The sequence below is a fragment of the Arthrobacter sp. FW306-07-I genome, from assembly GCF_021800405.1.
Taxonomy (GTDB): Bacteria; Actinomycetota; Actinomycetes; order Actinomycetales; family Micrococcaceae; genus Arthrobacter.
The window spans coordinates 2,165,008-2,220,792 of record NZ_CP084550.1 but is presented as its reverse complement, the minus strand read 5'-3'; the positions used below and the strand labels follow the sequence as shown (position 1 = coordinate 2,220,792).

Sequence of the window (55,785 nt, the reverse complement as noted above, 5' to 3'; positions counted from 1 at the left end):
CAAGTGCAGAACCTCGAACACCACGAATGCTGGGCCATGCTGCGGACGGTGTCCGTGGGCAGGCTGGCAGTGCTGGCGGACGGCCGTCCGGATATCTTCCCGGTGAACTACACCGTGGACGGCGGCACGCTGGTTTTCCGGACCGCCCAGGGAACCAAACTGTCCGCAGCCACCGGAGGCGAGGCCGCCGTTGCCGTCGAGGCGGACGGGGTGGACCCGGACACGGGATTGGCCTGGAGCGTAGTGGTCAAGGGCACCGCCGCCCTGGTTAAAAGCACCGAAGAAGTGCTGGAGACGTCCCGCCTGTACCTTTTCCCGTGGCAAGCGGGGCGGAAAGACGCCTTTGTCCGCATCACGCCGGATTCGGTGACGGGGCGCCGCTTCAAGGTCACGGATCCGATGACCTGGTGGACGCAGATCAACGGCTCTGCCAAGGCGTCGCAGGAATAGGCCCAAAGCCGGTCAACAACAAATTACGACGGCGGGTTCCCCGGCCAGGAAGGCCGGGGAACCCGCCGTGTCAGGCCAGTTGGGTGATTTCCACGCTTACTTTGAGGGCGGACCCGCCGCCCCCGGACAGAATGCCCTTCAGCGGGGGCACGTCCCGGTAATCGCGGCCCCTGGCCACGGTGACGTGGAAGTCGCCGGCGGGCTTGTGGTTGGTGGGGTCCCAGCTGCGCCAGTCCCCGTCCCACCATTCAAGCCAGGCGTGCGACTGCCCGGCAACGGTCTCCCCGATGCCGGCGCTGGAGCGCGGGTGCAGGTAGCCGGAGACGTAGCGCGCGGGAATGCCGCAGCTGCGCAGGGCGCCGATGGCCAGGTGAGCCAGGTCCTGGCACACGCCCTTGCGCTGCCCCCAGGCCTCTTCGGCGTTGGTGGTGACGGCGGTGGAACCGGACATGTAGGTCATCTCCCCGCGCATCCAGGCGAAGACGGCCATGGCCGCCTCATGCGGGTTCTTCCCGGCCACGACATCCGGGATGATGCCCAGCACTTCGTCGCCCGGGCCGCTCAAGCGTGACTGCGGCAGCCAGTCACTGAAGGCATCAAGGGTTTCCGGGGACTTCAGGTCCTCCCAGCCCACGATGTCGGCTTCCGCCGGGATCTTCTCCGCCCGGTGCACCTCGACGGTGATGTTGGAAACCACCTCGAGGCTCTCGTGGGGCATCTGCATGTCGAAGGCCGTGACCCTGGTCCCCCAGTAGTCCCGGTACGTGCTCACCGCCGCCTGCGACGGAGCCACCTTCACCACGGATTCCAGGACCACCTGCTGCGAATCGGTCAGCGGGGTCATCCGGGCCTCGTTGTAGGACAGGGTCACCCGCTTGTTGTACTTGTAGGCCGTCCTGTGGACGATGCTCAACCGGGTCATGACACTTCTCCCACCCAGGCAAGTTCATCCGCCTGATTGAAGTACTTACGGGAAATGGCGTCCGAGGCCTGGGACACTGCCTTCTGCACCCGTTCCATGTGTTCGGGCAGCTCGGACATGAGATCGTCCGTGCGGTGGAATTCCAGGAAGGTCCGGGCCTGCCCCACGATGCGGCGGGCGTCGTTGATGAAGCCCACGCGCTGCGCGGACGGGTCCAGCTTGGCCAGGCACTCGTCGGCGTCCCGCAGCGCATAGACGATGGACCGCGGAAAGAGCCGGTCCAGGAGAAGGAATTCGGCGGCATGCTGGTCGCCGAAGGCCGCGCGGCGCGTACGGAGGAAGGATTCGTAGGCGCCGGCGCAGCGGAGCATGTTGACCCAGGACATGCCCGCGGAGAGCACGTCGCGGGTGGAGAGCATGCGTGCCGTCATGTCCGCGCGTTCCAGGGAACGGCCCAGGACCAGGAAGAGCCAGCTTTCGTCATGGCTCACCGTGGTGTCGGCAAGGCCGCTGACCATGGCGGTACGCTCCAGGGTCCAGTTGCAGAACCGGTAGGTGCCCACCACGTCCTTGCGGTGCTGGCTCAGCCCGTAGTAGGTGGTGTTCAGGCTCTCCCACAGTGCAGAGGACACGGTCTCCCGGGCCCGGCGCGCGTTTTCGCGGGCAGCACCCAGGGACCCCGCGATGGAGGTGGCACTGGTCTTGTCATAGGCCAGGGCGTGGAGCAGTTCCGGCAGGCCGAAGTCCTCGCTCTGCGGCCTGGCGCCCATGACGGCCAGGAGTTCCTGCGCCACGCTCTTGCGTTCCTCCATGGGGAGGTGGTTCAGGCGTTCCAGGTGGACGTCGAGGATGCGGGCGGTTCCGTCCGCCCGCTCCACGTAACGGCCGATCCAAAACAGGGACTCGGCAATACGGCTAAGCATTCGCGGCTACCTCCTGCGCGCCCGGAACTAAGTTGGAAAAGAAATGCCCGACGGCGGCCAGGTGTCCAGGTGCCCGGCTCACTGCTGCTGCTCCGACTGGCGGTCGCGCCAGTTGCTCTCGACCGGCCAGACGGAGACCCGTTCGCGGACCGTGACGGACTGCCGGGGAACGGTTTCCACTGGCATCTGGGGTGAGTCGGCCAGGACCCACGTGTCCTTTGACCCGCCGCCCTGGCTGGAATTGACGATCAGGGAGCCCTCCTTCAAAGCCACGCGGGTCAGGCCGCCGGGGAGCACCCAGACGTTGTCGCCGTCGTTCACCGCGAAGGGGCGAAGGTCCACGTGCCGGGGGCCGAACTTGTCGCCGCCCAGGGTGGGAACCGTGGAAAGCTGCAACACCGGCTGGGCAATCCAGCCGCGGGGGTCGGCAATGATCCGCTGGCGGAGTGCGTCCAGTTCGTCCCGGGACGCGTCGGGGCCGATGACCAGGCCCTTTCCGCCGGAACCGTCCACGGGCTTGACCACCAGTTCCGCGAGGTTGTCCAGGGTGTACTCCCGGGCTTCCTTCTCCTCGAGGCGGTAGGTGTCCACGTTGGCGATGATGGGCTCCTCGCTGAGGTAGTAGCGGATCAGGTCAGGCACGTAACTGTAAACCAGTTTGTCGTCGGCAACGCCATTGCCCACCGCGTTGGCGATGGTGACGCCGCCGGCGCGGGCGGCGTTGACCAGGCCGGGGCAGCCGAGCATGGAGTCGGAGCGGAACTGCAACGGGTCCAGGAAGTCGTCGTCGATCCGCTTGTAGATCACGTCCACCCGCTGCTCGCCGGCCGTAGTCCGCATGTACACGCGGTTTCCGCGGCAGATCAGGTCGCGGCCCTCCACAAGTTCCACGCCCATGAGGCCGGCCAGGAGGGTGTGCTCAAAGTAGGCGCTGTTGAAGACGCCGGGGGTGAGGACGACGACGGTGGGATCGTCAACGCCGGCCGGCGCGGTTTTGCGCAGGGCCGAGAGCAGCCGGCGGGGGTATTCCTCCACCGGGCGGATCAGCTGCTGCCCGAAGGCTTCGGGCAGGCCCTTGGCCATGGCGCGCCGGTTCTCCAGCACGTAGCTGACGCCGGAGGGCACCCGGACGTTGTCTTCAAGGACCCGGAAGGTACCCGCGGCGTCGCGGACGACGTCGATGCCGGAGATATGCACCCGGACGCCGCCCGCGGGCTCGAAACCGTGGACCTGCCGGTGGAAGTGTGCGCTGGTGGTCACCAGCTGACGCGGGATCACGCCATCGGACACCACGGTCATCTTGTCGTAGACGTCGTTCAGGAAGGCTTCCAGGGCGCGTACCCGCTGGGCGACGCCCCGTTCCAGGACATCCCACTCGGCAGCCGGGATGACCCGCGGGACGATATCGAGGGGAAAGGGCCGTTCCTCACCCGCGTAGTCGAACGTGACACCGCGGTCCAGGAAGGTGCGGGCCATGGAGTCGGCGCGTGCGCTGACGTCCGCCAGGGAGAGCTTCCGGAGAGCCTCCGCCACCTGCCCGTACGAGTCCCTGGCCTGCTGTCCCGGGGCGAACATCTCGTCGTAGGCTCCGGTGCGGCCTGCGGCCTCGGAGTAATCCTGGAATAGGTCTGACATGTCCAATAGCCAACCATCTTTTTGTTTCGAATTCATTTACAGCCACCCATTGTGGCGTGTTGGCGCCGGTAGCCCGGTTCGTACTTTACTGGCCTCTTCGGGCACAGTAGGTGAGTGCCAGTCAGCAGAAGCCTTCCCGAGCCGGGCCGTGGCCGTTTCCGGCCCCTCCTCGCACGGCTTGTCCCGGGCCTGCTGACCGCGGCAGCCGCCGTCGCTGCCGCCTTCCTGGTGCACGGCCTGCTGCCTGCGCTCCCCGCGATGACCCTGGCCGTGGTGCTGGGGGTGCTCGCCGCCAACCTTCCCGGCGCCGCCGGATGGACCGAAGGGCGCGCACGGCCCGGGCTGGACTTCGCGGGCAAGCACCTGATGCGCGCCGGAATCGTCCTCCTGGGCTTGAAGGTCAGCGTCATGGACGTCCTGGGCCTGGGGTGGCTGGCGCTGCTTCTGATCGTGGCGGTGGTGGCCGCCAGCTTCGGCGGGACGTACGCCATCTCGCGCCTCTTCCGCCTGCCGCCGGTTACCTCGCTCCTGGTGGCCACCGGCTTCTCCATCTGTGGGGCCTCTGCGATTGGGGCCATGGCGGCCGTCCGCCGGATCCGGCACGCCGATACCGTCCTGCCCGTGGCCCTGGTGACCCTCTGCGGAACGCTCGCCATCGGTGTCCTTCCCCTCGTCGCCCATCCCATGGGCCTGACGGCGGCCGTGTTCGGCGCCTGGACCGGTGCTTCCGTGCATGATGTGGGCCAGGTGGTGGCCACCGCCCAAACCGCTGGGACCGCTGCCCTGGCGATCGCCGTCGTCGTCAAACTCACCCGGGTGCTGCTGCTGGCGCCTGTTGCCGCCATGGCGGGCGCGCACCATCGAAGGGGCGCGCGGTCAATCGGCGCCGCAGACGGCAGCACGGCGAAGATGCCGCCGGTGGTGCCGCTGTTCGTAGTGGGTTTCGTCGCCATGGTGGCGCTCCGCTCCACGGGCTGGCTTCCCGCAGCGTGGCTTGAGGCCGGAGCCACCCTGCAGGACCTCCTGCTGGGCGGGGCGCTGTTCGGGCTGGGCTCGGCGGTGCGGATCCGCAGCCTCCTCCACACGGGTGGCCAGGCGCTCCTGGCAGCACTGGCCTCCTGGTTCCTGATTGCCGCGCTGGGCCTTGGGGCCGCGTTCCTTATCGCAGGCTGAGCGAGCCCTTGGCCCGGCCACCTGAGCCAACCCAACAGGGCCGTGGTTAGATAGCCGGGTGTCGAATGAGAATCTGCAGCGCCGCGAAGCCGCCGAACGTTCAGCCCTGATCAGCACCACCAGCTACGACATCTCCCTGGATGTGCGGCAGGCAGCTGATCCGGCAGTCGCCGGTTACACCAGCCGCAGCGTCATCACCTTCACGGCCGAGCCCGGCTCCAGCACATTCCTGGACTTCATCGGCAGCAGCGTTCACAGTGTGCTCCTCAACGGCAAGGGACTGCCGGTGGAGGACGTGGTGGACGGCGCACGGATCCGGCTGGACAACCTGCGGGCCGAAAACCAGGTCTCGGTCACCGGAACCGCGCTGTACAGCCGCTCCGGCGAGGGCATGCACCGGTTCGTGGACCCCGCCGACGGCCAGTGCTACCTGTACACCCAGTATGAGCCGGCCGACGCGCGGCGGGTGTTCGCCAACTTTGAACAGCCGGACCTGAAGGCTGCCTACACGTTCCATGTCATGGCCCCAGCAGACTGGCACGTAGCCTCCAACGGTGCGGAGGTGAAGCGCACCCTGCTCACCAGCGACCCGGCCACCGCCTGCTGGGACTTCGCCACCACCTTGCCGATGTCCACCTACATCACCACCGTCCTGGCCGGCCCCTACTTCAAGGCAGAGGAAAGCTGGCAGGCAACGCTCGACGACGGCACCCGCCTCGATGTCCCGCTGGCCCTTTACTGCCGCGCCTCCATGGCCGAATCCTTCGACACGGACCACCTCTTCGAGCTCACCAGGAAGGGGCTGGACTTCTTCAACCGGCTCTTCGACTACCCGTACCCCTGGGGCAAATACGACCAGGCCTTCGTTCCCGAGTACAACCTCGGTGCCATGGAGAACCCTGGCCTGGTCACCTTCACCGAGAGCTACGTCTTCACGTCCCGGGCCACCGACGCCCAGTACCAGGGGCGGGCCAACACCCTGCTGCACGAGATGGCCCACATGTGGTTCGGGGACCTGGTGACCATGCAGTGGTGGGACGATCTGTGGCTCAAGGAATCGTTCGCCGACTACATGGGAACGCTCGGCGTCGACCGGGCCACGGACTGGGACACCGCGTGGGTCAACTTCGCCAACAAGCGCAAGGCCTGGGCCTACGTCCAGGACCAGCTGCCCACCACCCACCCCATCGTGGCGGACATCCCGGACCTCGAGGCGGCCAAGCAGAACTTCGACGGCATCACCTACGCCAAGGGCGCCTCCGTCCTCAAGCAGCTGGTGGCCTATGTAGGTTTTGACGCCTTCATCGCCGGCTCGCGCGAGTACTTCCGGAAGCACGCCTACGGGAACACCTCGCTGGCCGACCTGCTGGCGGCCCTGGATGCTGCCTCAGGCCGTGAGCTGTCCGGCTGGGCCCGGCAGTGGCTGCAGACCTCAGGCATTTCCACGCTGTCTTTGGACTTCGCCGCGGAGGGTGCGCCGGAAGGCGCAGCAGCGGACGACGACGGCGTGCCGGGCAGGGTGGCAATCGTCCAGGAAGCGACGGACCCGGTCACGGGACACGAGGAGCTGCGGCCGCACCGCCTCCGGGTGGGTTCCTACGACTTCGACGCCGAGGGCGCCCTGGTGCGGACCGGCAGCATCGAAACCGACGTGGCCGGCGCCCGCACGGAACTCCCCCAGCTCGCGGGCCAACCGCGGCCTGCGCTCCTCCTGGTCAATGACGACGACCTGACCTACGCCAAGGTGCGGCTGGATCCTGCCTCCGAGGCAGCGGTTCGTTCCTCGCTGGACCGGATTGCCGATCCCATGGCCCGCGCCCTTTGCTGGACGTCGCTGTGGAACTCCGCCCGGGACGGCGAAAGCCCCGCATCGCTGTACGTGGATGCCGTAGCTGCCTTCGCCCCTGCCGAAACGGGCATCGGCGTCCTGCTGAACGTCCTCGACAACGCGACAACCGCCGTCGAACGCTACACCCCCGCTGACGGCCGGGCCAGCGTGCGCTCCGCCTTCCTGGCCGCGGCCGCTGCCGAACTGGACCGTGCCACGCCCGGCTCGGACCAGCAGCTCGCCTGGGCCCGCACCCTGGCCACCCTGAGCCGGCATGACGGGAGCCTGCTCCCCCGCCTCCGGGGCCTGCTGGACGGCAGTGCGCCCGTGGAGGGCCTGGCTGTGGATGCCGAGCTCCGCTGGCACCTGTGGCATGCGCTCGCTGCCAACGGACAGGCCGGCGCAGCAGAACTGGATGCCGAACTGGCCCGGGACACCACCGCTTCGGGCCGGGCAGGGCACGCGACCGCGATGGCATCCCGGCCGGACCCTGCCGTGAAGGCCGCGGCCTGGCACGCATCCGTCGAAGGGACCGAGCTCTCCAACCAGCTCCTGACGGCAACCATCAGTGGCTTCACCACGGCTCCGCCGGCGCTGCTGGAACCCTATGTGGAGCCGTACTTCGATTGCCTTCGGACCGTATGGGATGAACGCAGCATTGAGATTGCCAGCCGGATTGTTCGCGGTCTCTACCCCGCGGCGCAGGATCTGGCGGCGGGCACCCAACCCGAGGAGCATCCGGTGGTACGGCGGACCGATGAGTGGCTGGCTGCCACCCCGGAGGCGCCGCATGCCCTGCGCCGGATCATCATCGAGCAGCGCAGCCACCTGCTGCGCGCACTCACCGCACAGGCCGCCGTCGTTCCCCACCACTCATCGATTGCTCCCTAAGCGTCGTTATGCAGGCGCCAAAACGACAACGGGCCCACGCCGGCGAGGGCCCCGGCCTGAGCTTGCGAAGGATGGGAGCCGGTGGGGAGCAACCGGTGAGGCTACGGGACGCGGTGGAGCCACTCCTCGGTCCCGAACTTGGTGGCCACCCGTTCCTCGGCGGCGGCCAGTTCGTGTCCCGCCAGCTGTGACGGCGTTGCCCCGTAGCGCTCGCTGAACACCTCGATCATCGCCTCGATGATCGCCATCCGGGCCAGGCCGGTCTGGCGGCGCAGCGGGTCCACGCGCTTCTTGGCGCTGCGGGTGCCTTTGTCGGAGAGTTTCTCCTTGCCGATCCGGAGGACCTCCACCATCTTGTCGGCGTCGATGTCGTAGCTCATGGTGACGTGGTGCAGCATGCCGCCGTTTGCCAGCCGTTTCTGTGCGGCGCCGCCGATCTTGCCCTGGTCCGTGGCGATGTCATTCAACGGGATGTAGAACGCGTTGATGCCAAGCTTCTTCAGTGCGGCCATGACCCAGGCGTCCAGGAAGGGGTAGGAGTCCGCGAAGCTCAGCCCGTCCACGAGGGTCTGGGGCAGGTAGAGCGAGTAGGTGATGCAGTTGCCGGCCTCCATGAACATGGCGCCGCCACCGCTGATCCGCCGGACCACGTTGATGCCGTGTTTGGCAACGCCCTCGGGGTCCACCTCGTTCTGCACGGACTGGAAGCTGCCGATGACCACCGACGGCTCCTGCCAGTCCCAGAACCGCAGGGTGGGGGTACGCTCCCCCGCGCCAACGGCTTCCGTGAGCACCTCGTCCAGGGCGACGTTGATTTCGGTGGGAAGCACGGTGGGCGCGATGATGTTCCAGTCGTGGTCTCCCCACGAGGTGGCCTTGGCCAGCGCCCGGCGGACGGTGACGGCCACCGCATCGGCAGAGAAGCCGAACAGGACCGCTCCAGTTGGCAGCGCTGCGCTGACGGCCGCGGCGAGGTCTTTAGCGGGAGTGGTCTCGGGGAGCCCGGTCAGCGCGCGGTTGATGTCTGCCAGTGCCTCGTCCGGTTCCAGGAAGAAGTCGCCGCTGACGGAGACGTCCGCAAGGGCGCCGTCCACCACGGTCAGGTCCACCACCACCAGCTTGCCGCCGGGCACCTTATATTCACCGTGCAGGCGCTGGTTGCTGGCGGCTTCAGGGGCGGGGAAAGGTGACTGGGTCATGCTTCCAATCCTGCCCCAGAAGACAGGTGTGCGGTTAACGCAGAAGCCCGCACCGTTTCCGGTGCGGGCTTCCTGATACAAGCCAGGGCGAAGGAATTACTTCTTGCCGCCGAAGCCCTTGAAGCGAGCGTTGAAGCGCTCGACGCGGCCTGCAGAGTCCATGATGCGCTGCTTGCCCGTGTAGAACGGGTGGGACTCGGAAGAGATTTCGACGTCGATGACCGGGTAGGTGTTCCCGTCTTCCCACTCAATGGTCTTGGAGGAAGACACAGTGGAGCGGGTCAGGAACTTGGTGCCGGAGGCCAGGTCGTTGAAGACAACAGCTTCGTACTTCGGGTGGGTATCAGACTTCACAATGGGACCTTTGTTCGCGCAGCTGGATTTTGCCAGCTGCCAGGTATGAATGGGATGGCTGGGTTCTGTTGCATCAGCCGTAGCTGAAAAAGCAGGACAACCAGCTATCCATCATAGCCGATGCCCGTGGGGCTGACGAACCAATGCGCCATACGTTAGGCCCGCGCGCGAAGCTCCCAAAAGGCCACGGCGGAAGCGGCGGCTACGTTGAGGGAATCCACGCCGTTGCGCATGGGGATCTTTACGGCGAGGTCGACGGCGGCGAGGGTCTCCGGGCTCATGCCGGCACCCTCGGTGCCGAGCACCAGGGCGAGCTTGTCCAGGTTCCGGGAGGCGACGGCGTCGACGTCCTCCGCGTCGGGCGTCAGTTCCAGTGCCGCGACGGTGAAGCCGTGGTTCTTCAGCACCTGGAGGTCGCCGGGCCAGTTGTGCAGGCGCGCCCAGGGAACCTGGAACACGGTGCCCATGCTCACCCTGACACTGCGGCGGTACAGCGGATCACCGCACCGCGGGGAAACCAGGACGGCGTCGATATCGAGCGCCGCTGCGGAGCGGAAGATGGCCCCCACATTGGTGTGGTCCACGATGTCCTCCAGCACGGCCACGCGGCGGGCCCCGGCCAGGAGCCCCGGCAGCGGCACCGGGGCAGGGCGCTGCATCGCCGCCATGGCCCCGCGGTGCAGGTGGAAGCCGGTGATTTCCTCCAGCAGGGCTGCCGAGCCGATAAAAACCGGTACGTCCGGGTACGCCTTGAAGACGTCGTCGAGGTCCGCCACCCACTTCTCGGCGAGGAAGAACGACCGTGGCTGGTGCCCGGCGGCCAGCGCCCGGCGCAGCACCCGCGACGACTCGGCGATGTACATGCCCTCGGCCGGTTCGCGGAGCTTGCGCAGGTGCACGTCGGTGAGCGTGGTGTAGTCGCTGACCCGGGGGTCGTCGGCGGATTCGAGGTAGTGGAAAGTCACCGGGTGATTATTGCAGCAGGTTGGCGATCATGACGGCGAGGGCCACGAGGCCCAGGCTGAAGATCACGGCACGCAGGACGCGGGGCGACAGCTTGCGGCCCACCTTCGCGCCCATGAGGCCGCCGATGGTGGAACTCACAGCGATCAGCAGCACCACCAGCCAGTTGACACGGTCGAAGGCGAACAGCAGGTAGGAGATGGCGGCGACCATATTCACGCCGAGGACCAGGAAGTTCTTCATGGCATTTGCGTTCTGGATGGTGCCGGTGAGGAACACGCCAAGGATGCCCACCAGCAGGATCCCCTGCGCTGCCACGAAGTAGCCGCCGTAGACTCCGGCCAGGTAGACCAGGACCAGCAGGAGGATCCCGTGGCGTTTGTCTTTGGCGGCCTGCGCCGGATCGGCCTCGCGCTTGCGCACCCAGTCCTGCAGCCGCGGCTGGAACACGACCATCAACATGGCCAGGACCAGCAGGACCGGGGCCACATAGTGGAAGACCTTTTCGGGCAGGTGAAGCAGGAGATAGGCGCCGGTGATGCCGCCAAGCACCGACGCCGGCAGCAGGCGCATGACCTGCCGCGCACGGCCCGCCAGCTCACGGCGGTACCCGAAGGCCCCGGCGCCCGTGCCGAAGACCAGGCCCATCGCGTTGCTCATGGAGGCGGTTACCGGGGCAACGCCCAAGGCGATGAGCACTGGGAAGGTGACCAGGGTCCCGGAGCCCACCACGGCGTTGATGGTGCCGGCCCACAGCCCGGCGATGAACACAATGATGCTGCTGAAGAATTCCAAGGTAGTTGCGCAGGCCTCTTCTAGCGGCGTGCTGTGGCGGTGTAACGTCCCGCGTTCTCGGTCACCGCAAGCGGCAGCCCGAAGGTGGTGCTGAGGTGTTCTTCGGTCAGGACCTCGGTAATGGGACCGGCAGCTACAACTCCGCCGTCACGCAGCAGCATGGCGTGGGTGAACCCCGGCGGGACTTCCTCCAGGTGGTGCGTGACCAGGACCATGGCAGGAGCCGCTTCATCGCGGGCAAGCTCGGCGAGCTTGTGCACCAGCTCTTCGCGGCCGCCCAGGTCCAGTCCGGCGCCCGGCTCATCCAGCAGGAGCAGTTCGGGGTCCGTCATCAGGGCCCGGGCAATCTGGACGCGCTTGCGCTCGCCCTCTGACAGGGTGGCGAACGTCCTGTTGAGCAGCGGCCCCATGCCCCAGTCGTTCAGCAGCCGGAAGGCGCGCCGTTCGTCGTCGCGCTCGTAGCCTTCGCGCCAGCGGCCGGTGACGCCATAGGCAGCGGTAACCACAACGTTCAAGACGTTCTCGTGTTCGGGGATCTGGGTGGCAAGGGCTGCGGAGGAGAGACCGATGCGGGGCCGGAGCTCGAACACGTCAACGCGGCCCAGGATTTCGTCGAGGATGCCGGCCGTTCCGCTGCTGGGGTGGAGCCGGGCCGCCGCGATCTGGAGAAGGGTGGTCTTGCCGGCGCCGTTGGGGCCGAGAATGACCCACCGCTCGCCCTCGTTAACCTGCCAGTCAACCTTGTCCAGCAGGGTCTTTTTGCCTCGGACAACGCTGACGGAGTCCAGTTCCAGAACATCACTCATAGGAGTAGACACTAGGACAAAAAAGAAGATGACTGATAACCGGTGTGAAGGCTGCCTAACGGCCCTGCATCGGCTGCCCGCAATGAATTCAAGGCACCCGTTGACCGCTGGCTAAGATTGCTGGCATGACTTCGAACGTGACTGCGGTCAGCTATGGCCTGAATGTGACCCCTGCCGGGCTGGAGCAGCTGCGTTCCGTCCTTGATTCGCACGGCGCCGAGGTGCTGGCCGAAACGGAGTCAGGAGACAACCGTTATCGGGTCCACATCCTTGAACTGGCCCTTCCCGACGCCACCGCTGCGGGGCTCGCCGCACTGCGCCGCGGCGTGGCGGAATCCGCAACGGACGGCTTTGACACTGCCATCGTGCCCGCCGCCCTTCGCACTGCGGCCCGCAAGCTGCTGATCATGGATGTGGACTCCACCCTGATCCAACAGGAGGTCATCGAACTCCTGGCCGCCTACGCGGGGAAGCGGGAGGAGGTCGCAGCCGTAACGGAGGCTGCGATGCGTGGTGAGCTGGACTTCGCCCAAAGCCTGCACGCCAGAGTGGCCGTACTCGCGGGGCTGCCGGCCGACGTCGTCCATTCCGTCCGCCAGGAAGTGAAGCTCAGCGAAGGCGCCGAGCAGTTGGTGGCCGCGTTCAAGGCCGCAGGCCACACCGTGGCGGTGGTGTCCGGCGGATTCAACCAGATCCTGGAGCCGATCGCCGCCGACCTGGGCCTGGACTACTGGCAGGCCAACGAACTGGAGATTGTCGACGGCGCGCTGACCGGCAGGGTGCTGGGCGCCGTGGTGGATAGGGCTGCGAAGGAAAAGTACCTGCGGGAGTGGGCTGCCGCCGAGGGTATCGCGCTTGAACACACCATCGCCGTGGGTGATGGCGCCAACGACCTGGACATGCTGGGCGCCGCCGGGATCGGGGTGGCTTTCAACGCCAAGCCTGCCGTCCGCGCCGTGGCCGACGCAGCACTGAACATGCCGTACCTGGACGCGGTCCGCCACGTCGCCGGCGTCTGACTCCCCCGCTTTAACCGCGAAATGGCAGTTCGCGGCAGTGCTCGACATGAGCATTGCCGCGAACTGCCATCTCGCGAAGGGGCCAGAGTTTAGCTGGAAGCCTCGGCGCTCTTGCCGAAGTAATCCGCTCCGCCGGCGTATTCGGTGTGGCCGGACTCGACGTCGGCCGTTGCCATCCCTGCCACAACCTGCGCAAACTCTTCGACGGAGTACAGCTTGCCGGCCTCCGCGCGGCGGGCCTCGATGGCGCCTGGCGTGGAACGGTCCAGGAGCGTGGCGGTGACGGTGCCTTCGATCATGTCGCCGGACACCACCACCAGGGAGATGCCCTTCTCCGCGAGGTTGGGGATGAGTTCACGCAGGGCGTCCTCGCCGGCGCGCTTGCTGCGGGCCACCGGCTCGTAGGCCGGCATCGTGGGGACCGTGTTGATGAAGTGGGCCTGGTGGCTGGTCACGAAGACCACCCTGGAGCCTTCCTTCATCAGGGGCACTGCGGCGTTGAGCATGTTGATCTGCGCGTCGCGGTTCAGCTTGAGCGCGTAGTCCTCGCCCATGCCGGTTTCCATGCCGCCGGAGGCGTTCAGGACCAGGATGTCCAGCGATCCAAAGTTTTCCATGGCGGCGCTGGCGAGGGCCTGCACGCCTTCCTGGGTAGTGAGGTCGGCACCCACGGCGACGGCACGGCCGCCGGCGGCCTCGATCCCTTGCACTACCTTGTTGGCGCGGGGCGCCTTCTGGCGGTAGTTGACCACGACGGCGGCACCCTCCGAGGCGAGGATCTTGGCTACGTCAGCGCCAATGCCGCGCGATGATCCTGTGACGATCGCCGTTTTGTTGTTCAGCAGTCCCATACGAGCTTCCTTTGTTCGAAACATCTAAATCGTTGTGGCCTGCAGTCCATCATGCCAGCGGCCGAAGCCGATATCCCTTGTCCGACTTCGACAAAGAAGGACCCGGCGGCTAGTTTCCCGCAGCGTCAGGGGGCGGCAGGGTCAGCGGCTGAGACCGGCAGGGTCAGTGGCCCATGCCCAGGCCGCCGTCCACCGGGATCACGGCGCCGGAGATGTAGGCGGCTTCGTCGCTTGCGATCCAGCGGACCACGTTGGCCACCTCCGCGGCCTCGGCAAAGCGTCCGGCGGGGATGCTGGACAGGTAGTCCTTCTGGGTGGCTTCGGGGAGTTCTGCCGTCATGTCGGTGTTGATGAAGCCGGGCGCCACCACGTTGGCGGTGATGCCGCGGGAACCGAGCTCGCGGGTGAGGGACCGGGCGATGCCCACCAGGCCGGCCTTGGACGCGGAGTAGTTGATCTGGCCGGGTGCGCCGTAGAGGCCGGACACCGAGGAGATGAGGACAACGCGGCCCTTCCGCAGACGGATCATGCCCTTGGACGCGCGCTTGATGACCCGGAAGGCCCCGGTCAGGTTGGTGTCGATGACCGAGGTGAAGTCGTCCTCGCTCATGCGCAGGAGCAGGGTGTCCTTGGTGATGCCGGCGTTGGCCACCAGGACTTCCACGGGGCCATGCGCCGCTTCCACTTCCTTGAAGGCAGCATCCACCGAGGCTTCATCAGTAACGTCCGCCTTGACGCCGAGGATTCCCTCCGGAAGCTGCGTTTCGCTGCGGTACGTCACGGCCACCTTGTCACCGTTGGCGAGGAACGCCTGCGCGATGGCAAGGCCGATGCCGCGGTTGCCGCCGGTCACCAGGACACTGCGGGGGGCGGACGCTGTTTCAGTCATGGGGATGCTCCGAAATTCTGCGGCAGGCTGTGCCGCGCTAGCGGGGTGTGGTTTGGGCTGCCTCCGATCTTAGCGGCAGGCCTGCGGCGGGTTTGGGCAGCACTGCCGATGGTGCGAGAATTAAGGGAAGCCTTTGGAGCGTGATCATCCACCGTGACCCTTGAAAACCATGCGGGACGTTCCGCGCCCGAAGAACCGGGCCGGTTCTCCGGCGACGCCGAGGTCCACAGCATTACGGACGCCGCGGCCGCACATTCGGAAGATATGCGCCAGCGGATGATCAAGTACGCCCTGGCCATGGGGATCCGCATGGTCTGCCTGATCCTGATTTTCGTGGTGGACGGGTGGTTCAAGATCATTGCGGTGGCGGGAGCAGTTTTCCTGCCGTGGATTGCGGTGGTCATCGCCAACGGCAGCGACAAGGCGGAGACGCCCAGCGACTTGCTGCTGGACTCGGCCCCGTTGGCCGAGCTTGAAAGCCCGCCTCCCCCGGCCACCGACGAAAAACCGGAAAGCGCCGTGCTCCAGGGCGAGCTGGTGAAGGACGATGACCAGGAGCGCGGAGAGCAGGGGCAGGCCAAATGAGCATTTTCGATTTTGCAGCAGGATCCGACGTCGTTTCTGAGACCGCCCTGTGCTCGCGGAAGGCGTGCAGGGCGCAGGCGTCCTGGCAGCTTCTCTGGAACAACCCCAAAATCCACACACCCGAGCGGCGAAAGACCTGGCTGGCCTGCGCCGACCACCGGGCATGGCTGGAGGACTACCTGCAGACGCGCGGGCTCTGGAAGGAAACCCTCCCCCTCGCCGGCGACGGCGGATCGCTGGAGCAGGACATCTGAATGTACCGTTTCCTTTTTTCCAGCAAGTGGCTGGGCTATCTCCTGCTGGCCGCCATCTTTGCCACCGCATGTGTTTTCCTGGGCCGCTGGCAGATGGACCGCCGTGCGGAGACCCTGGCCGAAATCAACCGGGTGGTCAGCAATTACTCGGCAACTCCCATCCCTTTCGAGCAGGCACGGGACCAGTTCAACCACCTGGACCCGGCCAAGGAGTGGACCCAGGTCGAGCTCAAGGGAACCTATGACGCCGCCGGGGAACGGATCGTGCGCAACCGGCCTCTCAACGGTCAGCCCGGCTACGAGGTAGTGGTCCCCTTCCGCCTCACCACCGGTGAGACAGTCGTCATCGACCGGGGCTGGTTGCCCATCGGCAACAAGAATCCGGGCAGCCCCGATTCGGTGCCTGCCCCTCCCCAGGGTGAGGTGACCGCCGTCGTGCGCTTGAAGCATGGTGAGCCGGAGCTTCAGCGCGGGGCCCCCGAAGGGCAACTGGCGTCCATCGATCTCCCCACGTACGCCGCGCAGCTGGGCTACCCGCTGATGACGGGCGCGTACGGCCAGCTCGCCTCGGAAACACCGCCGGCAGCCGCGATGCCCGTTGCCTTCCCCAAGCCGTCGACGGATGAGGGGACGCACCTGTCCTACTCCCTGCAGTGGTTCGCTTTCGGCGTTCTCATGTTCGTCGGGTTCGGCTACGCGGCGCGGCAGCAGGCACGGAACGCGGCGATCGACGCCGAGGACGAGGAGCTGATTGACGATGGGGCCATGCATGCTGCGGTGGCCCCCCGCCGTCGGCCGGCTGCACCCCGAAAGCGCAAGAAGGCGACCGCCGAGGAAGAAGAAGACGCTCTCCTGGACGCGCAGGGCTACTGAGGCATGGAGTACGACGGCGGCCCGGTCTCCTTGGTGCGCTCCGCTCTGGTGGCGGCGGGGCTCGCCGACACCGTGCGCACCTTTCCGTCGGGAGTACCCACGGCAGCCGCAGCAGCTGAGGCCCTCGAATGTGACCTTGCAGCCATCACCAACAGCCTTGTCTTCGAACTCGGCGGGGAGCCGCTGCTGATCCTGGCCAGCGGCGCCGCGCGCGTGGACACAGCGCTGGTATCAACGCAGCTGGGCGCAGGGAAGATCCGCCGCGCCTCCCCCGCCTTCGTGCTGGAACATACGGGCCAGGAGGTAGGTGGCGTAGCCCCGGTGGGCCACCCCAAAGGGATCCGCACCCTGCTGGACGAGTCCCTGCGGCGCCACGAGCTGCTGTGGGCCGGAGCGGGAGACCACAACTCCATGTTCAGCATCACCTACCAACAGCTCCGGAGCCTTACCGCGGCGCTGGAGCTGCAGGTGCGCTAAGCCAGAGTGATGAGGTCCAGGTAGTCCTCGTTCCAGAGGTCCTCGACGCCGTCCGGAAGCATGACTACGCGTTCCGGGTTCAGGGCTTCGACCGCACCTTCGTCGTGGCTGACCAGGACAACGGCGCCGGTGTAATTGCGCAGGGCGCCCAGGATTTCGGCGCGGCTGGCGGGGTCGAGGTTGTTGGTGGGCTCGTCGAGGAGCAGCACGTTGGCGCTGGAGGCAACGATGGTGGCGAGAGCCAGGCGGGTCTTCTCGCCGCCGGAGAGCACACCCGCAGGCTTGTCCACGTCGTCACCGGAGAACAGGAACGAGCCAAGGATGCCGCGCACCTCGGCGTCCTTCATATCGGGCGCGGCGGAGCGCATGTTCTCCAGCACAGTCCGGTTGTGGTCCAGGGTTTCGTGTTCCTGGGCGTAGTAGCCAACCTTCAAGCCGTGGCCGGGGATGACTTCGCCGGTGTCGGGAATGTCCACGCCGGCGAGCATCCGCAGCAGAGTGGTCTTTCCGGCACCATTGAGGCCCAGGATGACCACTTTGGAACCGCGGTCGATGGCCAGGTCGACGTCGGTGAAGATCTCCAGCGAGCCGTAGGACTTGCTGAGCCCGTCCGCGGTGAGCGGGGTCTTGCCACAGGGTGCGGGGTCCGGGAACCGCAGCGCTGCCACCCGGTCCTGCTCGCGGACCGCTTCCAGCCCGCTGAGCAGGCGCTCGGCGCGCTTGGCCATGTTCTGCGCGGCAACGGCCTTGGTGGCCTTGGCCCGCATCTTGTTGGCCTGGTCCATGAGGACCTGCGCCTTCTTCTCAGCGTTGGCGCGTTCCCGCTTCCGGGCGCGCTCGTCGGTCTCCCGCTGAAGGAGGTAGCGCTTCCAGTCCATGTTGTAAAAGTCGATCTGGGCACGGTTGGCGTCCAGCAGGAACACCTTGTTGACGGTGGCTTCCAGCAGGTCCGTGTCGTGGCTGATGACGATCAGGCCGCCCTGGTGGTTCTTGAGGAAGTCACGCAGCCAGGCGATGGAATCGGCGTCAAGGTGGTTGGTGGGTTCGTCCAGGAGCATCGTCTCGGCGTCCGAGTAGAGGATGCGGGCCAGTTCGACACGGCGCCGCTGGCCGCCCGAGAGCGTCTTGAGCGGCTGGTTCAGCAGCCGGTCCGGGAGCGCAAGGTTGGAACAGATCGACGCAGCTTCGGCTTCCGCTGCGTAACCGCCGGCTGCGAGGAACTCGGATTCCAGCCGGTCATACCGGCCCATGGCCTTCCGCTGCACTTCGGCGTCCTCGCTGGCCATTTCGTCGTGGGCCTTCCGAAGCTTACCGACGACGACGTCCAGGCCACGGGCGGACAGGATGCGGTCCCGTGCCAACTGCTCCATGTCCGGGGTACGGGGATCCTGGGGCAGGTAGCCGATCTCCCCGCTGCGGGTGACCTTACCGGCGGCGGGAAGGCCTTCGCCTGCGAGGACGCGGGTCAGCGTAGTCTTGCCGGCACCGTTCCGGCCGACAAGGCCGATCTTGTCTCCCTTGTCGATGCGGAAGCTCACCTGGTCCATCAGGAGCCGGGCACCGGCGCGCAGTTCAAGATCCTGGACAGTAATCACAGCAGGTAAGGCCTTTCACAACAGGGAACGCCACGGTCCGCGCACGGAGTGCCAGGGGACGCTGGGGCAGAGTGGCCGGAGAACGGCACATCCCAGTCTACCGTCCGGCAGGCGGCGGTCCATCCATACTGCATACAGGGGAAGGATGCCGTCGGCTTAACTGCCGTTTCGGGCCCGGTCCGTCAAGGACAATGAGGACATGGAATTCGACCGGCTGCTGCAAATCCGCCGCATTTACGCGCAGCCTGCAGCCTTGGAGCTGCCGCGCGGGCGGGAGATCGTGGCACGGTGGCCGGGAGCCGACGTCGTTCCCGTGGAGAGCCATTGGAACATTCCCGACCTCCACGGCGACGAAACCAACGTGCCGCGGTGGTCCCGGATCAAAACCGAGGCGCTGGTCCTCGGGGTCAAGAAGTCCCTGACCGTGAAGCCGAACGGCAGGTCAGCGGACTTCATTGCCCCCTCCACGGCCAACGGATGTGCCATGGCGTGCGCCTACTGCTACGTTCCGCGGCACAAGGGCTACAGCAACCCGGTCACCGTTTTCGCCAATATCGACCAGATCGCCGGGACGCTGGAACGGCACGCCACGCGCCAGGGACTCAAGCTGGAGCCTAACCAGTGCGACCCCGAGCTCTGGGTCTATGACATTGGCGAAAACAGCGACTGCTCGGTGGACGCGCTGATCAGCGACAACGTGGAGGACCTTGTCACGCTGTTCCGGGAACTGCCCAATGCCAAGCTGTCCTTCGCCACAAAGTTCGTCAACCGGCACATGCTCGGCTGGAACCACGGGGGCCACACCAGGGTCCGCTTCTCGCTGATGCCGGCGGACCTGGCGAAGTCAGTCGATGTGCGGACGTCCCCGGTGGCCGAGCGGCTGGCCGCCATTAACGATTTCGTCGACGCCGGGTACGAGGTACATGTGAACTTCTCCCCCGTGATCATTACCGACACGTGGCTGGCCGACTGGGAGGAGCTGCTGCGCCAGTTGGACGCCGCCCTGACCCCTGCAGCCAAGGCGCAGCTGGCCGCCGAGGTCATTTTCCTGACCCACAATGAGCAACTGCACGAGGTCAACCTGGGCTGGCACCCGCAGGCCGAAAACGTCCTGTGGCGCCCTGACCTCCAGGAGGCCAAAGTCTCCTCGAATGGTTTCAGCAATGTCCGGTACCGGGCGCGCGCCAAGGCAGGCTACGTCCAGCAACTGACTGCGCTGATTGGCAGGATCGCACCGTACTGCCGGATCCGGTACGCGTTCTAAGCACCGCGCTTCCCGGCCCGCTGGCCCGGCCCGCGATGGAACGGAAGACTAATGGCCCGCGGGACCACCGCCGTCGGGCGTTTCTCCTGCCGCGCCGTGCCCGTGATCCTTCGCCTTGCCGAAGGGCAGCACTTTCAGCAGCGGGCCAATGACAGCCATGACCACCAGGCCCCAGGCGAGCCCGATCACCGCTGAGCACAGGGTGTCCACGAGCCAGGCCAGGAAGCCGCCAACAACGGCAACGCCCGCCACCGGGTGCTCGAGTGCGTGGATCAAGTCATAGGGCGCGTGCCAGCCAAGGTCGTGTGCCCCCTGCACCATAATGTGGCCGCCTACCCAGAGCATCGCGATCGTTCCCACGAAGGTAATCGCAGCCAGTACGGCCGGCATGCCCCTTACCAGGAGGTGGCCAAAGCGCTTGGCGCGCGCAGAATCCTTGGCGGCAAGATGGACTCCAATATCGTCCATCTTCACGATCAGCCCGACGGCGCCGTACACAAGCACTGTGATGGCAATCGCCACCAGGACCAGAATGAAAGCCCGGACCCAAATGGATTCCGTCGCCACCTCGTTCATGGAGATGACCATGATTTCGCAGGACAGGATGAAGTCGGTGGTGATAGCGCCCTTGACGACAGTGGCCTCCGCGTCATGCCCGCGTTCCACAGCCGGCGCTTCCTCGGCCTCATGGTGGCCGCCGCGCAGCTTGTGCCAGACCTTCTCCGCGCCCTCATAGCAGAGGTACGTGCCGCCCAGCATCAGGATGAACGGGATGATCCAAGGGATGAAGGCGCTGATCAGCAGGAGCGCCGGGAGAATGATCAGGAGTTTGTTCCGGATGGAGCCCCAGAAGATCTTCTTGATCATGGGCAGCTCGCGCGACGGGTCCGCCCCGGACACGTACTGCGGGGTGACGGCGGCGTCGTCAATTACGACGCCGGCGGCCTTGGTACCAGCCTTGGCGGCACCGGCTGCCACATCGTCTACCGAGGCTGCCGCGATGCGGGCCAGGGCGGCGACGTCGTCCAGCAGGGCGACGAGCCCGCCGCTCACAGGTGGCCTCCGCCTGGCTGGGGACCGGACGGTTTTGCGTGGGTGGGTGCGTGCGTGATGGGCATCTTCGGAGTATATGGCAGCAGGGCGTAGGCCCTCTCACCCGCACGGGGGCGAGGTGCTCAGTTTCCGGTGGACTTCTTGAGTTCCTGGGCGAACATCACAATGATGCCGCTGGGACCACGGACGTAAGTCAGCTTGTAAATGTCTCCGTAGGTTGCGACGCCCCGCAGCGGGTGGCATCCATGCTTCGCGGCGATCTCCAGCGCGGCGTCAATGTCGTCGACCGAGAAGGCAACGCGGTGCATTCCGATTTCGTTCGGCAGTGTGGGGTGTGTGTCGATGGCGGCAGGATGGATGTACTCGAAGAGCTCAAGCTGGCCTCTGCCGTCCGGGGTCTGGAGCACTGCGATTTTTGCGTGGTTGCCGTCAAGGCCCACGGCGGTGTCGGCCCACTCCCCGCTGACGGTGTCACGGACCAGGACCGTAAGCCCGAGGTCAGTGAAGAACGCGATGGCCTCTTCCAGGTCACGAACCGCGATTCCGACGTTCTCAAGTTTGATGGGCATGTGCCACAGGCTACCAACTCACGAAGTCCTGGTCAGTGGACCGAGTACCTGACAAACCGGCCGAAATAATGCGTCTCCGTAAGAACCATTAGCTGATTCAGATCATTCTTCGTCCTGATGATCGCCTGCGTTACGGTGCAGGAAAAGATCACCTACGGCTTCGAGAACGCCTTGAACTACAGCAGCGTGACTTCCACGAGCACGGACATGCGAACAGAATACGACGTCGCGCACGGAAGCTGCGCGGAGTCCAGTCCGTACCCGACCGGCATATGAGCAGGCCGTGGGCTCGTGAATTGGACGCTCGCAGGGCCGCGGCTTGCTTGCCGACTATTCTTTGTTCAACGAGAAAAACTTCCTTGGGGGATGTACGCAAAGCCCACTGTTCCCTCGGTCTTCAGTCTGACGGTTACTTTACCGAGGCTCGCGAGGTCTCCACCGAAAACAGCCTCAAGGCATAAGCCCATTCTTTGCCGGACAACCACTTGCTGCCTGCAGCCGGAGGGCAATGAGTTCTGCCCGCCCTCGCGGTCGGTCCAAGACCTGGAACGGGAAGAACTGCAGCAGCACTAAAGGTCCTCGACTCAGTACTTGTAGAAGCCCTCCCCCGAGGCGACCCCCAGCTTGCCCTGGTCGATGTAGTGCTCCTTCAGGTACTGGGCGAACGCCTGGGAACCGGCATCCGGCGAGGCCGAGGCGATGTTGTACGCCGTGGTCAGGCCGACGACGTCGTAGATCTGGAACGGTCCGCTCGGGGCCCCCGTGGCGATGCGCCAGGTCTTGTCAATGGTGCACGGGTCGGCGACGCCCTGAAGCAGCAGTCCGGCGGCCGCGTTCAGCAGCGGAACCAGCAGCGAGTTCAGGACGTAGCCGGCCTTCTCCTTCTTGATCTCGATCGGTTCCAGTCCGCTGTTCCGGGCAAAGTCGACGACAGCCGCGTACACCGCCGGGTCCGTCTCCGCGGTGCCCATGACCTCGGCGATGTTCTGCGCCCAGATGTTGTTGGCGTAATGGAGCGCGAGGAAGCGGTCCGGGCGTCCGGTGAAGTCTTTCAGGTCACTGGGCAGCAGGGTGGATGAGTTGGTCGCGAAGATGGCCTTGGCCGGCGCCAGTTCCGCGAGCTTGCGGTAGACGTCGCGTTTGAGTTCCAGCAGTTCGGGAACGGCTTCGATCACAAGGTCCGCGTCGACGACGGCGTCCCCCAGGTCTGCGGTGAGGCGGAGGTTTGCCAGGGCTGCTTCGGTCTTGCCCTCGGAGGCGCCGGCAATCTGTGCCCGGTAGATGCCGGCGAGGCGGGCGAAACGGTCCCGCGCCTTGGCAAGTGCGTCCTCATCGACGTCGTAGGCGGTGACTGCGAAACCGTGGAATGCGGCCTGGAAGGCGATCTGGGAGCCGAGCACCCCTGTGCCGAGCACGGTGAGCGTCTTGATGGAGGGCATTATGGTTTCCTTTCGGCGCCGGCCTTAGCGGCCGCCGGGGTTGTCGGACCCGTAGATACTGCGGATCCAGATGGTTGACAGGATGTCCAGGGCGGCGGTCTCCGCGATGGCAGGACTCTCCCGGTTGAGGGCAGCAGTAATGACCCGTTCGTTCATCAGGTTCAGGCTCACCGCGAGGTCGTGCGCGTCGGTGCCCGCCGGCGCGGCCCCGCGGGCCTGCTCGGCACGGATAACGTCGCTTGAGAAGTCGACCCAGGACTGCATCGACCTGGACCACAGCCCGCGCACCTCGTCGTTTCGGGTGCGCGCCCCGATGGCGGCGGTCGACACACCGCGGTGAGAGACAAACACCTCAACGAACATTCCGATGGAACGGGTCCACGCACCCGCGGGGTCGCTCTCGAAATCGCGCGGCAGGTGCCCCACCCGGTGCTCGACCTCGTTGATAACCCGGTCCAGCAGGGCCAGCAGCACGGCATCTTTCGAGGGGAAGTAGAAGTAAAAAGTGGGGCGCGAAATGCCGGCACCCCGGGCCAGATCCTCGATGGAGACCTCGTCAAAGGCACGGTTTGCCAGGAGGGCCTCGGCGGTGACCAGGATTGCGTCCTGGCGCTCATCGCCCGAAACCCTCGCGCTGCGTCTTCCTCTTTGAGCCATGCGCCCATCCTAGCCCCGGTTCTCAACACGGTGTTGACTATCTCAACATTAAGTCGATAGCTTGGCGGCATGAGCGAGCACGTAGATGTGTTGATTGTCGGCGCCGGGCTGAGCGGTGTGGGTTTCGCCAGCCGGCTGAAGCGCGAGGTACCCGGAAAAACCTTCACCGTAGTGGAGTCGAGGAACGCCGTCGGGGGTACCTGGGACCTGTTCCGGTACCCCGGGATCCGGTCCGACAGCGACATGTACACGCTCGGCTACTCCTTCCGGCCCTGGGCCGGCGCCAAGGCGATCGCGGACGGCGAGTCCATCCGCGAGTACATCGAGGCAACGGTCGCCGACGAGGGCCTGGCGCCGCGGATCCGGCTGAACACCAGGGTCATTTCCGCCTCATGGTCAAGCGAAACCGCACTGTGGACCGTGACGGCGGTCCACACGTCCGGGGGCGAGTTCCGGTCCGGCGACACCGCCTCCTCCCCCGAGCCACTCACCTTCACCTGCTCGTTCCTGTCCGTCTGTTCCGGCTACTACCGCTATGACGAGGGCTTCACCCCGGCCATCGACGGGGCCGACACCTTTGCCGGAACGATCGTCCACCCGCAGCACTGGCCGGCCGACCTCGACTATGAGGGAAAGCAGGTGGTGGTCATCGGCAGCGGCGCCACGGCCGTGACGCTGGTGCCGTCCATGGCAAAGTCGGCCGCCAAGGTAACGATGCTGCAGCGCTCCCCCACCTACATCGCCCCCGTGCCCGCGCGGGACCACCTGGCCGACCGCCTCCGAGGCAAGCTGCCCGCGCAACTGGCGTACGACGTCGTACGTTCCAAGAACATTCTTTTCTCCATGTTCACCTACCAGCTCAGCCGACGGCGGCCCGAGACGATGAAGGCGATCCTGCGCAAGTCGGCAGTAGCCAAACTGCCGGCGGGCTTCCCGGTGGACACGCACCTGGCCCCGTCGTACCAGCCGTGGGACCAGCGGGTCTGCGCGATCCCCAACGGGGACCTGTACCGGGCCATCAGTGCCGGCACTGCCGAGATCGTGACCGACACGATTTCCCGGATCACCCCGGACGGGATTGACCTGGCCTCCGGCACATCGCTGCCCGCCGACGTCATTGTCACGGCCACGGGACTGAACCTGCTGGTGATCGGCGGCATGAAGCTCTCCGTCGACGGCGAGCCTGTGGACGTTGGCAGGACTCTAACCTACAAGGGCATGATGCTGGAGGGGGTCCCGAATTTCGCCCTCACCATCGGCTACACCAACGCGTCCTGGACCCTGAAGGCGGACCTGGTCGCCGGGTACATCTGCAGGCTGATCAAGCATCTGGACCGCCGGAACCTTCAGTGGGTGGTACCCGCGGCACCCGCCGACGTCGCCAACGGCTCGCTGTCCTCGCTGATCGACCTGAAGGCCGGCTACATTTTCCGCGGCGCCGACCAGTTGCCCCGGCAGGGCGCAGGCTCGCCGTGGCGGCTGCACCAGAACTACTTCCGCGATTTCGCCCTGCTCCGGGCCGGCCGGCTGACCGACCACGTCCGGTTCGGCCGGCGGGGGCAGCCGGCGCGGGAAACTGTCCGGCAACCCGCCGCCCCGGCCCGGGATCCCCTCGCATTGCCGGGGACGCGCCATGTCACCGTCGCGGGGACACGCCTGCGCTACCGGAACACCGGCAGCGGGGATCCGGTGCTGCTGCTGCACGGCATCGGCCAGAGCCTCGAGGACTGGAACGAACAGCACGATCGGCTCTCGGACCGCCACACGGTCTACAGCGTCGACCTTCCCGGCTTCGCGTACTCCGAACGGCTCCCCGGCACTACGACGCTCGCGAAGCTGGCCGGGATCCTGCCGGCCTTCCTGGACGCCGTCGGGGTTTCCGGGCCGCTGCCCGTGATGGGCAACTCGCTCGGCGGTGCCGTCGCCATGAAGCTGGCCGCCGACCATCCGGACCGCGTCTCCGCGCTCGTGCTGGCCAACAGCGCCGGATTCGGCCAGGAAGTGGCACTGGTCCTTCGCCTCCTTGCGGTCCGCCCGCTCGCGGCCCTGCTCCTGCGGCCCGACGAGAAAGCATCACGCCGGACGGTACAGTCGCTCTTCTACGACAAGACGCTGGTCACGGACGACCGCATCGGCCACGCGCTCGCCCTGTCGCAGCGGGAGGCGCACCGCCGGACGCTGGTCGACGTCGCCCGCGACCTGGGAACGATTTCCGGTGTCCGGGCTGAGTGGCGCACCGCTCTGATCGGCGCGCTCGCCAGGTCAGACGTTCCGGCGCTGGTGGTGTGGGGCGACCACGACCACATCCTGCCGTTCAGCCACCTTGAAGCGGCCGCCGCGGCGCTGCCCCGCGCCGAGTCGCACGTCTTCGCCAAGACCGGGCACATGCCGCAGATCGAACGGCCTGACGAGTTCGCGGCCGTAGTCGAGGACTTCCTCACGAGGGTCTCCGCCGGCCGTCAGGCGGCTAGCATCTAAGGGCGCTTCTCGTCGTCGGCCTCTCGGCATGCGGGCGCTGCGGTAGCCGGTCTCACCGTCGGCCTCTATGCATGCCGGCTGCAGCGGGGGCACCTGCCGTCGCCCGCCGGGCCGGGTCGTGGCGGTCAAACTCTTGGCCGCCTTCTATTGGCCTGTCTCAGCGCTATACATACATAGCTGTAGCCCGGGCAGCAGCAGGTCCGGCGGCACCTGGGTCAAGCCGTAGAGCAGCAGGCCCATTGAGACAACCACGACGCACACGCCGCGAACGTCCATGGACGGCGGGCACGAGTGCCTATTGCATCCCCCATGTCATGGAAGGCACTCCAGCGGTGTCGATGGTCTGCGCCGGGAACCGAGAGATTGCAACACTTGGACAGCAAGTGTCAGGCGCCGCAAGCCGATCGGCTTACGGAGACGGGTTATAGCTGGAGCACGCCGGCCGGGCTGCTAAACGCTCATCGAGGAAACTGCGTACATGGGGCCATTCCTCGCGTAGAACAGAGTAAACGGCCGTGTCTCGCCAACTGCCATCCGCACGCCGTTGGACATGTCTGAGCACGCCTTCTTTTTGGGCGCCGATCCGCTCTATCGCCGCCCGCGACCGAACGTTTAGTACGTCGGCCTGCAATCTGATCCGCTCAAATCCATGGGTGAAGGCCGTGCCCAGCAGGAGCCGCTTGGCGTCAGCGTTCACCCCGCTTCCCCAGACGTCCGGGGAATACGCCGTCCAGCCGATATGCGCAGACTCATTTTTCAAGTCGAAATCGCCGAGCGTGGTGGTGCCAATCACCCGGTCATCCAATGAAAGCAGACACACGGCGTACACGTTGCCTTGTTGCCAGGGCAGCCATTGCCTCAAAAACTCCGACCACTGCCCGAAGTTCTCGCGATATGCCCCCATACCTCCTCCCCAGCCACCAGCGAATATCTCGGGTTTTCCGATGGCTGTGAATAGGGCCGGGAGGTCATTCTCGATCAGCTCGCGAAGAACGACGACGGCGCCTTCAAGGCGAGCCTGGGGATCGGGACGGGAAGCAGCCATGCTTCTCATCATTCCAGGTAAGGATCCCTAATAGGACGACTTCAAGTCAGGCGAGCTGTCTCCCTGCGGCTCACAAGAAGTGAAAGACTCCACTCATGGCTAATGCTCGGGGTCGTGCGATGTCCAGGGAACATGCAGCCCGGAAATACATCTTGGTTTTGCAGTGGCCAGCAACATCTGATGTCGACTTTGATGCGCTTATCTCAATGGAGGACTTGCTTCAGTCTGGTCTCCTTGATGCATACGGCGTCGTAGACGGGCACGACTTTGGCGCTGGCGAAATGAATATCTTCATTGAAACGGATCGACCGCTAGAAGCCTTTCAGCACGCGAGGACGACACTGGGGACTGACTGGCGATGGGCCAGCGTACGCGCGGCATATAGGCCGGTAGGTGAAGAACGTTATGTGGTCCTTTGGCCGAAGGCGCTTGAGGTGTTCTCAGTCTCATGAGGCCGGCGGCCGAAGTTGCCTATTGCAACGGTGCCGCATTCAGTGACCGATCCTTCACCGCTACCAGCCAGGATTGGAAAGCAGATTTGTCATTAGAGAGGTTCGTCGACTGTGTTTTCGCGGCGACGTATCTCCTTGTTGACTAAAACCGCTTGCAGAAGAAAGCCGAGACTAACGGTGACCAACAAGGTCGTCCTCAACGGGTTTACCCATATCATCGCTAGAACGAGCCACGCGATCCCCAGTACAAGGCCGCTGGTCCTCATGGATCGCAGATAAGACAGGGACCGCTTCGGGAAGCGCATGGCGGTTCGAAAGTAGCGCCGTAGGGCCTGAAGCATTGCAGTATCCTCCCTGCGCTGGGTCCTCACATCCTACTTGTCCGCGCAAACCAATGGCCCTGCGCTGATCACTTTTTCGGCCTAGTGGCTATGGCGATCTCTCGGTGCCACGTCATCATCGCCCCCGATTTCTGGAAGGTCAGAGCAGTCATTTCCGGATCCTTCACCGCACGCCGCCTATCGTGCTTAGTGGTTCCAGGTTCCCGGTAGCTTCCCGTCGTTGCGAGCTGAAGCGCGCTCTATGTTGTTGAGCCCGACCTGGATAGCAAAGGACGGCTTGACGTGTCTGTAGAGCTCGATAGCTGTTCCGCGGACCTTCCAAAGGGCCGACGCGTTGCCCGATGGTTGAACCGCGTCGTCCAACGGTTCTCCATATTTTCGGCGAATCAGGGAGTGTATAGAGCCGAACAAATCAGAAGTTCGCGCGTCTGATCTGTCCTGCTCATCCTGAAAAAAGAGGCTGATCCCAACCAGTTCGCCTTCATGTGTCATCCAGGAGCCTATTGGAGTTGTCGATGCGGAATCAGCGACGACCCCTCCGACGACTGCCGGTGGTGCTCCCTCCTGCGGAGCTCCGGGAAGTTGTCGTAGTCCAAGCTTCTGAAAGTAGCTATCTTGCTCAAGTGCAGCAGTGGGCCAGCCGGACGACTCCACCAAGGTGATCAGAGCCAGTACTTGCTCTGGAGTCCCACCGCCGGCAGCGTCCTCCTCTTCCATGCCCACACCATACGTTGATTTGAGCGCGAGGCGCGGAAAACGAGAATGCAATTTGGTGGAGGACTCCATGCCTGCCCCAGATCGGGCGCCCATCCATCACTGGGTACCAGCAGAGCGGTCTTCACTGTGTTGGGGGTAGGAGTCGCTTACCCTTCTAAAAACCCTTCACGGAGGCATTTCCGGGTGCGATGCTGAAGGCTCGAGCATCACTTAGTGCGGTTGCAAATATTGGGGGACAAGAACATGCAACGGAACAAATCGAGGAATGCACGGCGGTCAGATGCCAACGGGATCTCTTTCCCGGTGTCCGGTTTGGTTGGAGCTGCTGTTGTCACGCTGCTCTGTGGCTGCTCAGCGTCTGATCCGCAGAAGGCATCAAATGCGGCTACGCCGGCCCAGACGGTAGCCAGTCAAGCTGCTGCACCACCTGGCCCCATTGCCAGCGTGAATAATGGCGGCCGGGACAAGACTGCCGACTTCAAGACAGCAAAAAAGAACGCACCATGGTTGGGAAAAATCAAATCTGTAACCGAAACCGAACCGGGCAAAATTCGCATCGAAACCAGCCTTGTGGACCCGCGCGGCGCCGATGGTAGCGAGGAGGCCAAGAGCGCGATCACCATCTGCGAATCAGTAGTCTCTCTTTTCGGCCCGAGCTACATCTCGGTTCTCGAGAATGACGGCACCACTTTCGTCCTGTTCGGACACCCCACAGTACCTAGCGGGGCTTGCGCTGAAGTCTGACAAGCATGAGGCCGACCAGGCAACTGCCTGGTTCTGAACTAGGTTAGTTGGCACAAAACGCCACCCGTTGGACGATCCTCATCCGGGGCTAAGAGGGCAGGTTGTCCAAAACGGACCGCCTGAGATTAGGGACTGAACGTAGCTTTTCGTTCGGGGAGTGGTGATTTGTTGGCTGCTGCTCGGACTGCGTTCAGAAGGTCCGTCAGTTTTCGGTCCATCACATGCTCTCCCCACACGAGCTTCTTGTTGAAGAACCAGCCCAAGCGATCGTAAGCGGTGGCAGACACCCGGGTGTAGTCCCTGGCGGAGATCAACCGAACGTCAACGCCGACTGGTAAATGGCTGGATCCCAAAGGTGTCCCTAGGAGACGAAATAGAAAATCCGATCCGGCCCGGGCCTGTATTCCAGCCTCGGTTCGACTGGTGTGCAGCTTCGCTTGAGCTAGTGATGTCAGAATCTGCGCAGACACCGCGTGCGCGTCGCCTTCCACGTTGAATTCATCGTCCATCGAGTAATTTTTCACGGCGTCCCCAATTCATTTGCCTCGAACCTTGGCTTCAGTATGGGTGCCAGGACTTTTGACCGCATCCCCCTTTTGTCTCGCGCCTCGGCCCGCAAAAATCGCGGCGTATGCCGATCCCCATGCGGGCGCAGCAGCGTCCCCTGCTCCACATATGTGCGGGCGGGACGCAGATCTAGAGATGGCTGGCGAAACGAGACGACGTTGACGTCGAGTCCAGCCTTGTTTTCCTAACCGCCACCTGTTGGCACTGTTTCCTTACCTGTGAGGTAAGGCCATGTGATGATGAGCTCAACCGTAAGGGACCCAACTAGTGTTCCTAGCGCCGGCACGGGTCCGAATGTTAACCAGAGGATCAGCGCGGGAACAAGGAGTGCCAGTGCCATTATCCAAAGCCCGCGTCGGCGTTTGGGTTTTTCGTCGCGAATCCACTGAGAGACGAGCATCGTTAGTAAGAAGAACGATAGAGAGAAAACACCCGGCCAAAAGTCCTTATCGCCCGAGCCGCCAAATAGGGCCATAATGCCAGCGCCCGCCAGTGATCCTGTGATCCAGCCAGAAATCATTGCCGGAATTCTCTTCATTTTGAAACGCACGTCGTCACCGCTGCCCTTCAAACAGCCCATTGGCCAAGCCAAACTGCCACCAAATCAATGTAGGCATTCGACGGCTCGTCCTGCCAGCGTAGCAAGGGATTACTCGACTACAGCAGGGCAGAATGGAAGGATGTAACCTGCCCTTGGGGCGAGACACCTGCACCGAACCCGTGAGCGCGTCTCGGACGGAGACCGCCGCATACGCCGTTCGTTCGCGACTGACAGGGACGATCGGGCCCCAAGGGATTCGCGTGAGTTGCCGGTACGCCGACGGCCTACCGGACAGGTGCGGGGTGAAGGATCCATAACCGTGCTCTGAAGTGCACGGCCGACCACCGGCTTACGGGCGCTCGATTCACCTTGTGAGTGCGGGTGGGTTTCTCAGAATCACAGTGGCATCGAACCTATCCGTCGTTAAGAGGAATCCCGAGATACTCTGCGGAACGTATGTGTCCTCTGACGTCTAGGTTCCAGGTGGGCCGTATAAATCTGTCCGACCTGAGGCGCAGGTACTGAACCTCTGTTACTTCCCCAGGTTTCCATGATTCCCTGAAAATTCCGTTGGGCTCATAACCCAAAGATTTTGAAACACCTAGAGAAGAAGCGTTCCAGACTGCTGCCTCGGAAACAGCGGTGTCCGCCTTCAACCAATCGAAGGCATAGATGATTACGGCTGTTCGCATTTCCTTGCCAAGGCCATTGCCATGAACATCCTGGCGGAGCCAGGAGCCCGTTGACACTGTCTTGAGAGTGCCAAACCCTTCGGCACTCAAGTCCTGACAGCCGACAAAATCGCTGCCTCTCCAGACTCCGAAGTGGAGTGACCACTTCTCGGGTGTCGATTCAGCACGTGCACGCCAAATTCGCCGTGCAGTGTTTGCGGGAAGATCTTCAGGGCGTGCCTCGGTCCATGGATGCGAAAAAGGCATCTGCCCTTGGGGATGTATGCCAGCCTCCGCGGCTTCCACGGCCGCCGGCAAGTCCCCATCTTGAAGCGGTCGGAGAACCAACCGTGGAGTGGAGAGGACTAATCCGAAGGGTGGCCACAAGGTGGCTAGGGTGGTCACCCCTAATCCTAACTAGACCTGGTCCCGTTGTAGCGAGGCTCGAAACCCGTAATCCTCCTGAAGTGCGAGGCCCGGTAAGGGATGCCTCAAATGGTCGTCGCGACACACATGGTGGAACCCCGGGGCTCTTCGGGGTTGGCAAGGTTGAAGTCTCTAATGCCCATCTGGTCTGTGGGCTTCTGCACGTTTGCGACTTCTCAAACGCATGAATTCATATGTCACCCAAACGGTGTATGCAACGGGAACGTCGGCTCCCTCGACGATAAAAGCCATACGGCGTACAGGATCCAAAGCGCGAAGGCTAACGCTGTGTTGATAGCAAGCGACTTTCGGCTGACGGGGAGGGAAGGAAGATCTATCCCTTCATCCCGAAGTTGTCGGTCTTCCGCTACGGCTGCACGAATCAGGGGCACGAAGACTGCAGCTAGAACTCCGGCGACCAGCAACGAACGCCACGGTTCGGAGAGCCCGATTGCGCTAAGTAGGCCCCCGACAACTGCGCCCAGAATGAGGAACCACAGAAGACCCCAAGCAACAAGCCGCCTACGTTTTGGCGGCATTCCTTCAAGCGAGTCCGGCGGCCAGGACTGCCACTCGTATTTCTTGGCTTCTCCCGCTGCACCGCCCGTCATGAGCACACAGTACGCTCAGAGAATCCGTTCTCAAATAGGGTCAGAAGGGTGCGTTGATCGACCGGCATACGGGCAGTCACCGTTGCTTTCTTGGACGCCTCGCTGGACGCGGGGATAAAATTTGTGAAGCGAATGTCCAGGGAAGGGCGTCCCGGATGCGACGGCGGTCAGAATCAACGCGCACCATGTTTGGGTTCATGGTCTTTACAGCGGTGTCCGTACTCCTTTTGCTCCTGGCAATGGGCCACACAGGGATTGAGCTATTCGTGATGCTCGCTCTGATCCTCGCGCTTGTTGGCATTCAAGGTGTAATCGATAAGTTTCTCGTCGATAAGTACCGGGAGTAGCGCCGTAGCCCGAGGAAGATCCAGGACCGCGCGTGAAGCCTTACCGACGCCGTAGACGGACTGCATTTTCCTCCAGGGAGGTATACACAACGGAGGCAGCCCTATCACTTGGGCTTGCCACTCTGCCGCCACACCCTCACCACCTGAAAGGCAAGCAGCAGAGACGCTAGTCCTCCTATGAGTAACAGTGTCTTGGGGAGAACAGCGCCATGCGACGTCGCGGCAACCACGAATAGAACGAGTGCCGCTACCGCAAATATCGCGGCGAGGGCGGGAATAAGCCACCTCGGCGTCCCAGGCGGGATAAGAGGTCTGTTGCCCTGGCCCGGCGCTTCTCTCACCACTGTCATTCCCCTTTATGTACGGGGATTCACTCCGAATGCCAGTCACCAAAAGCCGGCCTAAGGAATGGTGTTCCGACGCTAAACGTCTCTGCGAGGACACGCAACGACCTTGCGCAAACCTTTACGATGCTGCCAGTGCGCTCTTGTGTCGATGGAGGATCCATTACCGTGCAGCCCATCGGCTTCTAGGAACAGATATTGAGAAAACCTGTGGCACCCGGACGAGCAAGGAAAGTGATGACGTGGCCATTGTCATCTCGAAATACAGCTTTTGAGCCGGACACGGTCACAGTGCCAGCCTGATAAGGGTTTCCCCAACCCGGAGGGGGATTGCCTTGGCCGTCGTCCAGTGGTGTTTCGGCGAGGAAGAATGTGTCGTCGACGCGCAATTCCTTAATTCCGCAATGGGTGTAAAGCATGGTTGGGATGCCGGAAGCGGCGGTGGGGGCCGGCGGCTCCGAGGAGGCTTCGGTAATGGGAGTGGCAGGAACTGCGCACGCAACCAGGACGGCCAATAGCGTAACGGCCAATAGCGAGAGTCTGATTTTTCCGGCCATTCGACCGCACCCCAATTCACGATCAGGCTCAAAGAGTATGCCGTGAGAGAGAGCGCCACAATACTAGGGCTAGTCACGTTTTCCTCACGGCGCGTCCGGTGTTGGATGGATCTATGGATTTAGCTGAACATATCATTAGGGAAATTGACCGCTCCTGGGCGGATGAGGTGAACATTCTCGGCTACTGGGAGGACGGGCCGGCTACAGTCTGCGTTGTGTACTGCCGGACTATCGACCCCGCGGTGGTGCTGGGACGTCGGCTCGTATTTAATTCAACGGCGGCGGATGGCACCATTGAGGGCTTCGCCCGTGATGTGGCCATAAATATGGCGGAGCCAATTGGTCGTGCCACCAGCCGTCCTGATCAACACGGGGTTGTTTGGGTGGGCGTTTCCAAGGACCGCCGGATCCCTGAGCCTCCGAGCGAGGTCCTGCAAATCCTGAGGAACAATGAGCCCGGCTAACATCCGATTTCCAATCTCTCCGATTTCGAGAGGCTAATATCTGGATCGGAGCGGTGTCCTCGTTCACTCCACCCAGCCCGTAAAGCCGGTCGCTGCACGGAGCGGGCTTTCCATTAAGCCGATCCTTTATCGTGCGGTTTAGTCACATGGGCGGTCCTAAGGCATCTATGAACGCCGTACGCTGGGCGGGTGGAAATTCGAGCGGTCCTCTTTGACCTGGACAACACTCTGTTCGACCATCCTGCATCAGTCAGAACTGGGGTGCGCCTTTTCCTAGAACACGTTGGGGTGGGGTGTTCGCAAGAGCTAACAAGTGCGTGGTTTCGGATCGAGCAGGCTAACTACGACCGTTACCTTGCGAAGGAGCTGTCCTTCGAGGAACAGCGCCGTGAGCGACTCCGAGAATTTCTCCCCTTGGCTGGTTCTGATGTCCCCCCAACGAACTGGGAACTGGACGAACTCTTCGCCAAGTACGTCCAGAGTTATGAGGAAGCCTGGACGGCATTTCCAGACGCAGTTTCCACCCTTAGGAGCATCCGCGCCATAGGTTTGCCTGTTGGTGTCGTAACCAACGGGAATCACAAGCAACAGACCGCGAAGATCAGCCGGACAGGACTCGAAGGACTTCTGGACGGGATCTTTAGCTCTGAACTGATGAACCATGCCAAACCGGAACCAGAGGCCTTCACCTTGCCCTGTCAAAGCTTGAATGTACTGCCTTCCGGGACACTGTACGTCGGGGACAACTACCGCGTAGACGTTGAGGGGGCCAGGAACGCTGGGCTCCAAGCCCTCCATCTTGATCGCGACGGCTTCAAGCGCAAGGGAACAATTCAAAGCCTCGCGGAACTACCGTCGCTACTCGCAGGAACCATGCGGTCTGATCAATCCGCGTTGCTTGCGCTGCCCGGCCGCCCGCCCGTGACCGATCGTCTATCGGCATGCTTGAAAGAGCACTAATTCCGATCGCCCATCATCGGCTCTCACACCGCGAATCGCTGTGAACTGACCAACGGACTGGAAACCCAGTGCCTGGTGCATTCGAATGGACGCCACGTTGTGTTCGTTCGCGAAGTAGTAAACGGTCGAGGACCGGGTCCATGTCCACTCCATGCGTGCGCGGGTGAGTGCAGACCCGATCCCTCGCCGGCGGGAATTCGGAGGGACGACGACACCCCCTAAGTAATGGCCGGCAGGGGCTTTGCCATCCGGTTCGCCATGGAAGTGAGTCTTGGCGACGCCGACAACTTCATCTTGGATTGTCGCGACCAGCACGATCCGCTCGGTTAGCGGGGTAATCATTTCCGAAGTCCAGCGTGCACGGTCGCTGGCATCGCAGATCGCGCCCACATTTCCCAGGTCACCCAAGGTCGCCTCTCGAATCTGCATGTATCGAGCTTAGTGAGAGGGTTTGCCAGGGCCGCTACGGGATCCCTCACCGGGCGCCTGCGGCGTTGAGCGTCGAGGCTACCTGGGACATGCTCACTATTGGCCGTCCCTCAAACGGGTTTGGACGAAATTCCCAGGCCATCGCCGATGTACCTGTTACGAAAACGAGCTGGGGCTTGTACGGTCAGTTCATGGATGGCCCGGAAAGACCAAAGCGCTTGGCGCCAAGGATGACGCGTGGAGGCTTCCGCGGCCTGTTTGTCTGCTGGGCTTTCCTGGCCATGACACAGGTGATCTTTCTGGTTCTCAGAGGTACTGAGGGGAGAGGCTGGGACGCGGGCAACTATCTGTCGCTCGCCACTATGCTCGCAGCCGTGGCGGGTCTTGCCTATCTGCTCTACGTTCGCCGCCACGACAAGCACTTCTGGGATGAGGAGGAAGCTCGCAGGGCCGAGTGGGACCGCCGTGGACGGCAACTATAGCGGACGCCTCAATGCTGTTTCTCGGCGTACGTCATACACAGCCTCCGTAGGGTAGGCGCCCGCGGCCTTCAAGCCAATGACCGGGCCACTTACTTCAATGACACCTCTGTAAGTCTTCAAGAAGACAACAGTTCGGCCATGGCTGTGATTGTTAACCTCGTTTGGCGGTTAAATCGCAGCTTGAAATGGCAGTCGTCGGCCCCGTTTGAGGAACCCCTACCGGGCCGAAAACTGGCTCCCCTAGACTTCGGACCCAAAGCGGCGAAGAATGGGCAGCTCCTAGGGAAGGCAACCCGGAATGGGAGATTCTTTCGCTTTCGCTGGCTTGGAACCTACAAATCGATGATCCTGGGCTCACGACAGTCACTCGACGGGGAGCCCGGCCCAATTATGCGGAGTTCAATACACACGTGCGATGTATGGGCAGCAGCTAGAGGTTGAGCACATCACCCTGTTCCATATCACGCTTCCCGCTGCGGAACCCATAGAATCTCGCTGCAGTAAGAATACCGCCGGACCACAAGAGGACCGATACGAGCATCGCCATGAGAATGGGTGCGCCCTCGTCCGCCAAAATAGCTAGCACCGTCCAAACCATTCCGCCGACGGACCCTGCGAACAGCACCCCGGACCAAAAAGCCAGACGCTGCCGATGACTACTCTCAATTCCCTTCCGGTCCGAGTCCGGCCGTTCTTCCCTGAAGATCTGCATGACGAACATGGCAGCGAATGCCGGGTAATACGCGAACGATAGTTGCGGCTCAAAGATTGCGGCCGCAATCCCAAAGAGGGCACAGATACCAACAAAGAAGTACCGCCAGCGTGCAGTGTGTCGCACCCACTTCACGCCGAAGTCTTGTCCCCTAAGCAGCACCGCTGCCATCGCAAAAACTGACGACGCCATCACCAATCCGATGACGGTCCAAGTAGCTGCATCACCGCCGGACTTCGGCAAAGCCATTAGCCTGACCACACTGAAGAGTGCCATGAGCCCCATTACGACTGCGCACATGGATCGGAAGCGCGTCTCCCAGCCTTCTCTCTTCATGCGACATGGTGACCTCGAACCACTCGAACTGTCAATGATTCCCGAGGTCCCAACCCGAAGGCTTCCGCTATCTTGTGGATGGCAGCGGTATTGGCGTTGTTCTATCACCGGTAGATGCCGGGTGTCCGTTTGGGGAACGGCGGATTCAGGCGGTCATTGCAACAGGAGTCCTTCGATCAGTTCGATCGGTTTTCTGAACTCTAGTCTTTTGCGTGGCCGGTCGTTGAGTTCCTGCGCGACCCAGTCGAGGTCTTCGGCGCTGTGGATGCTCAGGTCGGTGCCTTTGGGGAAGTACTGGCGCAGCAGGCCATTCGTGTTTTCGTTGATGCCGCGCTGCCAAGGTGAGTGCGGGTCGCAGAAGTAGATGTCGATGCCGGCGTCTATTTTCACGCTCTTCCAGTCCTGCATTTCGATGCCCTGGTCCCAGGTGAGGGAATGCCTCAGCGCCTCAGGGAGCGTCTTGATCTTGGCTGCCAGGGCCTCACGCATTTGTTCTGCTTTGTATCCATCCGGCAGATGAACGAGCATCGTGTAGTTAGTGGTTCTCTCCACGAGAGTCCCGATCGCGGACTGGTTGCCTTTACCGATGATGAGGTCGCCCTCCCAATGCCCTGGCACCGCACGGTCCTGAACCTCGGGGGGACGTTCGGAGATATTGATCATCCCGGGGATCCGGTTCTTCCGCTGGCCGGCCTTCCTGCAGGGTTGCCTAAGTGCACGTCCGGTGCGCAAACACGCGGCCAGATCACGTTTCAGTGCTCCGCGGGACTGAACATAGAGTGACTGGTAAATGGTCTCAGGTGACACCCGCATCTCCGGCTCATCGGGAAACTCAACCTGCAGGCGTCCTGCGATCTGCTCCGGCGAGTACTTCTTTTCCAGGTCCTCTCCCACCTTCGCACGCAGCACCGTGTTCGTGTGCAGTTTCGCCGGTTTCGGCCGCGAAGCCCGCTCATACGCCAGAGCGTGCGCCGACGTCGCCCGGTAGGGCAACCCGGCCACCGAATTGCGCCGAAGCTCCCTGGACACCGTCGAGGCAGACCGGTCGATCAGGACCCCGATCCGGCGCAGCGAGTGTCCCTGGGCGCGCAGCACTGCAATCTCTTCACGCTGGGCGAAGGTCAGGCACCTGCCCTTCAGATCCCGGCCGCGGCGAGGCCTGACACCCCCGGCCTCGGCCAGGACCCGGCGCCCGGTCCGCCTGCTCGAATTGATCGGCACAACGGCGTCAGTGATGAAATCACCGGCCTGCATCCCGGCCCAAAACAGCTGCAGAAGATCCGGTCTTACGTAAATTGAATACCTCGCCATGACAACACCCATCCGCTAAGTGTTGCAATCACCGCAAGAACCCAAGGAACCGCTTGCGGGCATATTGCGCGTCGGAGCTCAGGAGCCGTGAGGCTGAGTCTCAGTTGACCCCGTGCCGCCGTGCGCTTACGGGATTGTGAAAGGAAGGATGACCATAGCCAGGACGGCTATCACCCCACCAGCAAGCATGACGGCGGTGACGATCCTGAGCGGGAGGCTCTTGATCTCATTGCCGTCCTTGTCGAATAACCGCAGTCCTCTACCAGGCGGATAAGACACTGGTCCGCGGCGCTTGGCCAATAAATAGTAGACAACTCCCGCCGCAACGACGCCGAGTATCGGAATAACTCTGAGGAACCATATAGCCAGTTCGCGTGACATTCGCTCTAGCTCCTTGAACCGGTAAGGAGATCGGTGCTTCCCGTACTCACATGGGACGCTCCTACTGGATCGCTGTCAAGGGACATTCTCTGGACCGCAACCCGAACATTCAGAGGGCCTTTCCATGGGCGAAGAAAGGCTCGTGAGCCCAACCCTGCTGCCAAACGATCAGGCCAGGGACGTACAAAACCAGTAATCATCCCAAGTCTCAAGCGCCACATCACCCGTCAATCTACCGATAACTTCAATGGTTCATTCCGCGTTGGCCGCAACCGTGGGAGGGGGCTTTGTAAGTGAAGCAGCGGTGAACCCACTTGTCAGGAATGAATAGCTCTGCGAGATTGAGCCATGACTAAGGGAATTGCCTCTAGCACCGCGTTCTGGAGGAGGCTTGGGACTCAATGCAACAACAAGACCTGAATCCTGCACCTCGAGGGTGGCTTGAAAAAGCCAACGATTCCAGTATTGGGATGTTTCTCTTCATCCCACTCTTTTTGGGCGTGTTTTTTTCTTTGAAGGATGCGATTGGAGACTGGGCGGCAGCTGCTATCGCCGTCCTGGCCAGTCTTGCCCTGCAGACAGTACTCGCGCTGCTCATAGCCCCAGCAACCAGGAAGCGCGTAGCGCTAGATGCGGAACAAGGGATATTCGAATGTGCCCACCGAGAGAGGGCCTCCTCCCTTAAACGGAGATGGGCCATGGGATATGCCAAAGCAGAACCAGGCCGAATCCTATTCCAAGCACGCACAGGGATGACCGGTCCTGTGTTTGGTCCAGTAGAGATCTACTCAGAACCCCGAGCCGTAAGCGAGCCGTTGAAAGCACCATGGACCGTATTTCCAAGAGGAAGGCTCATCGAGCTGAGCACCGATAAGGGGAACATAGAGCTGGCTGCCTCTCCATCAAGTCTGAACCTGCTCTTCCAGAGCAGCCTGAATGATGGCTAGCCCCCGTCCCTGCCACCTGACTAAACACATCGGAAAATTTCTCTTCCCTCGCCCCGCTCATTGTGTCCCCGTAAGCCGGTCTAACCGGGCAGTATCTTGCGTTTGGGAACTTACACTCAGATGACTTTCTTCACGTCAGGAGTTGGGATGCGGTATCAAGATCCGCCGTGGTGGCAAATAGGGATTGGGCGTTCAAATCTTAGGAGGCTGAATCAGTGAAAATCTGGAACACGGAAACGCCCACATTCACCCTCGTTCTCGTCACAGGGGTGATGATTGCAAGTTTTTTTGCCACCTTTGATCGATTTCCCCAGATGCTCCTGCCATATTTCCTCGCTGTCGTTTTACTTCTGTCAATCGTCAACAATGCGAGGATCAGGAAGCGGCGACGGACTCGCACGGACGGGTGACCTGATCTGAGGTGTCTCGATGCTCATTCCCGGTGTCGTCCGTACTACACACTCATCGAAATCGTTCAGTGAAGCGATCCGAACGGCCGCTGTTAGAAGGCTAGCGGCTTCATGGGTGGGCTCTGGACTTGCATCCATGCGTTCATGGTGCCGTGGCCCACCGGTCGTTGGACCCCGCCATGAAATTGTCAATTCCGCTTCACTGGACTTCGTCAACCCTGCCTTCGCGGTAAGCATCCTTTTGGGGCTCGGCTGGCTACGCTGAAATGCACGTGAAAGCAGACGACCACCGACGCCTCATCAGGCGTCTTGTCAGCAACGCCGGGCCTTGTCCTGGACGGCGAACTGCGGATCGTCGGGCGGTCCCCCTCCGCTTACGTTCGCGTTTCACCATTCCTTAGCGACGACTGGAACATGAGGATTTCACGCTCGTGTTTGCCACTGTCGGCCCATATGGCTCCTCCATCGACCAATTGGAAAATTATGTGAATGACGTTCCTGCTTTCATCGGAAGTAATAGTGCAATGCGCGCTTTTGGTGAACATGTCAGCCTTCCGTATTGCGGTAATCGCTGGCCCGTTCATGTGGGCATCCTTGTAGTTTGGCGACGCTTTCATGTACTCAAGGCACTGCATCAGTGCTGAGGTAGGAAGCATTCCATGCAGGGGGATATAGCCCTCGGTGCTGGTGAGTGTCTTCTGAATGGCCATATCTGCCTTTCGAACCTCCAGCACTGTTCTTATCCGCGTCATGAGCCCGATCAACGTCAGCACGGCAATGACCGAACCCAATATGGGCATTAAGCTGAGACCGACCGAGTTATAGGTCCATATTGCAAACAATATGGCCATGACCTCGAGGATCAAATATCCAATGAGTCCAGGAAGAATCCCCTGAGACTTCGGTAGTTGAGTTCTCATGAAAATGGTTGAAAAAAGGCAGGCTTGCGCCCGCGCTGTGCAGTAGTCATTCCCCATCGAACTTTCTACGAATTTAGATCTAAGGCGATCCGATATCGCGAAAGCCCGATCCCCCAACGAGTGATGGCATGACGCTAAGCCGCCCACGGTCTCCGATCAACGATCTTGAGCAAATCCTGCGAAAAAACTCGGGCTTCATGATTGTCAGCCCGAAACTCACCTGCTCCTGCACACCGGCAAAGAACGCAGCTTCGCGAACGGCCTGCACTGAGTAAGTCAACGTAATTCAGGACCACTAGGACGGCCTGATCGCACACCCGCCCGCACAAACCGTCCCGTTAGCCGGTCCGCCACGCGCCGCAGTCCGGACTCTTTTAGGGGCGTCCAAAATTCGCAGCGCGCCGAGGTTCCGGGATTCCCGTAAACCCCGCCCCTCGTACTGCCCGGTAATGGAGTCCTAAACGCTACAATTGACGGCATGCTTATCGGGTACGCCCGAGTCTCCACCAACGCCCAGGATCTGACCGCACAGCGCGACGCTCTTGCAGCGGCTGGGGTGGATCCTGAAGTTATCTATGTCGATCAGGGATTCACCGGAACCCAACGCGACCGGCCCGGCCTCGGCAAGGCCCTGGCCGCCTGCCGCAGGGGAGATACCCTTGTGGTCACCAAACTTGATCGCCTCGCCCGCTCGCTGTCCGACGCCCGGGACATCGCGGACGAGCTCACCCGTAAGGGGCTCTTCGCGGTTCGTGGGGAACGGGTCCCTGGAATGAGAGTCATGCCGCCGTCCGGACGGCACTTCTCAAGAGAATAACCGATTTGTAGTTGGCGGGATTGCGATAGCCACGCGCGGTGCGCTTGATGTTTTTTATGGCTGTGTTGTTGGCCTCGCCCTTGCCGGTCGTCGCGCCGGTAATGATGAGCACCTCGATCTCTTTCCACCACCGGCAGACGGTGCGGTAGAGCCTGTTGGTCTCCGGCCTGGCTGCTGCGTTCACGAGCTCTTCAAGCTTTGTTTTCGCTCCCGCGGCGTCTTCCAGGGAGCCGGTGCGCAGCAGGTGTCGGAGTTGTTCTTTGACCTTCCAGACTGCCTGGAGGGTGCCGGTCGGATCATCGGCGGCGAAGACTTCCTCGAGCCGGAGGGCTGCCCTGCAGCTGAGGTTGTCGCCGCCGCGCAGCAGGAGCATTCGGTGGGCCCAGGCCTTGTCGATTGCTCTGCCGCGGCGGCCCTTGACCTGCTGGGAGAGGTTCTGTCGGGTCTCGGTCATTGCCTGGTTGGCCAGGGAGATCAGGTGGAAGTGGTCGACTGCGACAGCGGTGCGGGGCAGCCACATCCGCAACGCCTTCCGGAACGCGGCGGAGGGGTCGATCGCTACGACCTGCACGGCCAAACGCCATTCCAACGGTCGGGCGAAGAGCCAGTCCCCGACGCCCTTGTGGTCACGCCCGTCGACCACGCCCAGGACCTGCCCGGTGTCCAGGTCCACGATGGTGGTCATCCATGGCTCGAGGCGTGTCCAGGTCTTCGTTCCCGGGTCCTGGAAGTAGCGCACGGACCGGAATCGGTGCTCATCAATGCCGAGCATCCGTGGGCTGAGCTGATCCACGTCGGGCAGTTTCAGCAGGTACGCCTCGGTGACGGCGGCGCGGACCATCCACCAGGACACGGCGAAGCAGAGGGCTGTCTCCGATACGGCCCTGCCGGAGGTGATGACGGCGTCCACGAGCTGGTCCCTGAGCCGGCTCGTGGAGCGGGCTCGGCGCGGGACCTGCGGGGTGGATTCGAAGAACGAGAGCCGGTCGCAGGCCGGTTCCTCGCAGTACCAGCGGTACTTGGACCAGAGGACCTCCACCGGGCCGGCGACAGGAATATCCCTCAGCCGTTGGAAGCGGCGCTCCTTCCGGCGGGAGGCGATGACACCGCAGCTCGGGCAGCCAGGCAGTTCATCAGTCTCGACGATGACCTGCCGCCGGCCGGCGGTGATGGTGGTGGAAATGACGCGGTAGTCGGGCAGGTTGAAGAGGATGGTGGCAGCATCGGCTGCGACCCCGGTAGGCTCGTTCACGGCTCGTGGTCCTGTTCCAGGTTGAATGCTTAGACACACTCATCCCAGCAGGGCCACGGGCCCTCTTGTCTTCAACGACACGAACTCAATTCCCCATCAACCGTGAAGAGCCCCGTAAGGGGGTTGCCCTCGACCTTGGTGGGAGCGTCTATAACCCCAATGATCCGGTGGGGAAGCTGATGTTCAATATCCTGGGCATGATTGCCGAGTTCGAATCCGACCTGATCCGCGCCAGGACTCGTGAAGGAATGGCAGTGGCAAAAGCCAAGGGCCGGCTGCGAGGGAAACCTCCGAAGCTTTCAAAAGCCCAGGAAGCACACGTCGTTAGTCTCTACCAAGGCGGGGCGCACACAACCGCTGAGATTGCCGAGCTATTCGGCGTTGCCCGCTCGACGATTTACCGGGCCGTCCAAAGAGCATTGCCAACGCCGCCCAAGTGATGGTTGGCCGCTGCGAGAGGTGTAAGGCATTCCAGCCACTTCGCATGGAAGTTGTGCCCACCCCAAAAGCAGCAACCCTCCCGGTTAGTGGAACCCCTACAAAATGAACCCTGCTCCGCGGCGGTAGCGTCGGCTGTACATTAGATTCCGCTTGTACAACCCCGACAGGAACCCCATGAGCACCGTCGCCACCACCAAGAACACAGGCCAAGCCCGCCGCCGCTGGAACGGCACAGACCTCGGGCTGATCGCCGTCTTCGCCGCCCTGGTCGCCGCCGCCGCCCTGGTGCCCGGGCTCGCCCTGAACGGCTTCGGTGTCCCCATCACCTTCCAGACCCTGGCGGTGATGCTCACCGGACTGGTGCTTGGCCCCGCCCGGGCGTTCGCCGCCGTCGGCCTTTACACGCTCCTTGGCCTGGCTGGCCTGCCCATCTTCAGCCAGGGCCGCAGCGGCCTGGCCATCCTCGCCGGGCCCTCGGCCGGGTACATCATCGCCTTCCCCGTCGCCGCCTTCGTCGTGGGATGGCTGGCCACCCTGGTGATCCGGCGCACCACCAAGGCCCGCGCCCTGTGGTTCTTCCTCTCCGCCACGGCCACGAGCATCGTCTTCGTGCACACGTTGGGCGTCATCGGCATCGCGATGAACTCCAAGGCAACCCTGGAACAGGCCTTCATGAGCGACCTCGTTTTCTACCCGGGAGACATCATCAAGAATGTCCTGGCAGCCGCCATCGCGGTCGCCCTTCACCGGGCCTTCCCGGATGTCCTGGTGCGCCGCGTCCGTCGCCGTGCCCTGCCCGCTGAGAGCGCCTAGGCCGCCATGCCCGCCGTGACCTTCGCCCAGGCATCCGTCGCCGTCGAAAGGGAGGACTCCCCACACCCCAAGGTGCTCCTTCACCCGCTGGACCTCCGCCTGGAGGAAGCACGGATCGGAATCATCGGTGCCAACGGTTCCGGGAAATCCACCCTGCTGCGCCTGGTCAACGGCCTCATCCAGCCCACCACAGGGGCGGTAACGGTCGACGGCGACGACACAGTCCGTGCCGTCCGGAAAGTCCGGCGCAACGTGGGGTTCGTCTTCACCGATCCGCTGTCCCAGCTGGTGATGCCCACAGGCCGCGAGGACGTGGAACTGTCCCTGCGCCGATCCGTCCGGAACGCGGCCGAGCGGGGCAGCCAGGCCGAAGCCGCACTGCAAAGACTGGGCCTGCTGCACCTGGCGGACCAGAGCATCTACGAACTGTCCGGCGGCGAACGGCAGCTCATGGCGCTCGCCGCCGTGCTGGCCGTCGACCCTAAAGTGCTGGTCCTGGATGAGCCCTCCACCCTCCTGGACCTGCGCAACCGCGAGCTGCTCCGCAGGACGCTGGCAGGTCTGGACCAGCAGATTATCCTGTCCACCCACGACCTCGAACTGGCCTTGGACATGGACCGGGTCCTGGTCATCGAGGACGGTCGGGTGGCATTCGACGGCGCCCCAGCCGACGCCGTGGCCGCCTACCGTTCGTGGTGCGTGGCGGGACTCAATGCAGGGCGGGATGTTCCGTGAGGGGCCACGGCTTCCTCCTTGCCAACTATGTGCCCGGCGATTCGCTTCTGCACCGGGCACCGCTGGCACTGAAGTTCCTCCTGGTCGTAGCCTGCGGCCTTGTGTCCTTCATCATTGTGGACTGGCGCATCTCCGCAGCCGTATTGGCTGCGCTGTGCGTTCTCTTTTTGGCGTCCGGAGCCGGAGTGAAAAGGCTCTGGCGAGCAATCCGGCCGCTTGCCCCCGTGCTGTTGGTGATTGGTCTCTTCCAGTGGTGGCAACTCGGCGGACCCACGGCGGGGCGGATCGTGTTGAACATCCTGCTCTGCGTGGTGGCCGCGTCCCTGCTCACCGCCACCACGCCCATTCAGCGGCTCCTCGACGGCGTGGTCCGGGCTGCCCGTCCCTTCACCAGGTTCGGCGCGGATCCGGAGCGCTTTGCCCTGACCATTGGCATCATGCTCCGCAGCATCCCGTTCATCGCCGGCACCTTCGCCGACGTCCGTGACTCCGCCAAGGCCCGCGGCCTGGAGCGCAATCCGCGGGCCCTGGTCCTGCCCGTCTTCATCACCTCGGTGGCATACGCACGCCAAACGGGTGAAGCACTCGCCGCCCGAGGCCTGGGCGAAGCCGAGGACTAAAGCCGGCCTAGAGGCGCCGGTACTCCAGCAGTGCGGCCGTCCCCATTCCGCCCGCCATGCTGATCATCGCCAGTCCCAGGGCTCCCGGTGTTCCTGCCCTCCGCGCCTGGGCGAGCAGCCGGGTCACCAGCACCGCCCCCGAGCCACCATAGGCGTGCCCCAGCGCCAGCGCCCCGCCATCGAGGTTGGCCCGGTCGGCGTCGATTCCCAGCTGGTCCAGGCACGCGAGGGTCTGGGACGCGAAGGCCTCATTGAACTCCACCAGGTCCACGTGTTCTGCGGTCACACCGGCCTCCGCGAGCAGCCCACCGGCCGCCTGCGCAGCACCGATCCCCAGCACCCGGGGCTCGACGCCGGCGGTTGCGGTTCCGCGCACCAACAGCGCGTCGCGTGCCCCCAGTTGGCGGGCATGCTCCAGGGACGTCATAACGACGGCGGAGGCGCCGTCAGCGTCGAAGCAGGAGTTCCCGGCGGTGACAGTTCCTCCGGGCACGAAGGCGGGCGGGAACCGTCGCATGACGGCCGGGGTGAGGCCGCGGCGTGGCCCGCCGTCACATGAGACCGTGCCCGTGTCTGTGGCCAGCGGGACGATTTCGCCGGCAAAGCGGCCGTCCTGGATTGCCGCAAGGGCTTTACGGTGGCTTGCCAGCGCGAAGGCGTCCTGCCGCTCCCTGCCGACGCCGTATTCCTGCGCCACCGTTTCCGCCGCGACGCCCATGTCCGGATCGCCAAAGCTTTCCGGCACAAACTGGGCGCGGAGGTAAAAGTCCGCGCCGCCGTCGTCCGTCCTGTGGGCCCGAAGGGGTGCGGTGCTGGAGCTCTCCACTCCCCCGGCCAGGTAAAGCGGGTTGCCGCCTGCTGCAACCAGCCGGCCGGCGAGAACAATGGCGTCCAGCCCGGAACCGCACTGCCGGTCGACGGTGATCCCGGGGACACTGACCGGGAGTCCGGCCTCGAGCAGGGCCAGCCGGGCCACGTTGCCGCCGCCGCCTACTGCGTTGCCGATGACGACATCGGAGACGGTGGCGGGGTCCACGGCGAGCTCGGCAACCAGCGCCCGGAGCACCGGCGCCAGCAGTTCGTGGGCGCGCAGGCTCCGCAGCGCACCGTTGACGGGGCACACCGGCGTCCGGCGGGCTGCGATGATGACCGGCTGGCGCTCCGGCGGCAGCAGGTCAGCCGGCAAGGGGCCGCGCCCTGGGGTCCCGGGAGTTGATCCGCTCCAGCAACAGGCTCCGGCTGACCTTGCCCCGGTCCGTCGTGGGCAGCTCGGGCAGGAGGTAGTACTGAAGGGGACGCTTGTGCCGGGACAGGAGGTCCTCCAGCCCGGCCCGCAGCTGGGTGGCGGTGATCCCGCCGTGGGACGGAACCACGCCCGCCACCACCCGCTGGCCGCGCAGGTCATCCGGCATCCCGGCGGCGAGGGCTGCGGCCACACCGGGAACCGCGGCCAGTGCCAGTTCCACCTCGTGGGGGTACACGTTCCGCCCGGCGGTGAGGATCATGTCGGCGCGCCGGCCCAGGATGTGCAGTTCCCCGTCCTCGAGATAGCCTTGGTCCCCCACTGTGTACCAGCTGCCGAAGGACCGCAGGGCCTGGCCGTCGTCGCCCCACAGGTAGCCGTTGCTCACCATGCCGCTGCGGACGCAGATGTTGCCGTATCCGCCGTCCGGGACCTGGGTCCCGTCGTCCGCCAGGACCCGGACCTCGACGCCGGGGAAGGGCCGTCCGATTCCGGTTCCGCCGGGGGCTGCAGCCTGGCCGGGTGCCAGTTTGAGACCGGATACGAAGCTCAGCTCGGAGGCGCCGTAGTACTCGTAGATGGTGGCATTCGGGGCCCAGCGCCGGGCGGCCTCCAGCGTGCGGGCGTCCAGCTTCGAACCGGCGCAAATGATGCTGCGGATCCCCGAAGCGTCCACGCATCCCGTCAGGCCGCGCTCGCTGAGCATCCTCAGCATGGTGGGCACCAGGACAAGCCGGGTGACGCGGTCGTGCGTGATGGCACCGTGGACGTCGCCGACGTCGAACGTCTCCAGCGTCTGGAACTCGGAACCGGCGTAGAGGCACTCGGCCAGCGCGTAGAGATTGAGGCTGGCCGCCAGCGGCCCCGGGGCAAGGGTGACGTCATCCTGGCGAAGGCCGAAGAACTCAATCGAGGCATCGAAAGACTGCTGCCAGGACTGCCGGGAGCGGGTAAAGGCCTTGGGCACGGTGGTTGTCCCGGATGTGAGGCCGACCAAGAACGTGGACTCCGGCGGACCATCAGCAAGACCGTCGTCCGGGGATACCGGCGCCGCAACGCTGTGCGCCTCAACGTGCCGGACAATGTCCTCCTGGAGCGGTGCCGGCCATTCCGGATCCAGGACGGCGCACTGCCGCCTGCCGGCCACAGCTGCAGCAAACTTCACTGCAAATTCCACGGAATTGGCTTCGCAAAGCGTGGTCACTGACTTAGTCTCCGCCACCAAACCGGCGACAGCATCGCGCAGCGCTGCCCATTCAAGCCGCCGCCCGCCGACCACGACGGCGGTGTCGTGCGGGCGGTGCTCAGCCCAGCGTTGGATCATGTTCAGGAACGGCACGGACCAACTTTACCGGCCGCCGGGGATTGAGCCGCGGGGCCGCGGGTATTGTGACGATATGAGTTTCAATGACAATGCGCAGCTTGATCCCAGCCAGGTCCAGGACCGAAGGGGCATGGGTACCGGTGTGAAGGTCGGCGGCGGAATCGGCGGCGGCCTGGTCCTGCTGGTTGCGCTCCTGCTGGGCATCAACCCCAACATGCTCGGCGGCCTGACCGACGGCGGCACCGCCGGCCAGTCCCAGGGCACGGCTCCGGCCTGCAAAACCGGAGCGGACGCGGATGCGCGGCTTGACTGCCGGATCACCGGCACGGTGAACAGCCTCAACGCGTTCTGGCCGGGCTACCTCCAGCAGTACAAGGTGCAGTACCCGCGGCCGGAGGCAGTGATCTTCAACGGCAGCACCAACACCGGCTGCGGGCCCGCCACTTCCGACGTGGGTCCCTTCTACTGCCCGACGGACACCACCGCCTACTTCGATCCCGGATTCTTCCAGGAACTCGTGGACCGGTTCGGTTCCTCCGGCGGCCCCCTCGCCCAGGAGTATGTGGTGGCGCACGAATTCGGCCACCACGTCCAGAACCTGCTGGGTGACCTGAAACGCGCGCAGCAGGATCCGCAGGGACCGGAGTCCGGGTCCGTCCGAACCGAGCTGCAGGCCGATTGCTACGCCGGACTCTGGGCCAAGTACGCTTCCACCACCAAGGACCCCGCCACCGGCCAGCCCTACCTGGAGCCCCTCACCCCGCAGGATGTAAATGATGCCTTGTCGGCAGCCGCATCCGTGGGCGATGACCGGATCCAGAAGGCAGCCACCGGCCGTGTCTCCCCCGAAGGCTGGACCCACGGCTCCAGCGAGGAACGCCAGCGCTGGTTCTCCCGGGGCTACCAGTCCGGCGACATCAAGCAGTGCGACACGTTTTCCGCCGCCACCCTCTAACCCCAGGTTCACCCCATCGATTGCTCCGTACTTGTCGTTTAGATCGCTGAAAACGACAGATACGCAGCAATCGATAGGCCAACGACGACGGCGGGCCACCTTTCCTGCGAAAGGTGACCCGCCGTCGTCGTACTTATTTAGATGTTGAAGCCAAGGGCCCGCATCTGGTCCTTGCCGTCGTCAGTGATCCGCTCCGGACCCCACGGCGGCATCCATACCCAGTTCAGGCGCCAGTCGTCCACGACGCCGTCCAGTGCCTGGCCCACCTGCTCCTCGAGCACATCCGTGAGCGGGCAGGCGGCGGTGGTGAGCGTCATGTCGATCAGGAGCGCACCGTCGTCGTCGGAGTACTTCAGGCCGTACAGCAGGCCCAGGTCCACAACGTTGACGCCAAGCTCAGGGTCGATGACGTCCTTGAGCGCCTCTTCGACGTCCTCCAGGGCCGTGCGGCCCGGCGTGATTTCGGTCATGGCAATGAGTCCTTACTAGGCCTGTACTGCGGCCTCAGCCGCGATGGTGGCTGCGCCGGCGCCCTTGGCGTAGCGGTCGTAGCCTTCTTCTTCGAGGCGGTCGGCCAGTTCGGGGCCGCCTTCCTCGACAACCTGTCCGTCCACGAACACGTGCACGAATTCAGGCTTGATGTAGCGCAGGATGCGGGTGTAGTGGGTGATGAGCAGCGTGCCCATGTTGCCCTCGGCGTGCGCGCGGTTGACGCCTTCGGAGACGATCTTCAGCGCATCCACGTCCAGGCCGGAGTCGGTCTCGTCCAGGACGGCGAACTTGGGCTTGAAGAGTTCCAGCTGGAGGATCTCGACGCGCTTCTTTTCGCCACCGGAGAAGCCTTCGTTGACGTTGCGCTGGGCGAAGTCGGCGTCGATGCGCAGCTTTTCCATGGCGTCCTTCACGTCCTTGGTCCAGGTACGCAGCTTGGGCGCTTCGCCATCGATGGCGGTCTTGGCGGTGCGGAGGAAGTTGGTCATGGTGACGCCGGGAACCTCCACCGGGTACTGCATGGCCAGGAAGACACCGGCGCGGGCGCGCTCGTCAACGCTCATGGCCAGCACGTCTTCGCCGTCCAGGGTGATGCTGCCGCTGGTCACGGTGTAGCGGGGGTGGCCCGCGATGGTGGAGGCCAGGGTGGACTTGCCGGAGCCGTTGGGGCCCATGATGGCGTGGGTTTCGCCAGTCCTGATGGTCAGGCTGACGCCCTTCAGGATCTCCTTGGTGCCCTGTTCCGTCTCAATGCTGACGTGCAGGTCCTTGATCTCAAGAGTTGACATGCTCTTCTTTCTTTTTCGCTCGTAAGTCTGGTGCTGCGGGCGCTCAGTAGTTGTTTACTGCTGCGCCGTTCAAAACGTTGGTGACGTCCACGTAGACGTCGTCTCCGTCGAGTTCGACGGCGAACACCGGGACAGGATCGTAGGCGGGGAGCTGCAGCGGCTGGCCGCTGCGCAGGTCGAACTGGGAGCCGTGGCCCCAGCACTCGATGGCGCAGCCTTCCACGTCGCCCTCGGACAGGGAGATGTCCGCGTGCGAGCAGGTGTCGCCGATGGCGTGGATCTCGCCCATCGAGTCCCGCACCACAGCAACGGGGTAGCCGTCGATCAGGATCCGCAGTGCCTGCTTGACCTGGATGTCATTGGCGCTGCAGACTAGTTCGCCCTTGGGTGTGCCGCTCATCCGTTCCTGCCCGTTCCTAGTTCTCGGTTGCCGCGAGTTCGCGCTCAACAGCCTCGGTCAGGCGCTCTTCGAGGGCCGGGACCTTGATCTGCTGGATGACCTCGTTGAGGAAGCCGCGAACCACCAGGCGGCGGGCAACATCCTCGGGGATGCCGCGGGCCATCAGGTAGAACAGGTGCTCGTCGTCGAACCGGCCGGTGGCGCTGGCATGGCCGGCACCCTCGATCAGGCCGGTCTCGATCTCCAGGTTGGGCACGGAGTCCGCGCGGCAGCCGTCGGTGAGGACCAGGTTCTGGTTCTTCTCGTAGGAGTCGGTGCCTTCAGCCTGCTTCTGGATCAGCACGTCGCCCACCCAGACCGTGTGTGCGCCCTTGCCCTGCAGCGCGCCCTTGTACAGGACGTTGGACTTGCAGTTGGCCAGGTTGTGGTCCACGAAGGAGCGGTGCTCCAGGTGCTGTCCCGCGTCGGCGAAGTAGAGGCCCAGAAGCTCGGCCTCGGCGCCTTCACCGGCGAACCGGACGTTGGAGTTCAGGCGGACGATCTTGCCGCCGAGCGTTACGGCGATGTGCTTGTACACGGCGTCCTTGGCAACCTCGGCGTCGTGCTGGGCCAGGTGCTTGGCGTCGTCTTCCCACAGCTGCACGGAAACCACCGTCAGCTGGGCGCCCTCGCGGACCAGGACCTCGACGTTGCCGTTGTGGTCGGCGATGCCGCCGTGCTCCAGGATCACTACGCCGCGGCTGTTGGCCCCGGCCTCGATCACCACGTGGGAGTTGCTGCGGCGGCCCGCGCCGTTGCCGGTCAGGACGACGCGCACGGGAGCGTCCAGCTCGGCGTTGGCCGGGATGGAGATCAGCTGGGCGCCACCGGCGTTGGCGGAAGCGACGACGGCGGCACGGTCGGCGGGGACCAGGGTGGCACCACGGGGGGCCTCGCCTGCGCCGAGGATCCGCTGCACGACGGCGGCGGGCGCTTCGACGGAAACGTCCAGGACGCCGTCTTCCGACGGGGCGTCGGACAGCAGGTTGGCCAGTTCACGCACCGGGGTGAAGCGCCATTCCTCTTCCCGGCCGTTGGGCAGGGCGAAGTCGGCCACGTCGTGGCTGGTGAGCCGCTCGGCGCGGGAGGCCATGACCTGCGTGCCGTGGCTGTGGTGGCGGTCAACCTTGGAGGCGACCAGGTGTTCGCCTTCCTCGGTGAAACCGGAGATCGACGGTGCGCCGATGCGCGCCTTTTCGGTAGTTGCTTCGGCAGTCATTAACCGACGGATCCTTCCATCTGGAGTTCGATGAGGCGGTTGAGCTCAAGGGCGTATTCCATGGGCAGCTCGCGGGCGATCGGCTCGATGAAGCCGCGCACGATCATGGCCATGGCCTCGTCCTCGGGCATGCCGCGGGACATGAGGTAGAAGAGCTGCTCCTCGCTGACGCGGGAAACGGTGGCCTCGTGTCCCAACTGGACATCGTCCTCGCGGATGTCGATGTACGGGTAGGTGTCGGAGCGGGAGATGGTGTCCACCAGGAGGGCGTCGCAGCGCACGGTGTTGGCCGAGTGCTTGGCCCCTTCGCGGACCTGGACCAGGCCGCGGTAGGCGGCACGGCCGCCGCCCCGGGCAACGGACTTGGAGATGATGGAGCTCTTGGTGTTCGGCGCGATGTGCACCATCTTGGAGCCGGTGTCCTGGTGCTGGCCCTCGCCGGCGAATGCGATGGACAGGGTCTCGCCCTTGGCGTGCTCGCCCACCAGGTAGACGGCCGGGTACTTCATGGTGACCTTGGAGCCGATGTTGCCGTCCACCCATTCCATGGTGGCGCCGGCTTCGCAGACAGCGCGCTTGGTCACCAGGTTGTACACGTTGTTGGACCAGTTCTGGATGGTGGTGTAGCGGACGCGGGCGCCCTTCTTCACGATGATCTCCACGACGGCGGAGTGCAGCGAGTCCGAGGTGTAGATCGGCGCGGTGCAGCCTTCGATGTAGTGGACGTAGGAGTCCTCGTCGGCGATGATCAGCGTGCGCTCGAACTGGCCCATGTTTTCCGTGTTGATGCGGAAGTAGGCCTGCAGCGGGATGTCCACGTGGACGCCCTTGGGCACGTACACGAAGGAGCCGCCGGACCACACTGCGGTGTTCAGCGACGCGAACTTGTTGTCGCCCACGGGGATCACGGTGCCGAAGTACTCCTGGAAGATCTCCGGGTGTTCCTTCAGTGCGGTGTCGGTGTCCAGGAAGATGACGCCCTGGGCCTCGAGGTCCTCACGGATCTGGTGGTACACCACCTCGGACTCGTACTGGGCAGCAACGCCGGAGACCAGGCGGCTGCGCTCGGCTTCCGGGATGCCCAGCTTCTCGTAGGTGTTGCGGATGTCTTCCGGGAGGTCTTCCCAGGTGGCTGCCTGCTTCTCGGTGGAGCGGACAAAGTACTTGATGTTGTCGAAGTCGATGCCGGAGAGGTCTGCACCCCAGGTGGGCATGGGCTTGCGGTCGAAGTACTTCAGGCCCTTGAGGCGGAGGTCGAGCATCCATTCCGGTTCGCTCTTCTTGGCCGAAATGTCCCGGACTACCTCTTCATCGAGACCACGCCGTGCATTGGCGCCGACGTCGTTCTTGTCGGCCCAGCCGTACTCGTAGTTGCCGATGCCGTGGAGCTCGGGATTCTTTTCCAGAATCTCCGAGATCACAGTGTTTTCGGCTACTGCTTTCTCTGATAGTTGGTCCGTCATCACGGCCTTTCTTGCTGATGGTTGATTACTTCGTCCAGGCCGGCGGGGGCTGCCGCCGGCGCGGGCGCCGGTTTGGCAGACAGCCTGCCTGTAGGTATGTGGGTGGTGCAGACGTGGCCGCCCCGCGCCAGGGTGGAGAGCCGGCGTACGTCCACTCCCACCAGCCTTGAGAAGACTTCGGTCTCGACGTCGCAGAACACCGGGAACCGGGCTGCCAGCTGCTGGATGGGGCAATGGCCCTGGCAGAGCTGCACGCTGGACAGCGCCGCCGGAAGCGGTGCCTTCGCTTCGATGGTTGCGGCGGAAGCGACGAAGTTGTCCCGGCTCAGTGCGGCTGAGAGTGCGATGGCACGGTCGCGGATATCCGGCCCGGCCTGTTCGATTTCGGGTGCGTACCGGCGCTCCATGTCCGCGAACCGCTCCTCGGCGAAGGCCCGCACCGCATCCGGGCCGGCAACCTTCTGCAGCTCCTGAAGCGCCAGTGCGGCAATGTCCAGGTAGTCATTGCCAAGGCTTGACTGGCCCTGGGAACTGAGGACGTAGCGGCGGGCCGGGCGGCCGGCACCCGCACCGGGCTTGGCAACCCGCTTGACTTCGATGACGCCGGCACGCGAGAGGTGGTCAAGATGGCGCCGGACTGCCGCTGGGGTGAAGCCCAGCATGTCTCCCAGTTCGGCGGCGCTGACCGGTCCGTGTTCCAGGACGGCAGCGAGGACCCGGTCCCGGGTGCGCTCGTCGGCATCAGCCACGGGGCTGGATGCGGCACGACCGGGCCCGGCAACGGGCACAGCGGTGGTGTTGGTCATGGAATACACAACACAATCATGTCGTAATTTAGTCCCGGGCTCCAGTAAGGGCAGGCTGACCTTGGGGTCTGAACCGATTATGACCAAGCCGCGATTCGCGCACCCAGACTCAGCAGCCGCGCCGGGTTGGCCGGGACAGCGCTAAATACTACATCCCGTAGAATACTGTGGTGCGATCCCCCCAGTCCCCCGTCCTGTCCATTCATGGGCTCATCAAGGACGTTGGCCCCTTGTCCAGTATGGACGGCAAGATGCTTCGGGTAGTCAGCGGTGTTTCCCTCGTTGCCGAACGCGGCCAGGTAACTGCCCTGCTCGGCGCCAACGGTGCCGGGAAGACAACAACCCTCGAATGCGCTCAGGGCCTGCAGAAACGTACCGGCGGCAGCATTTCGCTGCTGGGCGAGGACCCCGCGACGGCCGGCGCCGGGCTGCGCTCCCGCGTAGGTGTGATGCTCCAGGACGGCGGCCTCCCGCCGTCGGCCAGGCCCCTGCCGCTTTTGCGGCACATCGCCGGGCTCTACGCCCGCCCCTGGCCGCTCGAGGACCTGGTGGGCCGCCTTGGCATCGATACCTTCAGCCGCACCAGCGTCCGCAGGCTGTCCGGAGGCCAGAAGCAGCGGCTGGCGCTTGCCGCTGCCCTCATCGGCAGGCCGGAAGTACTGTTCCTTGACGAGCCAAGCGCCGGCCTGGACCCGCAGTCCCGCCAACTCGTGTTCGACCTGATCGCGGAGCTGCGTGATGGCGGCATGGGCATCATCCTGACCACCCACCTCATGGATGACGCCCAGCGCCTGGCGGACTATGTCTACATAATCGACGGCGGCCGCAACGTGGCCGAAGGAACTGTCCAGGAACTGTTGCAGCGCAGCCCGGTCACCGAACACGGCGCAGACCACGTCCGGACGCTCGCGTTTGAAGCCCCGGCCGGACTGGACCTGGCCGCAGTGCTGCCGGACGACGTGGAATTTTCCGAAGCCCGTGCCGGCAGCTACACCGTGACCGGCGCGCTCACGCCGCGCCACCTGTCCGCGCTGGCGCAGTGGTGGGAAGCGAAGGGCATCATGCCGGCATCACTGAGCCTTGAGGCGCGTAGCCTTGAAGACGTCTTTTTGGACATTTCAGGAAAGGACATCCGATGAGCGGGGCAGCATTGCAGGAGACGCAGCAGCCGGCGTCCCTGGCGCGCCGCGTCCTGCTCCAGGGCAAATACGAGGCACTGACCATGCTGCGCAACGGCGAACAGCTGATCCTGGCAATCGTGCTCCCGCTGCTGGCATTGGTCGGCCTGACGGTGACCCCCTTCCTGGACGGCATGGGCTCCAGCCGCATCAACGTGGCAGTCCCGGGGATCCTGGCCCTGTGCGCCATGTCCACCGCCTTCACCGGGCAGGGCATCGCCACCGGTTTCGACCGCCGCTACGGCGTGCTCCGCTTCCTGTCCACCACTCCGCTGGGGCGGGGCGGCCTGATTGCCGGCAAGGTCCTTTCAGTCCTGGCCGTTTTGTGCATCCAGGTGGTGGTGGTGGGCCTTGTCGCCTTGGCCCTCGGCTGGCAGCCGACGGCGGCGGGCTGGTTCCCGGGGCTGGCCCTTCTTGCGCTGGGCGCGGCGGCGTTCACGGCGCTGGGGCTGCTGGTGGCCGGGACGGTCCGGCCGGAAGCCACGCTGGCCATCACCAACCTTTTGTGGATCCTGTTGGGAGCCATGGGCGGGATTGTGATCC

55 protein-coding genes and 2 pseudogenes (2 of these 57 cut by a window edge) are annotated in these 55,785 nt (G+C 63.9%); 23 read left to right on the top strand and 34 right to left on the bottom strand.

Annotated features, from left to right (window positions below; genetic code table 11):
- Positions 1 to 450: the 3' portion of a pyridoxamine 5'-phosphate oxidase family protein gene (locus tag LFT46_RS10220; RefSeq protein ID WP_236821963.1), read on the top strand. It extends 21 nt beyond the left edge of the window; only the last 450 of its 471 coding nucleotides appear in the window; its start codon lies beyond the left edge, outside the window; it ends in the stop codon at positions 448 to 450.
- Between the two features lie 70 nt (positions 451 to 520).
- Here the strand turns inward: LFT46_RS10220 and LFT46_RS10215 are convergent, their stop codons facing one another.
- The 3 genes from LFT46_RS10215 to LFT46_RS10205 form a co-directional block, all read right to left on the bottom strand.
- Complete coding sequence (locus LFT46_RS10215; RefSeq protein ID WP_236802706.1) at positions 521 to 1,372, bottom strand: transglutaminase family protein; 852 nt, start codon at positions 1,370 to 1,372, stop codon at positions 521 to 523.
- A complete protein-coding gene (locus tag LFT46_RS10210; RefSeq protein ID WP_142133862.1) occupies positions 1,369 to 2,295 on the bottom strand; it encodes an alpha-E domain-containing protein in 927 nt (308 codons plus the stop codon). The genes LFT46_RS10215 and LFT46_RS10210 overlap by 4 nt, the downstream gene beginning before the upstream one ends.
- Before the next feature lie 78 nt (positions 2,296 to 2,373).
- Entirely contained in the window at positions 2,374 to 3,930 is a 1,557-nt protein-coding gene (locus tag LFT46_RS10205) for a circularly permuted type 2 ATP-grasp protein (protein ID WP_236802704.1), read from the bottom strand.
- A 114-nt stretch (positions 3,931 to 4,044) separates the two neighbouring features.
- Here LFT46_RS10205 and LFT46_RS10200 point away from each other — a divergent pair, with 114 nt between their 5' ends.
- Together LFT46_RS10200 and pepN are read left to right on the top strand one after the other, a co-directional pair.
- Positions 4,045 to 5,103 carry a YeiH family protein gene (locus LFT46_RS10200; RefSeq protein WP_236802702.1) on the top strand — a complete coding sequence of 353 codons (1,059 nt, stop codon included), beginning with the start codon at positions 4,045 to 4,047 and terminating at the stop codon, positions 5,101 to 5,103.
- Between the two features lie 58 nt (positions 5,104 to 5,161).
- Positions 5,162 to 7,822, top strand: coding sequence for an aminopeptidase N (gene pepN, locus LFT46_RS10195; RefSeq protein ID WP_236821962.1), 2,661 nt, complete (start codon positions 5,162 to 5,164; stop codon positions 7,820 to 7,822).
- A 101-nt stretch (positions 7,823 to 7,923) separates the two neighbouring features.
- On the opposite strand, the gene LFT46_RS10190 is transcribed toward pepN, so the two are convergent.
- The 5 genes from LFT46_RS10190 to LFT46_RS10170 all read right to left on the bottom strand — a co-directional run bounded on the left by LFT46_RS10190 (position 7,924) and on the right by LFT46_RS10170 (position 11,939).
- The gene (locus LFT46_RS10190; RefSeq protein WP_236802698.1) at positions 7,924 to 9,021 is read right to left on the bottom strand and encodes a lipoate--protein ligase family protein; all 1,098 of its coding nucleotides are present in this window, start codon (positions 9,019 to 9,021) and stop codon (positions 7,924 to 7,926) included.
- 96 nt (positions 9,022 to 9,117) lie between these two features.
- Complete coding sequence (locus LFT46_RS10185; RefSeq protein WP_018761303.1) at positions 9,118 to 9,375, bottom strand: type B 50S ribosomal protein L31; 258 nt, start codon at positions 9,373 to 9,375, stop codon at positions 9,118 to 9,120.
- Between the two features lie 155 nt (positions 9,376 to 9,530).
- On the bottom strand, positions 9,531 to 10,340 hold the full coding sequence (locus LFT46_RS10180) for a TrmH family RNA methyltransferase (protein WP_236802696.1): 810 nt from the start codon (positions 10,338 to 10,340) through the stop codon (positions 9,531 to 9,533).
- Positions 10,341 to 10,347: 7 nt separating this feature from the next.
- Positions 10,348 to 11,133, bottom strand: a complete 786-nt coding sequence (locus LFT46_RS10175; RefSeq protein ID WP_236802694.1) for a sulfite exporter TauE/SafE family protein — start codon at positions 11,131 to 11,133, stop codon at positions 10,348 to 10,350.
- A gap of 20 nt (positions 11,134 to 11,153) precedes the next feature.
- A complete protein-coding gene (locus LFT46_RS10170) occupies positions 11,154 to 11,939 on the bottom strand; it encodes an ABC transporter ATP-binding protein (RefSeq protein ID WP_236802692.1) in 786 nt (261 codons plus the stop codon).
- 125 nt (positions 11,940 to 12,064) lie between these two features.
- Here LFT46_RS10170 and serB point away from each other — a divergent pair, with 125 nt between their 5' ends.
- Entirely contained in the window at positions 12,065 to 12,958 is an 894-nt protein-coding gene (gene serB, locus LFT46_RS10165; RefSeq protein ID WP_236802691.1) for a phosphoserine phosphatase SerB, read from the top strand.
- Between the two features lie 89 nt (positions 12,959 to 13,047).
- Here serB and LFT46_RS10160 read toward each other — a convergent pair whose 3' ends face one another.
- Both LFT46_RS10160 and LFT46_RS10155 read right to left on the bottom strand, forming a co-directional pair.
- Positions 13,048 to 13,809, bottom strand: a complete 762-nt coding sequence (locus LFT46_RS10160) for an SDR family oxidoreductase (protein ID WP_236802689.1) — start codon at positions 13,807 to 13,809, stop codon at positions 13,048 to 13,050.
- A gap of 163 nt (positions 13,810 to 13,972) precedes the next feature.
- Positions 13,973 to 14,698: a beta-ketoacyl-ACP reductase gene (locus LFT46_RS10155; protein ID WP_236802687.1), complete on the bottom strand. Its 726-nt coding sequence runs from the start codon at positions 14,696 to 14,698 to the stop codon at positions 13,973 to 13,975.
- A 153-nt stretch (positions 14,699 to 14,851) separates the two neighbouring features.
- Between LFT46_RS10155 and LFT46_RS10150 the strand changes: the two genes are divergently transcribed.
- The 4 genes from LFT46_RS10150 to LFT46_RS10135 are packed head-to-tail and all read left to right on the top strand — an operon-like array spanning position 14,852 to position 16,887.
- Positions 14,852 to 15,283 (top strand): DUF3099 domain-containing protein, encoded by a 432-nt coding sequence (locus tag LFT46_RS10150; protein ID WP_236802685.1) that lies wholly within the window; start codon positions 14,852 to 14,854, stop codon positions 15,281 to 15,283.
- Positions 15,280 to 15,537, top strand: coding sequence for a hypothetical protein (locus tag LFT46_RS10145; protein ID WP_236802683.1), 258 nt, complete (start codon positions 15,280 to 15,282; stop codon positions 15,535 to 15,537). Before LFT46_RS10150 ends, LFT46_RS10145 begins: the two co-directional genes overlap by 4 nt.
- The gene (locus tag LFT46_RS10140; protein WP_236821961.1) at positions 15,538 to 16,410 is read left to right on the top strand and encodes an SURF1 family cytochrome oxidase biogenesis protein; all 873 of its coding nucleotides are present in this window, start codon (positions 15,538 to 15,540) and stop codon (positions 16,408 to 16,410) included. It abuts the gene before it with no gap.
- 3 nt (positions 16,411 to 16,413) lie between these two features.
- Positions 16,414 to 16,887, top strand: a complete 474-nt coding sequence (locus LFT46_RS10135; protein WP_236802679.1) for a YbaK/EbsC family protein — start codon at positions 16,414 to 16,416, stop codon at positions 16,885 to 16,887.
- On the opposite strand, the gene abc-f is transcribed toward LFT46_RS10135, so the two are convergent.
- Positions 16,884 to 18,482, bottom strand: a complete 1,599-nt coding sequence (abc-f, locus tag LFT46_RS10130) for a ribosomal protection-like ABC-F family protein (RefSeq protein ID WP_236802677.1) — start codon at positions 18,480 to 18,482, stop codon at positions 16,884 to 16,886. The genes LFT46_RS10135 and abc-f overlap by 4 nt on opposite strands.
- Before the next feature lie 199 nt (positions 18,483 to 18,681).
- Between abc-f and LFT46_RS10125 the strand changes: the two genes are divergently transcribed.
- Positions 18,682 to 19,746, top strand: a complete 1,065-nt coding sequence (locus LFT46_RS10125) for a spore photoproduct lyase family protein (RefSeq protein WP_236802675.1) — start codon at positions 18,682 to 18,684, stop codon at positions 19,744 to 19,746.
- A 48-nt stretch (positions 19,747 to 19,794) separates the two neighbouring features.
- Here the strand turns inward: LFT46_RS10125 and LFT46_RS10120 are convergent, their stop codons facing one another.
- From LFT46_RS10120 to LFT46_RS10105, 4 genes are all read right to left on the bottom strand, one after another.
- Positions 19,795 to 20,799, bottom strand: a complete 1,005-nt coding sequence (locus LFT46_RS10120; RefSeq protein ID WP_236802673.1) for a DUF808 domain-containing protein — start codon at positions 20,797 to 20,799, stop codon at positions 19,795 to 19,797.
- 122 nt (positions 20,800 to 20,921) lie between these two features.
- Entirely contained in the window at positions 20,922 to 21,368 is a 447-nt protein-coding gene (locus LFT46_RS10115) for a VOC family protein (protein ID WP_236821960.1), read from the bottom strand.
- 584 nt (positions 21,369 to 21,952) lie between these two features.
- Positions 21,953 to 22,807, bottom strand: coding sequence for a 3-hydroxyacyl-CoA dehydrogenase (locus tag LFT46_RS10110; protein ID WP_236802669.1), 855 nt, complete (start codon positions 22,805 to 22,807; stop codon positions 21,953 to 21,955).
- Between the two features lie 24 nt (positions 22,808 to 22,831).
- The gene (locus LFT46_RS10105; protein WP_236802666.1) at positions 22,832 to 23,464 is read right to left on the bottom strand and encodes a TetR/AcrR family transcriptional regulator; all 633 of its coding nucleotides are present in this window, start codon (positions 23,462 to 23,464) and stop codon (positions 22,832 to 22,834) included.
- A gap of 69 nt (positions 23,465 to 23,533) precedes the next feature.
- Here LFT46_RS10105 and LFT46_RS10100 point away from each other — a divergent pair, with 69 nt between their 5' ends.
- Positions 23,534 to 25,942, top strand: coding sequence for an alpha/beta fold hydrolase (locus tag LFT46_RS10100; protein WP_236802663.1), 2,409 nt, complete (start codon positions 23,534 to 23,536; stop codon positions 25,940 to 25,942).
- Positions 25,943 to 26,351: 409 nt separating this feature from the next.
- Here the strand turns inward: LFT46_RS10100 and LFT46_RS10095 are convergent, their stop codons facing one another.
- Together LFT46_RS10095 and LFT46_RS10090 are read right to left on the bottom strand one after the other, a co-directional pair.
- The gene (locus tag LFT46_RS10095) at positions 26,352 to 26,987 is read right to left on the bottom strand and encodes a GNAT family N-acetyltransferase (RefSeq protein WP_236821959.1); all 636 of its coding nucleotides are present in this window, start codon (positions 26,985 to 26,987) and stop codon (positions 26,352 to 26,354) included.
- Between the two features lie 979 nt (positions 26,988 to 27,966).
- Positions 27,967 to 28,497 (bottom strand): hypothetical protein, encoded by a 531-nt coding sequence (locus LFT46_RS10090; protein WP_236821958.1) that lies wholly within the window; start codon positions 28,495 to 28,497, stop codon positions 27,967 to 27,969.
- A 243-nt stretch (positions 28,498 to 28,740) separates the two neighbouring features.
- On the opposite strand from LFT46_RS10090, the gene LFT46_RS10085 reads away from it, so the two are divergent.
- Entirely contained in the window at positions 28,741 to 29,241 is a 501-nt protein-coding gene (locus LFT46_RS10085; RefSeq protein WP_236821957.1) for a hypothetical protein, read from the top strand.
- 125 nt (positions 29,242 to 29,366) lie between these two features.
- Here the strand turns inward: LFT46_RS10085 and LFT46_RS10080 are convergent, their stop codons facing one another.
- The 3 genes from LFT46_RS10080 to LFT46_RS10070 all read right to left on the bottom strand — a co-directional run bounded on the left by LFT46_RS10080 (position 29,367) and on the right by LFT46_RS10070 (position 33,305).
- Entirely contained in the window at positions 29,367 to 29,750 is a 384-nt protein-coding gene (locus tag LFT46_RS10080) for a hypothetical protein (RefSeq protein WP_236821956.1), read from the bottom strand.
- Positions 29,751 to 30,762: 1,012 nt separating this feature from the next.
- Complete coding sequence (locus LFT46_RS10075; protein ID WP_336885557.1) at positions 30,763 to 31,326, bottom strand: GNAT family N-acetyltransferase; 564 nt, start codon at positions 31,324 to 31,326, stop codon at positions 30,763 to 30,765.
- Between the two features lie 1,607 nt (positions 31,327 to 32,933).
- Positions 32,934 to 33,305 (bottom strand): hypothetical protein, encoded by a 372-nt coding sequence (locus LFT46_RS10070; protein ID WP_236821954.1) that lies wholly within the window; start codon positions 33,303 to 33,305, stop codon positions 32,934 to 32,936.
- 113 nt (positions 33,306 to 33,418) lie between these two features.
- Between LFT46_RS10070 and LFT46_RS10065 the strand changes: the two genes are divergently transcribed.
- Both LFT46_RS10065 and LFT46_RS10060 read left to right on the top strand, forming a co-directional pair.
- Positions 33,419 to 33,769: a hypothetical protein gene (locus LFT46_RS10065; protein WP_236821953.1), complete on the top strand. Its 351-nt coding sequence runs from the start codon at positions 33,419 to 33,421 to the stop codon at positions 33,767 to 33,769.
- Between the two features lie 189 nt (positions 33,770 to 33,958).
- Positions 33,959 to 34,729 carry an HAD family hydrolase gene (locus tag LFT46_RS10060; protein ID WP_236821952.1) on the top strand — a complete coding sequence of 257 codons (771 nt, stop codon included), beginning with the start codon at positions 33,959 to 33,961 and terminating at the stop codon, positions 34,727 to 34,729.
- On the opposite strand, the gene LFT46_RS10055 is transcribed toward LFT46_RS10060, so the two are convergent.
- Positions 34,703 to 35,158 (bottom strand): GNAT family N-acetyltransferase, encoded by a 456-nt coding sequence (locus LFT46_RS10055; protein WP_236821951.1) that lies wholly within the window; start codon positions 35,156 to 35,158, stop codon positions 34,703 to 34,705. The genes LFT46_RS10060 and LFT46_RS10055 overlap by 27 nt on opposite strands.
- Positions 35,159 to 35,247: 89 nt before the next feature.
- Between LFT46_RS10055 and LFT46_RS10050 the strand changes: the two genes are divergently transcribed.
- A complete protein-coding gene (locus LFT46_RS10050; RefSeq protein ID WP_236821950.1) occupies positions 35,248 to 35,640 on the top strand; it encodes a hypothetical protein in 393 nt (130 codons plus the stop codon).
- 430 nt (positions 35,641 to 36,070) lie between these two features.
- On the opposite strand, the gene LFT46_RS10045 is transcribed toward LFT46_RS10050, so the two are convergent.
- The 3 genes from LFT46_RS10045 to LFT46_RS10035 form a co-directional block, all read right to left on the bottom strand.
- Entirely contained in the window at positions 36,071 to 36,628 is a 558-nt protein-coding gene (locus LFT46_RS10045) for a hypothetical protein (protein WP_236821949.1), read from the bottom strand.
- Between the two features lie 213 nt (positions 36,629 to 36,841).
- Entirely contained in the window at positions 36,842 to 38,011 is a 1,170-nt protein-coding gene (locus LFT46_RS10040; protein ID WP_236821948.1) for an IS30 family transposase, read from the bottom strand.
- A gap of 114 nt (positions 38,012 to 38,125) precedes the next feature.
- A complete protein-coding gene (locus LFT46_RS10035) occupies positions 38,126 to 38,380 on the bottom strand; it encodes a hypothetical protein (RefSeq protein WP_236821947.1) in 255 nt (84 codons plus the stop codon).
- A gap of 401 nt (positions 38,381 to 38,781) precedes the next feature.
- Here LFT46_RS10035 and LFT46_RS10030 point away from each other — a divergent pair, with 401 nt between their 5' ends.
- Positions 38,782 to 39,327, top strand: a complete 546-nt coding sequence (locus LFT46_RS10030; RefSeq protein WP_236821946.1) for a hypothetical protein — start codon at positions 38,782 to 38,784, stop codon at positions 39,325 to 39,327.
- A gap of 784 nt (positions 39,328 to 40,111) precedes the next feature.
- Here the strand turns inward: LFT46_RS10030 and LFT46_RS10025 are convergent.
- Positions 40,112 to 40,714: a hypothetical protein gene (locus LFT46_RS10025; RefSeq protein ID WP_236802658.1), complete on the bottom strand. Its 603-nt coding sequence runs from the start codon at positions 40,712 to 40,714 to the stop codon at positions 40,112 to 40,114.
- Positions 40,715 to 41,126: 412 nt separating this feature from the next.
- Between LFT46_RS10025 and LFT46_RS10020 the strand changes: the two are divergent.
- Positions 41,127 to 41,399: pseudogene (locus LFT46_RS10020) on the top strand (recombinase family protein); the annotation flags it as partial.
- Between the two features lie 37 nt (positions 41,400 to 41,436).
- On the opposite strand, the gene LFT46_RS10015 reads toward LFT46_RS10020, so the two are convergent.
- On the bottom strand, positions 41,437 to 42,726 hold the full coding sequence (locus tag LFT46_RS10015; RefSeq protein WP_236821945.1) for an ISL3 family transposase: 1,290 nt from the start codon (positions 42,724 to 42,726) through the stop codon (positions 41,437 to 41,439).
- Positions 42,727 to 42,842: 116 nt separating this feature from the next.
- On the opposite strand from LFT46_RS10015, the pseudogene LFT46_RS10010 reads away from it, so the two are divergent.
- The 4 genes and pseudogenes from LFT46_RS10010 to LFT46_RS09995 all read left to right on the top strand — a co-directional run.
- Positions 42,843 to 43,166: pseudogene (locus LFT46_RS10010) on the top strand (recombinase family protein); the annotation flags it as partial.
- A 175-nt stretch (positions 43,167 to 43,341) separates the two neighbouring features.
- Positions 43,342 to 43,980: a biotin transporter BioY gene (locus LFT46_RS10005; protein WP_236802656.1), complete on the top strand. Its 639-nt coding sequence runs from the start codon at positions 43,342 to 43,344 to the stop codon at positions 43,978 to 43,980.
- 6 nt (positions 43,981 to 43,986) lie between these two features.
- Positions 43,987 to 44,715 carry an energy-coupling factor ABC transporter ATP-binding protein gene (locus LFT46_RS10000; RefSeq protein ID WP_236802654.1) on the top strand — a complete coding sequence of 243 codons (729 nt, stop codon included), beginning with the start codon at positions 43,987 to 43,989 and terminating at the stop codon, positions 44,713 to 44,715.
- Positions 44,712 to 45,335, top strand: coding sequence for an energy-coupling factor transporter transmembrane component T family protein (locus LFT46_RS09995; protein WP_236802652.1), 624 nt, complete (start codon positions 44,712 to 44,714; stop codon positions 45,333 to 45,335). Before LFT46_RS10000 ends, LFT46_RS09995 begins: the two co-directional genes overlap by 4 nt.
- A gap of 7 nt (positions 45,336 to 45,342) precedes the next feature.
- Here LFT46_RS09995 and LFT46_RS09990 read toward each other — a convergent pair whose 3' ends face one another.
- Both LFT46_RS09990 and LFT46_RS09985 read right to left on the bottom strand, forming a co-directional pair.
- Entirely contained in the window at positions 45,343 to 46,521 is a 1,179-nt protein-coding gene (locus tag LFT46_RS09990; protein ID WP_236802650.1) for a thiolase family protein, read from the bottom strand.
- Positions 46,511 to 47,917, bottom strand: coding sequence for a class I adenylate-forming enzyme family protein (locus LFT46_RS09985; protein WP_236802649.1), 1,407 nt, complete (start codon positions 47,915 to 47,917; stop codon positions 46,511 to 46,513). Before LFT46_RS09985 ends, LFT46_RS09990 begins: the two co-directional genes overlap by 11 nt.
- A gap of 58 nt (positions 47,918 to 47,975) precedes the next feature.
- Between LFT46_RS09985 and ypfJ the strand changes: the two genes are divergently transcribed.
- Positions 47,976 to 48,857 carry a KPN_02809 family neutral zinc metallopeptidase gene (gene ypfJ, locus LFT46_RS09980; RefSeq protein WP_236802647.1) on the top strand — a complete coding sequence of 294 codons (882 nt, stop codon included), beginning with the start codon at positions 47,976 to 47,978 and terminating at the stop codon, positions 48,855 to 48,857.
- Positions 48,858 to 48,994: 137 nt separating this feature from the next.
- On the opposite strand, the gene LFT46_RS09975 is transcribed toward ypfJ, so the two are convergent.
- From LFT46_RS09975 to LFT46_RS09950, 6 genes are read right to left on the bottom strand one after another with little or no spacing between them, the layout of a single operon-like run.
- Positions 48,995 to 49,327 carry a metal-sulfur cluster assembly factor gene (locus LFT46_RS09975; RefSeq protein WP_058267279.1) on the bottom strand — a complete coding sequence of 111 codons (333 nt, stop codon included), beginning with the start codon at positions 49,325 to 49,327 and terminating at the stop codon, positions 48,995 to 48,997.
- A 15-nt stretch (positions 49,328 to 49,342) separates the two neighbouring features.
- Positions 49,343 to 50,137, bottom strand: a complete 795-nt coding sequence (gene sufC, locus LFT46_RS09970) for a Fe-S cluster assembly ATPase SufC (RefSeq protein ID WP_236802645.1) — start codon at positions 50,135 to 50,137, stop codon at positions 49,343 to 49,345.
- 43 nt (positions 50,138 to 50,180) lie between these two features.
- Positions 50,181 to 50,537 carry a non-heme iron oxygenase ferredoxin subunit gene (locus tag LFT46_RS09965; protein ID WP_142133896.1) on the bottom strand — a complete coding sequence of 119 codons (357 nt, stop codon included), beginning with the start codon at positions 50,535 to 50,537 and terminating at the stop codon, positions 50,181 to 50,183.
- A 16-nt stretch (positions 50,538 to 50,553) separates the two neighbouring features.
- Positions 50,554 to 51,795: a Fe-S cluster assembly protein SufD gene (sufD, locus tag LFT46_RS09960; RefSeq protein WP_236802643.1), complete on the bottom strand. Its 1,242-nt coding sequence runs from the start codon at positions 51,793 to 51,795 to the stop codon at positions 50,554 to 50,556.
- Positions 51,795 to 53,258, bottom strand: coding sequence for a Fe-S cluster assembly protein SufB (gene sufB, locus LFT46_RS09955; RefSeq protein WP_043454764.1), 1,464 nt, complete (start codon positions 53,256 to 53,258; stop codon positions 51,795 to 51,797). The genes sufD and sufB overlap by 1 nt, the downstream gene beginning before the upstream one ends.
- Positions 53,258 to 54,064 (bottom strand): helix-turn-helix transcriptional regulator, encoded by an 807-nt coding sequence (locus LFT46_RS09950; RefSeq protein ID WP_236802641.1) that lies wholly within the window; start codon positions 54,062 to 54,064, stop codon positions 53,258 to 53,260. Before LFT46_RS09950 ends, sufB begins: the two co-directional genes overlap by 1 nt.
- Positions 54,065 to 54,234: 170 nt before the next feature.
- Here LFT46_RS09950 and LFT46_RS09945 point away from each other — a divergent pair, with 170 nt between their 5' ends.
- Together LFT46_RS09945 and LFT46_RS09940 are read left to right on the top strand one after the other, a co-directional pair.
- Entirely contained in the window at positions 54,235 to 55,203 is a 969-nt protein-coding gene (locus tag LFT46_RS09945; protein ID WP_236821944.1) for an ABC transporter ATP-binding protein, read from the top strand.
- Positions 55,200 to 55,785, top strand: partial view of an ABC transporter permease gene (locus tag LFT46_RS09940; RefSeq protein ID WP_236802636.1) — the 5' portion only. The gene runs 182 nt beyond the window's last position; the window shows 586 of its 768 coding nt (coding positions 1-586); it begins with the start codon at positions 55,200 to 55,202; its stop codon lies beyond the right edge, outside the window. Before LFT46_RS09945 ends, LFT46_RS09940 begins: the two co-directional genes overlap by 4 nt.

Coding starts and splice junctions, on each gene's coding strand:
- LFT46_RS10095 (WP_236821959.1), bottom strand. CDS start 26,987: ATGGCTGCTTCCCGTCCCGATCCCCAGGCTCGCCTTGAAGGCGCCGTC.
- LFT46_RS10055 (WP_236821951.1), bottom strand. CDS start 35,158: ATGCAGATTCGAGAGGCGACCTTGGGTGACCTGGGAAATGTGGGCGCG.
- LFT46_RS10190 (WP_236802698.1), bottom strand. CDS start 9,021: ATGACCCAGTCACCTTTCCCCGCCCCTGAAGCCGCCAGCAACCAGCGC.
- LFT46_RS10105 (WP_236802666.1), bottom strand. CDS start 23,464: ATGGCTCAAAGAGGAAGACGCAGCGCGAGGGTTTCGGGCGATGAGCGC.
- LFT46_RS10100 (WP_236802663.1), top strand. CDS start 23,534: ATGAGCGAGCACGTAGATGTGTTGATTGTCGGCGCCGGGCTGAGCGGT.
- LFT46_RS10050 (WP_236821950.1), top strand. CDS start 35,248: ATGCTCACTATTGGCCGTCCCTCAAACGGGTTTGGACGAAATTCCCAG.
- LFT46_RS10090 (WP_236821958.1), bottom strand. CDS start 28,497: ATGGAAGAGGAGGACGCTGCCGGCGGTGGGACTCCAGAGCAAGTACTG.
- LFT46_RS10155 (WP_236802687.1), bottom strand. CDS start 14,698: ATGACTGAAACAGCGTCCGCCCCCCGCAGTGTCCTGGTGACCGGCGGC.
- LFT46_RS10000 (WP_236802654.1), top strand. CDS start 43,987: ATGCCCGCCGTGACCTTCGCCCAGGCATCCGTCGCCGTCGAAAGGGAG.
- LFT46_RS10025 (WP_236802658.1), bottom strand. CDS start 40,714: ATGGGGAATGACTACTGCACAGCGCGGGCGCAAGCCTGCCTTTTTTCA.
- LFT46_RS10135 (WP_236802679.1), top strand. CDS start 16,414: ATGGAGTACGACGGCGGCCCGGTCTCCTTGGTGCGCTCCGCTCTGGTG.
- LFT46_RS10030 (WP_236821946.1), top strand. CDS start 38,782: ATGCAACAACAAGACCTGAATCCTGCACCTCGAGGGTGGCTTGAAAAA.
- LFT46_RS10115 (WP_236821960.1), bottom strand. CDS start 21,368: ATGCCCATCAAACTTGAGAACGTCGGAATCGCGGTTCGTGACCTGGAA.
- LFT46_RS10125 (WP_236802675.1), top strand. CDS start 18,682: ATGGAATTCGACCGGCTGCTGCAAATCCGCCGCATTTACGCGCAGCCT.
- LFT46_RS10170 (WP_236802692.1), bottom strand. CDS start 11,939: ATGAGTGATGTTCTGGAACTGGACTCCGTCAGCGTTGTCCGAGGCAAA.
- LFT46_RS10080 (WP_236821956.1), bottom strand. CDS start 29,750: ATGGACGATGAATTCAACGTGGAAGGCGACGCGCACGCGGTGTCTGCG.
- LFT46_RS10160 (WP_236802689.1), bottom strand. CDS start 13,809: ATGGGACTGCTGAACAACAAAACGGCGATCGTCACAGGATCATCGCGC.
- LFT46_RS10035 (WP_236821947.1), bottom strand. CDS start 38,380: ATGTCACGCGAACTGGCTATATGGTTCCTCAGAGTTATTCCGATACTC.
- serB (WP_236802691.1), top strand. CDS start 12,065: ATGACTTCGAACGTGACTGCGGTCAGCTATGGCCTGAATGTGACCCCT.
- LFT46_RS10045 (WP_236821949.1), bottom strand. CDS start 36,628: ATGGCACTCTTCAGTGTGGTCAGGCTAATGGCTTTGCCGAAGTCCGGC.
- LFT46_RS10215 (WP_236802706.1), bottom strand. CDS start 1,372: ATGACCCGGTTGAGCATCGTCCACAGGACGGCCTACAAGTACAACAAG.
- LFT46_RS09950 (WP_236802641.1), bottom strand. CDS start 54,064: ATGACCAACACCACCGCTGTGCCCGTTGCCGGGCCCGGTCGTGCCGCA.
- sufC (WP_236802645.1), bottom strand. CDS start 50,137: ATGTCAACTCTTGAGATCAAGGACCTGCACGTCAGCATTGAGACGGAA.
- sufD (WP_236802643.1), bottom strand. CDS start 51,795: ATGACTGCCGAAGCAACTACCGAAAAGGCGCGCATCGGCGCACCGTCG.
- LFT46_RS10040 (WP_236821948.1), bottom strand. CDS start 38,011: ATGGGTGTTGTCATGGCGAGGTATTCAATTTACGTAAGACCGGATCTT.
- ypfJ (WP_236802647.1), top strand. CDS start 47,976: ATGAGTTTCAATGACAATGCGCAGCTTGATCCCAGCCAGGTCCAGGAC.
- LFT46_RS10145 (WP_236802683.1), top strand. CDS start 15,280: ATGAGCATTTTCGATTTTGCAGCAGGATCCGACGTCGTTTCTGAGACC.
- LFT46_RS10085 (WP_236821957.1), top strand. CDS start 28,741: ATGCAACGGAACAAATCGAGGAATGCACGGCGGTCAGATGCCAACGGG.
- LFT46_RS10210 (WP_142133862.1), bottom strand. CDS start 2,295: ATGCTTAGCCGTATTGCCGAGTCCCTGTTTTGGATCGGCCGTTACGTG.
- LFT46_RS09965 (WP_142133896.1), bottom strand. CDS start 50,537: ATGAGCGGCACACCCAAGGGCGAACTAGTCTGCAGCGCCAATGACATC.
- LFT46_RS10205 (WP_236802704.1), bottom strand. CDS start 3,930: ATGTCAGACCTATTCCAGGATTACTCCGAGGCCGCAGGCCGCACCGGA.
- LFT46_RS10070 (WP_236821954.1), bottom strand. CDS start 33,305: ATGGCCGGAAAAATCAGACTCTCGCTATTGGCCGTTACGCTATTGGCC.
- LFT46_RS10140 (WP_236821961.1), top strand. CDS start 15,538: ATGTACCGTTTCCTTTTTTCCAGCAAGTGGCTGGGCTATCTCCTGCTG.
- LFT46_RS09975 (WP_058267279.1), bottom strand. CDS start 49,327: ATGACCGAAATCACGCCGGGCCGCACGGCCCTGGAGGACGTCGAAGAG.
- LFT46_RS10110 (WP_236802669.1), bottom strand. CDS start 22,807: ATGCCCTCCATCAAGACGCTCACCGTGCTCGGCACAGGGGTGCTCGGC.
- LFT46_RS10065 (WP_236821953.1), top strand. CDS start 33,419: ATGGATTTAGCTGAACATATCATTAGGGAAATTGACCGCTCCTGGGCG.
- LFT46_RS10005 (WP_236802656.1), top strand. CDS start 43,342: ATGAGCACCGTCGCCACCACCAAGAACACAGGCCAAGCCCGCCGCCGC.
- sufB (WP_043454764.1), bottom strand. CDS start 53,258: ATGACGGACCAACTATCAGAGAAAGCAGTAGCCGAAAACACTGTGATC.